Annotated in this window: 38 protein-coding genes and 1 pseudogene; 22 read left to right on the plus strand and 17 right to left on the minus strand. The window is 40.5% G+C overall.

The features are described 5' to 3' along the window. Positions 1–353: 353 nt before the first annotated feature. Positions 354–2,360 carry a helix-turn-helix domain-containing protein gene (locus BUE08_RS09010; RefSeq protein WP_286680773.1) on the plus strand — a complete coding sequence of 669 codons (2,007 nt, stop codon included), beginning with the start codon at positions 354–356 and terminating at the stop codon, positions 2,358–2,360. A gap of 230 nt (positions 2,361–2,590) precedes the next feature. Beyond that, entirely contained in the window at positions 2,591–3,910 is a 1,320-nt protein-coding gene (locus BUE08_RS09015; RefSeq protein ID WP_238142685.1) for an MATE family efflux transporter, read from the plus strand. Positions 3,911–4,160: 250 nt separating this feature from the next. Here the strand turns inward: BUE08_RS09015 and BUE08_RS09020 are convergent, their stop codons facing one another. Then, a complete protein-coding gene (locus BUE08_RS09020; RefSeq protein ID WP_213950436.1) occupies positions 4,161–4,724 on the minus strand; it encodes a chromate transporter in 564 nt (187 codons plus the stop codon). Beyond that, a complete protein-coding gene (locus BUE08_RS09025) occupies positions 4,721–5,263 on the minus strand; it encodes a chromate transporter (RefSeq protein ID WP_286680774.1) in 543 nt (180 codons plus the stop codon). The genes BUE08_RS09020 and BUE08_RS09025 overlap by 4 nt, the downstream gene beginning before the upstream one ends. A gap of 206 nt (positions 5,264–5,469) precedes the next feature. On the opposite strand from BUE08_RS09025, the gene BUE08_RS09030 reads away from it, so the two are divergent. From BUE08_RS09030 to BUE08_RS09045, 4 genes are read left to right on the plus strand one after another with little or no spacing between them, the layout of a single operon-like run. Next, positions 5,470–8,529 carry a hypothetical protein gene (locus BUE08_RS09030; protein WP_286680775.1) on the plus strand — a complete coding sequence of 1,020 codons (3,060 nt, stop codon included), beginning with the start codon at positions 5,470–5,472 and terminating at the stop codon, positions 8,527–8,529. A 10-nt stretch (positions 8,530–8,539) separates the two neighbouring features. Continuing rightward, a complete protein-coding gene (locus BUE08_RS09035) occupies positions 8,540–14,788 on the plus strand; it encodes an IPT/TIG domain-containing protein (RefSeq protein ID WP_286680776.1) in 6,249 nt (2,082 codons plus the stop codon). A gap of 6 nt (positions 14,789–14,794) precedes the next feature. Further along, the gene (locus tag BUE08_RS09040; protein ID WP_286680777.1) at positions 14,795–16,447 is read left to right on the plus strand and encodes a hypothetical protein; all 1,653 of its coding nucleotides are present in this window, start codon (positions 14,795–14,797) and stop codon (positions 16,445–16,447) included. A gap of 8 nt (positions 16,448–16,455) precedes the next feature. Further along, positions 16,456–17,961, plus strand: a complete 1,506-nt coding sequence (locus BUE08_RS09045; RefSeq protein ID WP_213950432.1) for an S-layer homology domain-containing protein — start codon at positions 16,456–16,458, stop codon at positions 17,959–17,961. A gap of 373 nt (positions 17,962–18,334) precedes the next feature. On the opposite strand, the gene BUE08_RS09050 is transcribed toward BUE08_RS09045, so the two are convergent. The 4 genes from BUE08_RS09050 to BUE08_RS09065 all read right to left on the minus strand — a co-directional run bounded on the left by BUE08_RS09050 (position 18,335) and on the right by BUE08_RS09065 (position 22,024). Beyond that, complete coding sequence (locus BUE08_RS09050) at positions 18,335–19,699, minus strand: PFL family protein (RefSeq protein WP_273039815.1); 1,365 nt, start codon at positions 19,697–19,699, stop codon at positions 18,335–18,337. Between the two features lie 12 nt (positions 19,700–19,711). Further along, positions 19,712–19,981, minus strand: coding sequence for an ACT domain-containing protein (locus tag BUE08_RS10965; protein WP_059033256.1), 270 nt, complete (start codon positions 19,979–19,981; stop codon positions 19,712–19,714). Between the two features lie 345 nt (positions 19,982–20,326). Continuing rightward, a complete protein-coding gene (locus tag BUE08_RS09060; protein WP_286680778.1) occupies positions 20,327–20,635 on the minus strand; it encodes an ArsR/SmtB family transcription factor in 309 nt (102 codons plus the stop codon). 36 nt (positions 20,636–20,671) lie between these two features. Then, on the minus strand, positions 20,672–22,024 hold the full coding sequence (locus BUE08_RS09065) for a radical SAM/SPASM domain-containing protein (RefSeq protein ID WP_273039814.1): 1,353 nt from the start codon (positions 22,022–22,024) through the stop codon (positions 20,672–20,674). A 364-nt stretch (positions 22,025–22,388) separates the two neighbouring features. On the opposite strand from BUE08_RS09065, the gene BUE08_RS09070 reads away from it, so the two are divergent. Continuing rightward, positions 22,389–23,891: an aminotransferase class I/II-fold pyridoxal phosphate-dependent enzyme gene (locus BUE08_RS09070; protein ID WP_273039813.1), complete on the plus strand. Its 1,503-nt coding sequence runs from the start codon at positions 22,389–22,391 to the stop codon at positions 23,889–23,891. A 60-nt stretch (positions 23,892–23,951) separates the two neighbouring features. On the opposite strand, the gene BUE08_RS09075 is transcribed toward BUE08_RS09070, so the two are convergent. Further along, on the minus strand, positions 23,952–24,899 hold the full coding sequence (locus tag BUE08_RS09075) for a slipin family protein (RefSeq protein WP_059033177.1): 948 nt from the start codon (positions 24,897–24,899) through the stop codon (positions 23,952–23,954). 159 nt (positions 24,900–25,058) lie between these two features. On the opposite strand from BUE08_RS09075, the gene murI reads away from it, so the two are divergent. Then, positions 25,059–25,871, plus strand: a complete 813-nt coding sequence (murI, locus tag BUE08_RS09080) for a glutamate racemase (protein WP_213950424.1) — start codon at positions 25,059–25,061, stop codon at positions 25,869–25,871. Positions 25,872–25,878: 7 nt separating this feature from the next. Here the strand turns inward: murI and aroQ are convergent, their stop codons facing one another. From aroQ to pheA, 10 genes are all read right to left on the minus strand, one after another. Beyond that, positions 25,879–26,319 (minus strand): type II 3-dehydroquinate dehydratase, encoded by a 441-nt coding sequence (gene aroQ, locus BUE08_RS09085; RefSeq protein WP_059033172.1) that lies wholly within the window; start codon positions 26,317–26,319, stop codon positions 25,879–25,881. Between the two features lie 13 nt (positions 26,320–26,332). Then, a complete protein-coding gene (locus BUE08_RS09090; protein WP_273702339.1) occupies positions 26,333–26,842 on the minus strand; it encodes a shikimate kinase in 510 nt (169 codons plus the stop codon). A 27-nt stretch (positions 26,843–26,869) separates the two neighbouring features. After that, complete coding sequence (aroE, locus tag BUE08_RS09095) at positions 26,870–27,688, minus strand: shikimate dehydrogenase (RefSeq protein WP_213950423.1); 819 nt, start codon at positions 27,686–27,688, stop codon at positions 26,870–26,872. Continuing rightward, positions 27,685–27,945, minus strand: a complete 261-nt coding sequence (locus tag BUE08_RS09100) for a chorismate mutase (RefSeq protein ID WP_059033254.1) — start codon at positions 27,943–27,945, stop codon at positions 27,685–27,687. The genes aroE and BUE08_RS09100 overlap by 4 nt, the downstream gene beginning before the upstream one ends. Next, positions 27,933–29,042 (minus strand): chorismate synthase, encoded by a 1,110-nt coding sequence (gene aroC / locus BUE08_RS09105; protein ID WP_213950422.1) that lies wholly within the window; start codon positions 29,040–29,042, stop codon positions 27,933–27,935. Before aroC ends, BUE08_RS09100 begins: the two co-directional genes overlap by 13 nt. Continuing rightward, the gene (gene aroA / locus BUE08_RS09110) at positions 29,020–30,324 is read right to left on the minus strand and encodes a 3-phosphoshikimate 1-carboxyvinyltransferase (RefSeq protein ID WP_213950421.1); all 1,305 of its coding nucleotides are present in this window, start codon (positions 30,322–30,324) and stop codon (positions 29,020–29,022) included. The genes aroC and aroA overlap by 23 nt, the downstream gene beginning before the upstream one ends. A 22-nt stretch (positions 30,325–30,346) precedes the next feature. Beyond that, positions 30,347–31,414 (minus strand): 3-dehydroquinate synthase, encoded by a 1,068-nt coding sequence (gene aroB, locus BUE08_RS09115; RefSeq protein WP_213950420.1) that lies wholly within the window; start codon positions 31,412–31,414, stop codon positions 30,347–30,349. Further along, positions 31,383–32,267, minus strand: a complete 885-nt coding sequence (locus tag BUE08_RS09120) for a prephenate dehydrogenase (RefSeq protein WP_286680779.1) — start codon at positions 32,265–32,267, stop codon at positions 31,383–31,385. Before BUE08_RS09120 ends, aroB begins: the two co-directional genes overlap by 32 nt. Positions 32,268–32,278: 11 nt before the next feature. Next, on the minus strand, positions 32,279–33,292 hold the full coding sequence (gene aroF, locus BUE08_RS09125; RefSeq protein ID WP_273039833.1) for a 3-deoxy-7-phosphoheptulonate synthase: 1,014 nt from the start codon (positions 33,290–33,292) through the stop codon (positions 32,279–32,281). A 331-nt stretch (positions 33,293–33,623) separates the two neighbouring features. Further along, complete coding sequence (pheA, locus tag BUE08_RS09130; RefSeq protein WP_286680780.1) at positions 33,624–34,475, minus strand: prephenate dehydratase; 852 nt, start codon at positions 34,473–34,475, stop codon at positions 33,624–33,626. Between the two features lie 568 nt (positions 34,476–35,043). On the opposite strand from pheA, the gene BUE08_RS09135 reads away from it, so the two are divergent. The 14 genes and pseudogenes from BUE08_RS09135 to BUE08_RS09200 form a co-directional block, all read left to right on the plus strand. Continuing rightward, entirely contained in the window at positions 35,044–35,964 is a 921-nt protein-coding gene (locus BUE08_RS09135) for an aspartate carbamoyltransferase catalytic subunit (protein WP_286680781.1), read from the plus strand. Continuing rightward, a complete protein-coding gene (locus BUE08_RS09140; RefSeq protein ID WP_286680782.1) occupies positions 35,964–37,259 on the plus strand; it encodes a dihydroorotase in 1,296 nt (431 codons plus the stop codon). Before BUE08_RS09135 ends, BUE08_RS09140 begins: the two co-directional genes overlap by 1 nt. Before the next feature lie 100 nt (positions 37,260–37,359). Further along, positions 37,360–40,542 (plus strand): carbamoyl-phosphate synthase large subunit, encoded by a 3,183-nt coding sequence (gene carB / locus BUE08_RS09145; protein ID WP_286680783.1) that lies wholly within the window; start codon positions 37,360–37,362, stop codon positions 40,540–40,542. A 34-nt stretch (positions 40,543–40,576) separates the two neighbouring features. Then, entirely contained in the window at positions 40,577–41,374 is a 798-nt protein-coding gene (locus BUE08_RS09150) for a dihydroorotate dehydrogenase electron transfer subunit (protein ID WP_273702337.1), read from the plus strand. 12 nt (positions 41,375–41,386) lie between these two features. Further along, on the plus strand, positions 41,387–42,319 hold the full coding sequence (locus BUE08_RS09155; protein ID WP_213950406.1) for a dihydroorotate dehydrogenase: 933 nt from the start codon (positions 41,387–41,389) through the stop codon (positions 42,317–42,319). A gap of 23 nt (positions 42,320–42,342) precedes the next feature. Then, complete coding sequence (pyrF, locus tag BUE08_RS09160) at positions 42,343–43,038, plus strand: orotidine-5'-phosphate decarboxylase (protein ID WP_059033143.1); 696 nt, start codon at positions 42,343–42,345, stop codon at positions 43,036–43,038. A gap of 62 nt (positions 43,039–43,100) precedes the next feature. Continuing rightward, positions 43,101–43,682, plus strand: coding sequence for an orotate phosphoribosyltransferase (gene pyrE / locus BUE08_RS09165; RefSeq protein ID WP_059033142.1), 582 nt, complete (start codon positions 43,101–43,103; stop codon positions 43,680–43,682). Between the two features lie 91 nt (positions 43,683–43,773). Beyond that, on the plus strand, positions 43,774–45,483 hold the full coding sequence (argS, locus tag BUE08_RS09170) for an arginine--tRNA ligase (RefSeq protein WP_213950405.1): 1,710 nt from the start codon (positions 43,774–43,776) through the stop codon (positions 45,481–45,483). Positions 45,484–45,609: 126 nt separating this feature from the next. Next, a complete protein-coding gene (locus BUE08_RS09175) occupies positions 45,610–46,248 on the plus strand; it encodes an MBL fold metallo-hydrolase (RefSeq protein WP_059033137.1) in 639 nt (212 codons plus the stop codon). A gap of 140 nt (positions 46,249–46,388) precedes the next feature. Next, positions 46,389–47,990, plus strand: coding sequence for a CTP synthase (gene pyrG / locus BUE08_RS09180; RefSeq protein ID WP_286680784.1), 1,602 nt, complete (start codon positions 46,389–46,391; stop codon positions 47,988–47,990). A 90-nt stretch (positions 47,991–48,080) separates the two neighbouring features. After that, positions 48,081–49,163 carry a lipid II:glycine glycyltransferase FemX gene (locus BUE08_RS09185; RefSeq protein ID WP_286680785.1) on the plus strand — a complete coding sequence of 361 codons (1,083 nt, stop codon included), beginning with the start codon at positions 48,081–48,083 and terminating at the stop codon, positions 49,161–49,163. 12 nt (positions 49,164–49,175) lie between these two features. Further along, positions 49,176–51,560: a Lon protease family protein gene (locus BUE08_RS09190; RefSeq protein ID WP_213950401.1), complete on the plus strand. Its 2,385-nt coding sequence runs from the start codon at positions 49,176–49,178 to the stop codon at positions 51,558–51,560. Positions 51,561–51,880: 320 nt separating this feature from the next. Then, the gene (locus tag BUE08_RS09195; RefSeq protein WP_286680786.1) at positions 51,881–55,438 is read left to right on the plus strand and encodes an InlB B-repeat-containing protein; all 3,558 of its coding nucleotides are present in this window, start codon (positions 51,881–51,883) and stop codon (positions 55,436–55,438) included. Positions 55,439–55,912: 474 nt separating this feature from the next. Further along, a pseudogene (locus BUE08_RS09200) lies at positions 55,913–56,212 on the plus strand (ABC transporter permease); the annotation flags it as partial.

Below are 56,212 nucleotides of genomic sequence, written 5' to 3' on the forward strand. Positions count from 1 at the left end.
AATAATAAATAATATGATTGCAGCCGCCATAAAACCCAAAGTGGTAGAATCAAATATCTTACTTAACAATTCTCCTTTCCCTCCCTTGTTTTTTAACGATAAATTGTAAAACAACTTTTAGTTGTGATACATAATCTTCAAATGCAGTATAAGCAATTGACTCAAATTTTGTCATAACTAACAGGTGTATAGTAAGTAATATATATTAGTTACTATAATACTAGCACGAATTATCAAAAAAATCTATCATCAATTATATAGTAGGGGCGCTCATCGACTGACAGCTCACATCTCGCCTTTTATGATATAATAAAGGTATCAGGGCAAACTAAGATTTGCAAGGAGCATATCATATGCGAAGAGAACATATAAAATATATGGAAAACATACCCATCAACATTGAGCTTTTAGATATCAGAGAATATCCCATACATTGGCATGAAGCTATAGAAATCCTGATGATATTAAAGGGCTCTATAGAGGCTACGGTGGAATCCGACACTTACAGACTTATTGAAAATGAAGTGGAAATAATAAACTTAGATGAGGCTCACAGTTTATCTTCAAATGAGCCAAATCTTGTGCTTATGCTGCATATAGATCCTAATTTCTTTCAAAAGTATTATGAAGATATCAGAAATATATACTTTTATACAGACTGTGCTTTTGAAGGAGAGCCTCAGGTAGGGGATAATTATGAGATTTTTAAGAAGTATCTTTCAACAATACTTTGTGAAGCGGTGCAAAAGGGCGAGGATTACGATGTTTACATTCGGGAAACTCTTGTTGAGCTTTTGTATCTTTTGATAAATGAATTTCATTATTTAATATATGAAAATAGAGATTTAAAAGACAACGCCGAACAGCTTCAGCGCTACCACAGGATAGCAAAATATATATTCAACAACTATAACAATAAAATTTCATTGCAAGATATAGCAAAAAAGGAGTTTTTAAGCGCTCAGTATCTTTCCAACGAAATTAAATATGCACTGGGAATAAGCTTTCAGGATTTTGTAAACCTGACAAGGGCTGAAGAATCTGTAAAGTTGCTGCTTGATACAGATATGAGTATCTCTGAAATATCTGAAGAAGTAGGTTTTTCCCATACCAGGTATTATAACAAGCACTTTAAGCGCCATTATAAAATGACTCCTCTTCAATACCGCAAAAAATACAAAATGGATGAAGAAAAATTTAATAAGGCAAAACAAATAACTTCCTACGATCTTGGCGAAGCCTTAAAGTATATTTCATCTTACCTGGAAAATTATGAAAGGTACAATTATGAAGAAAAAATTTCAAAAATTAATGTAGATGTTTACAAAAACGAGGGAGAATTTTTCCATACTTACAAAGATGCAATAATTCTTCCTAAAGCCTCTGCAATCCTAGAAAAAGAAATTCAAGAATTTCTCATTACAATCCAAAAAGAAATCGATTTTGACTACGGAATTTTAAGAGATTTGTTCTCAAGAGAGATTGGGATATATCCTGAAGGAAATATAAACTTTAGATACGCAAAAAAAATTATAGACTTGATTCTTTCTGTTAATTTACGTCCGGATATTATTTTTGGTTTCGAAGAATTTACACCGGCCCGTTATAAAGAAATTATTACAAATTTTTTAAATTATTTTCAAGAAGAATATGGGACCTACGAACTTAGCAAATGGAGATATAGTATTGAAAAGGATGCTCCAGAGGATTTCAAAAAGATATTTTATGGCATCTTAAGTGGCGAATGGGGCTTTACCGCAAAGGAAGAAGATATAAAAGACCGTGATATAAATTCAGTCTATGATATGGCATCTGTGGTACCACTTGTTATAGATAAAGCGGTAAATGGCGATGACCCTTATATATTAAAGGCAATAGACGATATCGCAAGGGAAGAAAATCCGGAAAATGCCGTATTTTTTGGCGATAAGGGGCTTTTAAACTGGGAAGGCATTAAAAAGCCCGCATATCACGCCTTTTACTTTTTAAGTAAGTTAGGAGATACGGTAATAGAAAAGGGAGAAGGATATATTGTCACATCTAAAGGGGAAGATTTCCAATTACTTTTATATACTACAGGAAAAGAGAACACTGAAAGGAACCTATCACTAAACATAGTAAACTTATGGCGCGATTACCGGGTAGTAATGTACGAAGCAAGTGAAAATGCAAACAGCGCCTACAATCTCTGGAAGGCTCTGGGAGAGCCGCTGTATCTTACCGATAATGAAGTTGAACTCCTAAAACTTGCGTCAATTCCTAAGATAACAACAGATTTTAGGAAAAAGAAGCCTGTACAGCACTTTAAATTAAAAATCCGCGGCTGTGGAGCGATTCTCCTGATGTTTTACGCAACTTGATTATTAAAACACCTTACATAAAGGTGTTTTTTCTTTTTCCCGAAAAAAGCGTTTTTTGCAAACACCTTAAAAGAGTACCTCAAATCATGCTGAAGAAGTGAATGAAAACTGCATACCTGATAATATACAATAAGTATTGTAATAAATGTGTTATATAAAAGACGAATTTAGGAGCGTGTTAGTATGGGATAAACACTAAAGCTTTTGCTGAAGGTAAAGTAGAAAAGGTATTGCTTCGATTTGCTCTGCCGGCGATAATCTCCTTGCTTGTCTCTGAGCTTTATGGTATGGTGGACACATTTTATGTCGGCAGATATGTAGGCCCGAATGCTATTGGAGCATTAACCGTGGCTTTTCCTATTCAAAGGCTTTTATCGGCTACAGGGCTTTTAATAGCTGTAGGCGCATGCACGAAAGTTGCGAAATATTTTGGAGAAAAGGATTACGAAAATCTTAAAATTACAATTACAACTGCTATAGTGCTTACTACAATTGTAATGACCGTGATGCCGCTTTCTATATATTTCTTTTTGGACAAGATTTTAATAAAAATTGGAGCAAGCAACGTTACTTTGCCTATGGCAAAAACTTATGCCGCAGTGGTGCTGGCCGGCGGGATTTTTCAAGGATTGACCTTTGTTACTTGTTATATCATAAATTCCCTGGGAAATCCGAAAGTTACATTATATGCTACATCGCTGGGCACAGTGGCAAACATAATAATTGATGCAATCTTTGTTATCGGCTGCAACATGGGCGTAAAAGGTGCGGCAATAGCAACGGTAATATCTCAAATTGCATCGTGCAGTTTTGCGCTTTACAATTTCTACAAAGTTTCAAAATCTATTAACCTAATGGACAGTTTTAAATTTGATATAGAAATACTAAAATCTATAATAGCAATAGGTTTTACAACATTTGTCATAGAGATATCAGATGCTGTCGTAGCAGTTATACTTAATAATGTGCTTTTTGCCCACGGCGGTGATAGGGCAATAATTATATCAGGCACGATTATGAAGGTATCCATGTTTATGTATATAAACATTATTGGGATAACCTCGGCCATGCAGCCTATAGTAGCTTTTAACTATGGTGCCGGAGATTTTGACCGCTTAAGGGAAACTATAAAGAAAACTATTAAGGTAGTTGCCCTTTCATCTATATTCCTGTGGGGGATAATGATGCTGTATGCAGAACCCATGATAGCAAGTTTTGTAAAGGATGAAGCATTGGTAAAAGAATGTGCCCGGGCATATAGAATTATGATAAGTATTTTCCCAACTGTGGGCCTGTATTATGTAGCAATTTACGCGTATCAGGCCATGGGGGATGCAGGCACAAGTTTTCTCCTTTCGATATATAGACAGCTCGTTATTTTTATACCGGTTATGCTCATATTTGTAAGACACTGGGGCGTGACTGGTGCCTGGTTTGCATATCCTGCATCGGATTTTATTGCTGCGATTACGGGAATTATATACATTCAGCGAGTCAAAGAGGATATAAATGAATATGCAGACGATATGGAAGCTGAAATGATAGTATAGAATAAGCTAAATACTCTAATCTAAAATAAACTGAAGTAACTAATGCAAAAAGAGGGGCGTTTTTACCCCCTCTTTTTTTACATTGTTCTTTGCCTAAACACAGATCCTTCGCTGACATTTAGGAAATAGAGATATTAGCGAATATTCAGGATGGCATATATGCAGCGGATGCTTAGGATGATAGATGCACCAACAGATGCCGCGAAAGACAGATTTTATTGTTCAATACGCCAATTTTATGTTTATTTTACTAGAATTTGAATATAATTCCTATTATAGCCGCTCCTACTAAAAAGTATATGGGGTGTTTCTTGTATTTATTCATTAAAAACACAATGATTGCAAAAAGTGCGATGGATTTTAAGTTAAAAAGCGCAAAAAGATTATGCGTCTTTAAGTAAGCTTCAATATTAAACAGCGCAATTTTTGCAACCTCAAACCCTGCCGCTGCTATAAGACCTGTTACAGCAGGTCTTACTCCGTAAAAGCCTGCCTTCACCAACGGTTGTTCACTAAACCGCATGTAATAATATGCGATTAAAACTATTATAATAATTGAAGGAGTCACTTCTCCAACTACAGCAATTATTGCTCCTGCCAATTTAGCAGTTTTATAACCTGCATATGTAGCCATATTAATGCCGATAGGGCCGGGAGTAGATTCTGAAATTGCTATCATATCCACTAATTCTCGCAGACTAAACCATCCCGTTTTTTCTGATATATCCTGGAGAAAGGGGATAGTCGCAAGACCGCCGCCTATTGCAAATAAACCTGCCTTAAAAAATTCCACGAATAATCTTATATATATCATTTTACATCAGTCCTCACACGCATCCTGGATATTCCCAGAAGCGCAGAAATCACAACTACAGGAATAGGAGAAATATTAAAAAAAGCCACTGCTAAGAAAGATCCGGAAAATATAATAATTCCCAACCAATCCTTTACAGATGTTCTCCACATTTTGATTATTGTGTTTAAGATAAGAGCTGCCACAGCGACTCTTATTCCTCCGAAGGCATGCTGAACCACTGCATAATCCTCAAAATTAGTAAGATAAGCAGCGATAATGCTAATTATTACAACAGAAGGAAAAACAACGCCGCATGTAGCAACTATTGCACCTATTATTCCCCTCTGCTTAAATCCTATAAAAGTTGCAGTGTTTACTGCAATTATCCCCGGTGTGCACTGGCCAATGGCATAATAATCCATAACTTCTTCATCTGTTGCCCAGTGATTCTTTTCCACAACCTCTTTTTGGATAAGGGGAAGCATCGCATAACCCCCGCCAAATGTAAATGCTCCAATTCGGCAAAAAACGATAAAAAGCTTCCAAAGCTCTTCCATCCTGTACCACCCCTTTGCTAGTCTACTAAAAAGTTTAACACTTATATCATGGAAAAGCAAAAATATTAGAAGGCGAGGACGGCCCCCTATTCCTTTTGCAAAAGTTTTCTTCGATAAGTTAGAATTTATGTAATTCTATGGTATAATAAGGAAAAATGGATAAGAATTAGCAAGCGTTAAGCGTATGGGATGGAGGAAGTGCCGGCATGAATACTAAACAGCAAAAAAATAAAATCGCAATTTTTTTGTTAGCTTTGATTATAATTTCTTCTCAAGCTTTTTTTAATGCAAATAGCGTGTATGGCGAAACATACAGCAACACTCTTTCTGATGATGGTCCGCAAAATGGCTCCCCGGAAGAGATAATTGAAAATACTTACCCTTTGAACAATCAAACACAGCTTGAGGTTAAGCCAACTATAAAGATAACTTTTAAATACCCCATAGAAATACTAGACAAATCAAAAATTATACTTAAAACCGGTGATGATTCCTATCCCGTAGATGAAGAGAAGATATATCTTTCGGAAGACGAAAAAACTTTGTGCTTTGATGTGGGAAGAATCGGGAAACCTCCATTAATGAGAAACACCCTTTATCGTTTTGCGGTTTTAGAAGGTGCTGTAAAACTTAAAGACTATGAGATTACAAACAGGGATATAATTGTAAATTTTATTACAAGAAGCGCAGGCCAAAGCCCCAAGGTCATTGGCTATTCTTCGAATATATCAGGCAGTGATGATATTACCTCGATATCAGGAACGGGCCTTTCTGCCGACGGTTCGGTATATATTCGTTTTGACAGAAATATTAAATGGGCGAAAAACACCGATAAAGAGCGACTTTTAGAAAATACTAAACTCTACCGCATACCCAAACCCCTAGAAACCGATTATGACGATTCCGGTAATTTGTATGACAAAGTATTTGAATTTAATCCTGAAATCACGGAATCCCAACTGAAAAGCGAGGAATACCAGCAAGAGACAGCAGTTAAAGATATTGAGATAGTAAATGGAAATACTGTAAAAGTAACACCTGCTCTGCCGTATCTAAATCTTACTCAATATCGCCTCATTATTAAAAAAGAATTTATAGAAGATATGAACGGTTATGCTCTAGAAAATGATGTGGATTTTTATTTTTGGACGATACCAAAAACAGAAAAAACTCCTTTAAGCTGGGACGGTATTCAAGATATGGTACCTGATACCATTAAAGACGACCCTTTAACAGGAGGAAAGGTGTGCACCGTAAACGGCACCTGGGCTTATGGTCCGGAAAACCCTTTTGTTTTTTATATTGAAGGCCGTGTGCTGCCCCGCGCCGGTGAAATATCTTCTCTTAAAAGGATTACACTTGTAGAAGGATACGCACCGGAAACTGCAGTAAAGATTTCTAAAGTTCGCTTCGAATATTATAATGAGGGCGACAAGCAAAAGACAAAATTGGTTATTTATCCGGAAAATAGCCTAGATTGGGGCAAATATTACATACTTACTATATCAAATGATGTATTACAAGACCGAAGCGGCACATTTTTACCTCGCTTTGATATGAAATTTACAGTAGGTGGAAAACGAAACGGGGATATTGGGATTTACAAAACGGAACCTGACACCTTCCGGCTTTCAGATATTTATAAAGGAACAGCATCTTTTATTATCAAGGGATATAACTTTAATGAAGATATAGAGTATATAAAACTTAAAATGATAAGCGGCAAAAATGCCGGAATGATTTCCGAGACAATAGATAAAAAATATATAGAATTTAGCAGCATCACCGAATTAAATGTAAAAGTAGAAGATCCAAATGTAATCGATAGTATTTATAAGGGCGGCAGTGGCGAGTATTCGATCGAGATATTTTTTAATGACGGACGCTCAGTGTCGAATCCTAATACGACAGTAAAAGTCTTGTCTGCCGGAAAACCTCAAGTAATTGCAACAGAACCGGCAGGCGGCACATGGTCAAATGAAAAGATGTTAAATCCCAAAACTATCGACGGCACAACCCGCTACTTTTTGAAAATAACCTTTGAAGATGAAAATGACAGGCTGCAATTTGATAAAGAGAAAGGCCTTAGCCTGCTTCAAACGTCCACGGTATTTTCCGAAGGGCAAAATGAAGTATCCATGATAGATCAAGAATTTCTCAATTATATACAAAATCTGGAGGATATTGCTAAGCGAGATGCCTACATCGCAAATTATATTTTTATAAAAGACAGGACAGCCAATAGGGCTTACTTATTTGTGCCTGTAAAGCCGCTGATGTCTCAGACGGTTTATTCAGTTATGATAAATGAAGGAATAGTCTATTTTGCCGGAGCAGAGGAAGATACTGAGCGAAACGAGAAAGTTAGCTGGACGTTTACCACGATGGCAACCCCTGTAATTACCTTAAATAAAACCGGAAGTGTTGTGGAAAATTATGATGAAGATGTGCCTATAATTCTTTATGGAGATTTTCTCTATGAAGGTAGCGTAAAAGTCTATTTTAACAACATTCCCTCAAGAAGGGTTAAAATATCTACCGACGATGATGGCAAAACCATTCTAAAAGTATACCTGCCTGCAGGCAGCGACCGCCTAGATCCGGGCATTTACTCCATTTTAGTACAAAATGATAAAGATCATAAAACCGAGGTATTTGGTGCGCTAAGTGTGGTAAAAGAAGGAGACTATGTCCCTAATGAAGATTATAAAATAATAGATGATACAAAGTTTGGCAAAGCAATGGGAGACCTTTTGCGCAGTGAAGATACCTTGGTTCTAAATAGAAATTATACCGACAGGCGCCTTGTGGAAATTGATTTAGATGATATTATGGGGGCTGATAGCCTTATTAGAAAAATATGTTTTGACGGCAGAAGAAATGACAGGATATCCACCTTGAAGACTTTTTCAAAATGGGCGGACATAATCTTTTATAACGTAGGAATTGATGATTATTCAAGGGATAAGGAGGCGTGTGCCGTCCTTGGCCGAACAGATCCTTTAGCTGCAAGAAATTTAAAGCAAAAACTTGCAGGCCAAAAAATAAAATCAGAATTTATTCAAGTATCATGTGAAAATCTCGATTTTACCAGATTTAAAGTTGTAATTCCGTTTAAAGAAAGTGATGGGGAAAACCTTAAAGTGATAAGATATGATCCGGCTATGCTGGAGTTTTTTGAAGAAGATTTTTCAATAGACATCTTCAGCAAAACAGTAACTGTTGAGGAAACAGACCCGGGTATATTCGTAGTAGTGGAGGATTAGGAGGGAGAAGATGATAAAGAAAGGTAGAGCAGCAATTTCGGCGCTTCTTGCGATTTTAATACTATTTTCTATGGTTATGCCGCATAACGCAGAATTGGCATATGGATATGATAAAGATACCTATGCAGTAAGTGAAATAGTTATAGGGAAAGAGCACGACAGCAACAGACTTACCACAGGGATGTCTTTATCAATCAAAGGAAGTGAGCTGGAAGGAGCTCCTGTTTTCATAGAATATGGCTCTAAATTTGAACAGCTTAAAGGCCCTAAGATTAATACATATGGGTTACTTTATTTCGAATTCACCAAGCCTGAGGACTGGGAAAAGCTAAAGAATATTAAATCTATAGTAGTGGGAAATGCCTCAATTCCCATTGGCGACAAAGGCGCTATGCCTACTATTACTGATGTTACTCCAAAAGTAAATAAAGATATGGGAACATTGTATATAAAAGGAACAAATTTTGATTTAATCACAGATACCGCCGAAATAACAGTTAAGTATGGAACAGGCGTTCTTTTTAATACCATTCCTAATGATTGCTTTAAAACAAATCCTGCGCAGATAAATGAATTTCAAGAAGGAGAATTAGGCCTTCAAGACATAGAGATTACCAGGAAATTCGATACTGATCCTATAAAATTTAATGATTTGAATTCTGGAAAAAAAGTCAAAATTACCATAAACCACACATATAACGGCCAATTTCGGCTGGTGGAGGATTTAAATATATCTACTGACATTGAAATGTTTCCTAACAGAGGTGCAAAAGGCGGAAAAGTATATTTTAAAGCAAGTCAGCTGCGCCAATATGATGTATATTTCTTGAAAGCTACAGACGGCACAGATCCTTATACAACCGCAAACAAGGGGAAAAACCCCAGCCCCCTCCAGCAAACCGATGACGGCAAATATGTATTTACCGTTGAAGTGCCTGATATTACGCCGGGAGAGTATTGGGTGGTCCTTACAAACCAGGTTCCCGATTATAAAGATCCAATGCAGGCAGTCTCCGGAGAGTATATATATCAAAAGGAAAAATTTACCGTAATCCAAGGATCTAAAAGTGCAAAAATCGATATTATACAGCCCAACAAAGGACCTGATACCGGCTCTACAGCTACCATTACCGGAAGATACCTGGGAAGCCTTAATATAGATGATTTACAAATTGATGAAAACTGCCTTCCGAACATAGACATTTTATCAGATGGCGTTATGAAATTAACATATAAAAGCAGTGATAATGCAGCTGTCGGAACTTATCGAAACTTACCTGTAACAACAGTTGAAAAAACAATAAAAGTGATAATAGGTCCTCAAGCAGATGTCATTAAAGAAGGCTCCACTTTTTCTCCAGATATAGACAAGCTTGCGGTAAAGATAAATGCTGATACCAATGAGAGCAATCCAGTAAAAGATGTAGTAGTGGAAACCACTACGAGAATTGTCATAGGCAGTAATGAAAAGGAATACCTTTTTACTGAAAGAGCAGAGCTTCCAAAAGGCTATACTTTTATACCCAGCAGGATAAAGCCTGAAGCAAACAGCATAGTGCCCGGCGAAATTCACGTAACAAAGAAAAACGATGGCACATATGTAATTCCTCAAGATTTGATGATAGGTATATATGGCAAGAATTTCGCAATCTACAAATATACAGTAGATGGTGCCATAAAAGCTGTATACCCAATTATAAGCTTTGGGGATGTAAAAATTAATAAAAACGAAAATAGCAATATTCAGCTTTATGTAATGGACGATGCCGGAAATATAATGGATGGTTCAACAGGCCAGGAAGCAGGCACCAGGATTCTTTTGACAATACCGAAAGACACCAAAATTCCTGAAGAATATGTAAACACAAATGTTCCTGTAGTAGTTACAAATCCGGTTAGAAATTCCGATGTTCCCGGTCTTTCTTCAGAAAGTTCGCTAATGGTGAAGTTTATATTGTCAAAGGATGACAAAACTCCTGTTATTGAAAGCGTAGTTCCTGATGTAGTAACCGTAAGCGGCGGCGAAACAGTAACTATAAAGGGAAGTAATTTCCTACAAGATGTTAAGGTTTTTATTGATGGAAAGGAAGTTTCGAGTATAAGACGAGAAGGAGACGGCAAAACCATAACATTTAAAGCACCGCCGGGCAGAGAAGGCACTACACAGCTTCAGGTTATAAACCCCGGCGGCGGCATTGCGGTAAAAGAGTTTAATTATGTCAAAACATATACAGACCCGAAGATTACTGATTTTGCTCCTAAGGTAGGCAACACAGGCACGTTGGTCTTAGTTACCGGAGATAATTTTCTTGCGCCTGATCCCACATCTACCGGCATAACTACTTCTGAAATATATAAATTGATAGGCACAAGGATACTTCTTCAAAATCAAGATATAAATGAATACAATACTGATCCGGAAACTAAGCGTATCACACTGCAATATTATGCATCACCGGAAAACGATAAAATTTTAAGCATCGGTGAAACAGTTGATGGCAGAAAGTATTTGAAAATTGCTGATTACTGGCACAGTATAGTTTTCAAAGATTCCCAAGACAAGTTTTACACACTAAAGCAGGATTTTCAAGGAAACGCCATACTTTCCGACGGAGTTAAAAATACATACACCATAGGTATAAAGTATGACGATACTTCTAATGACTATGCACTTATGGCCTCTAAAGAAGGAGGCAGCGATTATAAAATTGAAATTGATACAGTAAATGAAATTATCAACGGCAAAGATGTAAAAGTCACTACACTTTTAATAAAAGAAAACCCGAGCATCAAACTCTATATGCAGACTTTATATAAAGTCGATGACAGCGGTGTTATAGTTGGCAATAACGTAAAAGTAATTGACAAGAATAAAATTATATTTAAAGTGCCGAAACTTTCCGCAGGTGACGGTTATTATGACCTAACAGTACTAAATCCGGATACCAAAAGAGATAGCCGAACAGGCACCCAAGGTTTTTATTACTATACTCAGCCCCAATCAAGACCTAAAATCGTTAAAATTGTCCCTGACAAAGGTTCGACTGACGGAGGATATACTGTAGATATTATAGGTGAAGACTTTAAAGATGACGGCACATATAAGTCTAAGGTTTTTATAAACGGTGTAGAAGTTAAAAAAGAAGATACAATTGTAAGTGTTGATGGAAAAACCATAACAGTAAAAGTGCCTCCCTTCAGCGGCGATTTATCAAAGGAAAAAGGGACGGATCGCATAACAGTTCCCGTAGTAGTGTTAAATCCTGACGGTGCAAGCGCTGGCAAGGAAGATGGCTTTACATACATGGTACCCACCAGTTATCCTCGCATAACTCGGGTAGTGCCGTCTCAAGGCAGTGCTGCCGGCAAGCAAATTGTTGAAATAACAGGCAGCGATTTTAGATATTTTGAACCTTACAACGATGATAACAGAAATCAAATCAAAGATGAAAATGAGATATATCAAGATTTAAACGGCAACGGTATATGGGATGATTTCAGACCTTCCGCGGTAAAGGAAAGACTTGGCAATTCTTTTGACGAAAACAAGGACATTATTCAAAACCTGAAAGACTATTATGGAGAAAATTTTGACAAAATAGTGTTGTCGGTTTTGCCGAAAATATATTTTGGAAATCAGACAGCCGAAATAGTAGAATTTGCTGACGGATATTTAAAAGTTAAGACTCCGGCAGCATCTGCCGGCACAGTAGATGTTTATATAGTAAACAATGATTCCGGAATATCAAACAAAGTAAAATATACCTATACATCCACGAAGCCTGTCATAACTCGGATAGTACCCTCTGAAGGTAAAAAACAGGGCGGCGACCGGGTGGAGGTTTTCGGCTCCGGCTTTGCACAAAGCGATATGAGGATAGTCGATGCAGATGGAGCAGTAAATTTAAAGCAGATGGCAGCAATTCGATTTGGGAATATCACCAATCGCAATATTCCAAGAGAAGAAGAAAATTCAGGCAGGATAGACAATCAGCGGACCACTGTAAATCTTGCAGGAGGTCTTAGGGTAGAATATGCCAATGGCAAAATATACCTTACGCTTTCAGAAGGCGGCCGTGAGTTTGTAACATTAAATCCGATACCCTTTGACGGAAATGCCATGTTTGTTTCAACACGACTATTAAAAGCAGAAGGAACAAACCCTTATCCTTACAGTGAGCTTATTCGCCTTGAAATTTCCGACAGGAGATTGTTTGTGGAGCGGGGATATGCACCAGAAGTAGAATTCTTAAATAGTGGCCAGCTTGTTGTAACGACGCCTGCATATTATACTATCGGGCAGGTAGAGGTTACCTTGATAAATCCTGATGGTGGAACTGCTCAGAGCACTTTTATGTATAAATATCCTGCCAGCAGTCCGTATATTGTAAATCTAACTAAAGAAGGAAAATCTCCCGAAGATGCGAATATAAACGGCAGAGATATAAAAGTCTTATATTTAACATATAAGGGAGGAAATACGGTAAGCGTTATCGGCGGCGACTTTAGAGAAAACGCCAAGATTCAAATCTCTGACGTGGCAACGATAGAGCCAAAAGATATAACTTACACCCTTCCTACAAAACTTACATTTACAATGCCTCAAGTTCCGGAAAGCGCTGTAGGCAAGCTCCACAGATTAGTTGTTATTAACGAAGATGGCGGGCAGGCGGCATCAGACAAAGTAAGCCCAAAACCCATTTATATTATGTTTGTTAAAGGAGAAACTTCTCCTGCAATAACCAAAATAACGCCAGATAAAGGGCCTTCCTCAGGTGGCACTAGTGTAAAAATTGAAGGCAAAGACTTTCGCGAAGGTTTAAAAGTTTATTTTGGAGAAACTCCGGTTCCGGAGGATAATATACAGGTTATCGACTATAAAACCATACTGGCAGTGACTCCACCCCATGCTTCAGGCACCGTGGATGTAAAAGTAGAAAATCCGGATGGCGAACTTTCAGCTCCATCAGGAAAGTTTACATATCTTAGCACTCCCAAAATATCTGCAGTGGTCGATCCTACAGATCCTTCCGAAACCACTAAGATTACACGAATTTCGATAAACGGTGGCCAAAGGATAAAGATAAAGGGCACGGGCTTTATGACGGGAGCACGAGTAATATTTGCGCCAAGCCTTAAAAAAATTGATAGCGAAAGCGACGCATCAGGCACCATAGTCTATGTAGATGGTATACCCTATCTATTGGAAAACGGCATTGATGGCACTGGTGTAAATGTCATAGATTCTCAAACAATAACTGTCATAACCGCACCGGCAAAACTTGACAGTAAAGGTGTCTTAGTAATAAATCCGGACGGCGGCGCCACTGACATTTACGAGCAGCTTACTTATGGACTGCCGGAACTTAGCGCTCCTATGAATGTAACAGCAGAACTTGTATATGACCGCTATATTAAAATAAGTTGGTCAGCAGTAGAAAGCGCCAAAGGCTACGAAATTTATGCTGTAGTCGATGACAATAATATAGACTTTGTTGGAAATACTGAACTTACCAGCTTCGTTTATAGCGATTTAGAGCCTTATACCATGTATAAATTTGTAGTAAAAGCCCTGGGTGATTTCGGATCTTCGCCTCCCTCCGCCGAAAGCAACACCGTAAGAACAGGCGGCAGGGTAGGGCCTTCAGATGAAGATGGAGGCCTTGTGGAAGAAACTACCACAGAAAAAATCGGCAATACTGTGCGCATAGTTATAGGAACCAAAGATTATAGAAAAGACATTACCGTAAATCTTGTGGACAGCAATTTCCTAGGCGCAAATACTGTGACGATTACGATGCCTGTAGAGATAATATCAAAATCCAACTCCGGTGATATAACTATTCTGGGGAAAGATTTTACATTAAAATTCAATCCTAAAGCCTTCTATACATCTAAAGTTCGGCAGTATGAAGACAAAGACAATACGGGAGTAAGATTTGAAATAACTTATGGCACAGAAAGCACAGGATTTGGAAATCGCACCCTTCTTTCCGGCCAATTGTTAATGAAAGCAGGGCTTTATGTAGGAAGCGACACATTTGATTTAGATTATTTAAACGACTCAATGCAATTTGGCGTTGATTTTGACAGGGCTAAAGCTAATCTAAGAAAAATAACTAACATTGCCTTGTACCGCTACGATGATGCTAAAGGAGATTGGACGAGCATTTATGAAAGATACAGCGGTCCCGATGTGTCGGTTAAGACAACAATTAACCGGCTGGGCAAATACGCAGTTTTTGGAACAAGGGGGTAATGGCAGGTGAAAAAACTCAAAACTGTTTTACTGATCTTTGCAATACTTTGCGGGATGCTGCTGCCTTTTCTGCAAGATAAAAAAACAGCCCTTGCAGCACAGAGCCTTGAAGGCTATATAATAGACATGAATACCCAAGAATCTTGGATTAAGGTAGAAGAATACAACGGAAATCAAAAGCAGTTTAAAGTCACAGCGGACACAGCTTTAAACATAGATCAGATACCCGTCTATCTTAATGATTTAAAAATTGGAATGGAAGTATATGGAGAATATAACAGAGATACACTTATCTATCTTGAAAGTTGGTCTACTGAAAATCCCGGATATATTCCTCCGGGCGGAAAGGTCCGCACAGGTATTATCAAAAAAATTGACAGAGACCAAATAATATTAAGGCTTACAAGTGGGAAAGAGGAGACATATTATACAACACCTGCCACTATTGCCATAAAAAATAGTGTAAATGTGCCTTTAAGCACTTTGTACGAGGGCGATTGGGTCCGCCTTTACTTTGACGAAAAGGATTCTGATATTATTAGCCGCATGAAAATTCAAGGAGACTCAGTTAAGATTAAAGCTTTATACAAAGGACAATTAGATGCTGCAAGTATGGTAGATGACGCCCTGGTTTTAAAAAATGCCCAGATTTTCCAGAATGGAAGCTGGCAAGAATATAAAAATATATTGCGTATAGACTACTTGACAAATTTCCCGGTGTATTATGCGGGAAAGGCTATACCTTTCAACAATCTTAAATATCTTCAAGGCAAAACTATTTATATAGCGGCAAAGGACTTTTTTGGAAAAGATACGGCAGAAAAAATGGTTATAAAAAGTCAATATGAGACCACATTTAGTGACAAAATACAAGAAATCAACTGGTATGCCTCGGCATTTGAACTTAAGAACAAGCGAAATATTGATTTTAATGAAGGCACCATCTTTATAAAAAATCAACGCATAGTAGACGGATACTCGGTGACCCCCGGCACAGACGCTCTTGTGGTAGCCGATGGCAAAGGCGAAAAGGCATTGGCGAGCATCGTATATATTTACGATCAAGATATAAATAATTCGAATATCGGTCAGTATTATTTCTACTCAGGCAAACTGGAAAGTGTTTTAGAAAATAAAGTTACGCTTTCAGATTTCTTTATACTCAATCACAATGATTGGGAATCCTTTGACGATGAGAAAGAACTTTACTATGACAATGACACATACATCTTTGACATGGAAAAAATGAAGAAAATAACCCCGGAAGAATTTTTTGCCATGGACTATGGGGTAGGCGAAAGCAGTTCTTCGGACAGAAAATCTTGGTATGCTTACGCCTATACTGATGGCGACAGAATAGCGGCTGTAGTATTAAAAAAGGATATGGATTCATTACTCAGACAGCGCGTAACCATCGGCACAATAAACAAAATCGAAGATGATGGGGCTATTGGAGCCAGTGTTACACTGACAGATGCAAAAGACTGGAGCAGTAGAAATGAAAAATGGATGCCTAAGTCGCTGCCGGTAAAAGTAAGGATTGAAAAAGCATTACTGATTAAAGATGATAGGGTTATAAGCTTTGAAGATCTGCAGGCAGGAGACAGCATATATATGCTGCGAGATGACTTTGAAGGCAAATTCTTATTAGTAAAGTAGGGAAGTGTATGATTATTAGAAAACTAACCGCATATTTTGTTCTTATAGTATTCTTGACCATTCCATTTCAGGCATATGGAACGCCTTCCGGTTTTGAAGGCGGTGTAAACAATGAATATCTTTACGAAGAGATGGTTTTTGTCAGCGGCAAGCCCATGAAATTTTCCGGCGAACTTGCAATATCAGAAGGCGGGCGAGGCGATACCGAAACTATAACCTATAAGTATAACCTTACCGGTGATGATAGCACAGTAAAAACAAAACTTACCCGAAGCGTTACATTCTCAACAAACTACAATAACCGAAACGATAAAGGGCAAGTTATTGGCCAGACTACTTTAAGCAAGTACTCGGAGAAAATAGAGATAGGTGAAGATAAATACGAACTTGAGGACTTCCAATTTTCAAAGTCTGATGTCATAGACAAGAGGCCGGCCTCAGACTTTTACTCAGGAAATTTTGAGGGCAGAAAGTATTACACCATAAACCGAGACGAGGGCCAAGTAATAGTTACTATTTCCGGGGGCGATGTTGGATACAATAATTTTTGGGGAAGCACGGAAACTCAAATAATTAATTATTATATAACTTCCAGCAGAAAGGTAACTGACGAAGAAGGCAACCAGGAAACGGTGTCCTGGGAAGGAAGTGCAAAGGTCCAGGTGTCAGACAGCTTAACGAAAAAATTGGTATATTCCGAAAACGAAGCCACCCTTTCCAGCTTTGACGGGGGATATATCCGCACAACTAATAGAGAGATGGTTTCAAGATATGATTACGACATGCCAAAAATCCAAAATGGCATCATCGACAGCAAGAAACGTTCTAGCGGCAAGGTAAATCTCTCTGCAGAAATGGTGCCGAAAGTGGAGCGTTTGGTTGTTCCTAAATTCCGGGATGTAAAAGGGCACTGGGCTGAAGAATATATAACTAAACTTTATTCACTGGATGTATTTGATGAGAGCCAGACATTTTTTACGCCTGAGATACCGATGACTAGAGCTGAATTTATTAAAGGAGTTATTAGAGCTTGCGATATAAGGCCTACTGTTGAGCAAACAAGCACAGCAAGGACAAGCAGGCGAAAACAGCCTCCTGAAACATCGCCTTTTAAAGATGTAAAGGTAGAGGATAAAAATTATCAGTATATAAAAGAAGGCTTAGAAAAGGGGATAATGACAGGAGTTTCAAGTGTCTATTTTAAACCTAATGACCCTCTCACGAGAGCAGAAGCGGTTACTGTTCTCATTCGCGCCTTAGGATTCGGAAATAGAGCGCCAAACCCCGGATATTATACTTATTTTTCCGATGACGACAAGATTCCATCATGGGCAAAAGATAGCGTATATGTAGCTCGCGAAATTGGCATTCTTGAAGGCGACAGTTATAACAAGTTCAATCCGGACAAAATTATGACACGTGCGGAAGCATCAGCGATGCTGATAAGATTTTTAGAGTTTCTAGAAAAAGATTTACAGCAGGATTATCGAGAAAATATAATCTTGTATAATTAAATCAAAATCCTTCGCTTTGCTTAAAATGACAGTAAGATGTAATACTAAATCGTGCTTTTGTCATTTGTGCGCTAGCGAAGGATTTTTTTTGTTTGTGAACAACCGTTTTAAGACCATTTTCCTATTGCATTTTTTTATCAACATTCATGTGGATAAGTTATCCCCATTGTGGAAAAGTGCATTCAGCTTAGACAAAATCTTAAGGACAAGGTTTAAAGTTATCAACAGCTGTTGATAACTCTGTGGATAACTTAATTATTTAGACCTACATAATCGGTCTATGTATTTTTTTATTATCACTGAAAAGGCTCTACAAAGAAGAAACTAAATTATTTTTTTAAATAGGTCTTATGTTTTTTGCCCTAATTTTTTGCTAATTTGTTAAGCTTTGTATCGGAGGTGGAATTTGCCCGCCTCGCCTGGCAAAGACTGACGAATCAAATGGGTTCACCGGCATTACAGGGGCTCTTCCCAAAAGGCCGCCGAACTCTACAAAATCTCCTGCTTTTTTACCCGGAGCAGGTATTATTCTAACAGCAGTAGTCTTTTTGTTTATAACCCCTATTGCCATTTCGTCTGCAATAATGGCAGTAATAGTCTGGGCTGAGGTATCGCCGGGAACGGCAATCATATCAAGACCTACCGAGCATACACAGGTCATTGCCTCAAGTTTTTCTAATGTAAGTGCTCCGTCAACTGCGGCGCGTATCATGCCTGCATCTTCGCTGACAGGTATAAAAGCCCCTGAAAGACCGCCTACATATGAAGTTGCCATTGCTCCGCCTTTTTTAACGGCATCGTTTAAAAGCGCTAAAGCAGCTGTTGTTCCGGGGGCTCCGCAGCGTTCAAGGCCAATCGCCTCTAATATATTGGCCACGCTATCTCCTACAGACGGAGTTGGAGCAAGAGACAAGTCTATAATCCCAAAAGGAACTCCCAACCGCCTTGAAGCCTCACGCCCGATAAGCTCCCCGACCCTAGTGATTTTGAAAGCCATGCGTTTGATGGCCTCTGACACTTCTCCTAAATCTGCATCTTTAGGAAGATTCGACACAACGGTATTTACTACGCCCGGTCCGCTGATTCCTACATTGATGGCGCTTTCCGGCTCTCCTGGGCCGTGAAATGCTCCTGCCATGAAGGGATTGTCATCAGGAGCATTGGCAAAAACTACCAATTTAGCGGCTCCGATTCCATCTTCTTTTTCGGTTAAACGTGCCGTCTTTTTAATAATGCTTCCCATTGCTTGCACTGCATCCATATTTATGCCGGCCTTTGTGGTGGCTGCATTTACAGAGGCACAAACCCGCAAAGTGGAGGACAGAGCTTCGGGAATGCTATTTAAAAGGTTCATGTCCCCCGGCGTAAAACCTTTCTGAACCAATGCGGAAAATCCCCCTATAAAGTCAATGCCAAGTTCTGCCGCAGCCCTGTCCATAGCCGAAGCTATCGGAGCGTAGTCGCTTTCGCTGCAGCTTTCAGCTACGAGAGCTATGGGAGTTACAGAAATTCTCTTATTTACAATAGGAATGCCAAACTCCTTTTCAAGCTGTAGAGCAATTGGCACCAGTTCGCTGCCTCTTTCCATTAGCTTGTCATAAATTTTGCGGGCAGTATAAGAAATTGAAGGACCTGAGCAGTCCCTGAGACTAATCCCCAAAGTTATCGTTCTAATATCCAATTGTTCGGCTTGAACCATGCGTATAGTCTCGATTATTTCATCTCGGGTAAAATTCATTGTGCGGCCTCCTTAAATCCTGTGCATAAAATGAAAGACTTCTTCTCTCTGAGCGTCGACTCGGACTCCGATTTTTTCTCCCTTTTCAGAAAGCTTAACTTTTAAAGCCTCAAAATCTATATTCGCTTTACTTATATCTACTACCATTATCATGGTAAAAAGACCTTCGATGGCAGTTTGCGTAATGTCAAGTATATTCACATTAGCTTTCGCAAGGACATCGGATATGCCTGCGATGATTCCTACCTTGTCTTCGCCTATTACAGATATTACTGCGCGAATACTGGGAATTTCAGCAGAATAAGCGGGTTCCGGCACCTGCTGGCCTCCTACGAATAACTTCATCCCTTCTTTTGCTGCATAGATTTTAGCTTCTTTTGTTATTAGTGTTCCCGGGGGGAATTCAACAACTTCTTCTCCCTTATGCTGTTTTAGTACATCAAGCGTAACAAGTATCTCCAAGTTTTACTTACCTCCTGTTATTTTTGTTGTAATCAGTATAAAGCAAAAACCAAAATGTAGCAACAATTATGTAAATATCTTTTGTCTATCTTGTTACAGATTTATTGAAAAAAAATAAGCTGCCGCCTTATCGTCCGTGCGGCAACTTATTAGAATTTATTAAGATTAAGCACCTTCAAAGGATTTTCTTCGCATTAAAATGAGCATTTCTTCTAGCGAATTCAAGAATTCCAGTATACTTTCATCTCGCAAGCTGTAGTAAACGTAATTGCCTTTGTTTCGACTTTTGACAATACCTGCGCTTCTTAAAATTTTAAGATGTGTTGAGATGTTGGCTTGGGAACTGCCAACAGATTCAACCAGTTCAGATACTGTCCTTTCCCGTTCTTTTAAAGCTTCAATAATCTTTAAGCGTGTATTATCGGCTAAACTTCGTAAAAACTCAACTTTGTATTCAGAAAGGCTCAATACCAACAGAAGAACCTCCTTTCTGCCGGCTAATTGGGTATCTTATTTTACATTAGCTGAGGTTTTAAGGTATTTCTCATCAGCTATTTTCCCCCACTCATCGGCGTAGGGTTTGAGCTTCTCTGCAAATTCTTCCGGTGTCTCATCTGCACTTAGCTGAGTAGAATATGCTTTGCTCTCTTGTACAATTTCTACCATTAATTCAGGATTGTCAATAAGCGGGCATGGTCTGTGATGATTCATATTAAATGGCTGGCGCTTTTGGTATGCAAGCATAAGCGGCGACCTAAGAGCATCTTTTAGCGATACATCTTTTATGTTGCATGTTGCATAGTGGATGAAGGCACATGGTTCTACATCTCCATGGGCATTGATGTGCAAATAGCGTCTACCTCCTGCGATACAACCATTGGAAGCTTCGCCGTCGTTCCAGAAGTCCATGATGAAAATTGGCTTTGTGCGTCTGTATTCCAGAATTTTATCGTACATATAAGCTCTTTGCTCCGGAGTTGCCATCATTTCTACATCTGCGTCCCGCCCAACAGGTATATAAGTGAAATACCAAGCATAAGTAACACCCTTGTCTACCAGCATATCTACAAATTCTTCGCTTGCAAGTTCTTCAGTATTGTATCTGTTGTATGTGGTGGAAACGCCGTAGATGAGGCCGGCCTTACGCATCCTGTCCATAGCATCCATTACTTTTTTGAAAACACCTTTGCCTCTGCGGGCATCAGTCGTTTCTTCAAAACCTTCAATACTGAAGGTAAGGGTGATATTACCTACACGTTTCATATCTTCGATGAACTTGTCATCTACCAAAGTTCCGTTTGTAAAAAGCAGGAATCCCTGGGAAGAATGTTTCTCGGCAAGCTTTACAATATCGTCCTTGCGCAAAGTAGGTTCGCCACCGGACATGATTATAAAGTAAATCCCCAATTCTTCACATTCAGTAAATATCCTATCTAATGTATCAAAATCAAGCTCATCTTTTTGCGAGTATTCACCTGCCCAACAACCGGTGCAATGCAGATTGCATTTTGCAGTGGGATCGATTAAAATTGCCCAAGGCACCGAGCAGCCCAATTCCTGCGCCATTTTTTGCTGCTTGGGGACACCGAGGAAGTTTGCATTTAAGAAAAAGTTTATGCCAAGTTTTTCTTTTACCTTCGGATCGGTTTCGGCAAGAAGCCTTTGCCCAAGCTTATACCAGTTAGAGTCTTTGTTTTGCAGGAATGTTTTAACTGATTCAAGATCTTTCTTTTGATGTTCAGGCATTGGCAACTTTTCTGCCCAACTTATAAGTCTATCAAAATCTTCCATGTCCTTTGAGAGAAGATATTTAAGACCTTGAGCAAGTACTTTTTCGCCTAAATATGTGCGAGCTAAATCCATCGAAATTACCTCCCTTATATAATCATATAAGCATATATTTATATATTATTATAATACAGGCAATATACTTTGTCAAACAGGCTGCAGAGTAATTAACTTTTGATAAGAACCTGTTATATACTTTTATACCTTATTATATATCCTAATGCACTTTTATAAACGATGGTTTTTTTAAATCTACACTGTTTATATGTTTTCCTCTTACTTGCTACATAATTTATCAAAAAAAATTCGTAAATAGTATTGAATTTCTAGTCAAACTGTGCTTTAATTGTATTTGCGTATAAAACTTGCAGCTATAATCTTTGCGGATTATACAAAATATTTGAGTGAAAATCATTGATTGAAAGGGGAGTGACTCTCAATGAGATTTGATGAGCAGCAAGAAACACCGCTTTTTGCCGCCCTGAAAAAATACGTGAACGATAAAACTGTTTCGTTTCATGTACCGGGCCACAGAGGCGGCAGAGGAATACCTGAATTTTGTGATTTTGCAGGAAGAAATATTATGTCAATTGATGTTACTTCCGGAATCTTGGATCTAGATACCATATGCAACCCCACAGGCGTCATTCATGAGGCCGAGGAACTTGCGGCACATGCCTTTGGCGCAGATCATGCTCATTTTTTGGTAAATGGCACAACCTCGGGAATCCAGGCCATGATATTATCGGTTGCCGGACCGGGCGATGAGATAATAATTCCGAGAAATGCTCATAGGTCAGTAGTTGGTGCGCTTATTTTAAGTGGGGTGCATCCGGTTTATATAAAGCCAGTAATAAATGAGTATATGGGAATAGCCATGGGCATAACCGTAGAAAGCGTAAGACGCGCCCTTGTGGAGCATCCAAACGCAAAAGCTGTTTTTGTAATAAATCCCACATATTACGGAGTAGCTTCAGATCTTAAAAAGATTGTGGAGGTAGCTCATTCCTATGGAAAACCCGTTATAGTAGATGAAGCCCATGGAGCACATTTGAAGTTTCATCCCGATTTGCCGCTGTCGGCAATGGAAGCGGGAGCAGATATTAGTGCGACAAGCATGCATAAACTTGGGGGCTCCCTGACACAAAGTTCGATTTTACTGGTAAAAAGCGATTATGTAGATGACAGAACAGTCAAAGCAGCCTTAAATCTTACCCAAACCACCAGTCCATCGTATCCTCTTATGGCATCACTGGATGTGGCGCGCAAGCAGATGGCTTTAAAAGGCAGACAAATGCTGGATGAAACCATAAAGCGGTGCGAAAGGACGCGGAGGCAGTTAAACAGTATAGAAGGCATTTATGTGATGGGACATGATATAGAAGGCACCGAAGGGTGTTTTGCATATGACCCGACAAAACTTGCCATAAATTTAAGAGAATTAGGTCTGTCGGGCTTTGAGACGGAAAAAATCTTAAAATACAAATATCATATCCAAATGGAACTGTCGGACTTATACAATGTTCTTGCGGTTGGAGCTATTGGCGATACAGACAAAAACATGAACATTCTGATTAACGCAATAAAGGATATTGCAGCGAAAAACAGGCGGAAAAACGTAGTAAAAGTACCTGCCGATATTCCTGATAATCAAGAAATGGTAGTCTCTCCCCGCTTTGCATTTTACAGCGAAAAAAGAGTTGTCCTATTAGAAGATGCAGAAGGTGAGATAAGTACCGAGATGCTCATGGCATATCCGCCGGGCATACCGATTTTGTGCCCCGGAGAGCGAATAACCCGGGAAGTCATTGACTACGTCAAAGCATTAAATTCCGAAGGCTGCCACCTCCAGGGGACAGAAGACCCCGAGGCAAAAGCAATAAAAGTTCTGGCAGATGCCCAAGCAGTAAAATATTATGAGAGAATAAAACAAGTGGTATAAAAAAGAACTGCTGTAGAGGGAAAGAATTTTGTTCTACAGCAGTTCTTTTTTATTTCCTACTTAATTTTCTTTAGGCGCAAAGGCTTTTAGCAGTTCTATAGGCAGTGGGAATAAAATTGTGGAGTTTTTCTCCACTGCTATCTCGCTAAGCGTTTGAAGGTAGCGCAGCTGCAAAGCGGCAGGTTCTTTTGATATAACTGAGGCAGCTTCCAAGAGCTTTTGAGCAGCTTGGTATTCGCCGTCTGCAGCTATTATTTTAGCACGGCGCTCCCGTTCTGCCTCTGCCTGCTTAGCCATAGCACGCTTCATAGTATCAGGCAGCTCGATACTCTTTATTTCCACAGCGGTTATCTTTATGCCCCATGGATCAGTATCTTCATCTAAAAGCCTGCGCAGTATTTCGTTGAGTTCTGAGCGCTTAGACAATATCTCGTCCAGTTCATGCTGGCCTAGCACGGAGCGCAGTATAGTTTGGCCAAGTAGCGTTGTGCTCTGAGTGTAATTTGCAACCTTAGTGACAGCAAGCACAGGGTCAAATACATTAAAATATACAACTGCATCTACTAATACAGGAACATTGTCTTTCGTGATAACCTCTTGTTTCGCCACATCTATGGTAAATGTGCGCAAGTCTATTTTTACTACTCGATCTATTCCAAAAGGGAAAATAATGTTAAAGCCCGGCTCTATAATTCCGATAAGTCTGCCTAAGCGAAAAAGGACACCGCGCTGATATTCATTTATTATTACAACCATGCTTGGCAGAACTATAAATGGTACGATCATTAAAACTACCAAAGTAAAAAGCGGACCTACCGGCATAATAATAAAAGGGTACCGGCTTGCTCTTATTGTAAAAATAGCAATTGTGCCCCATATGGCTAAAGTGCCGAGAACTACGCCAAATACAGAGTACTTTCTTCGGGCTAATGCAAGAAAAACCCATACAAGCCACCATACAGCCTCAGCAGCTATTATGGCAGTTAAAATCGTAACTAGCGGGTTCATATAATCACTCCTCTGCAAATTCAATCGCATTAATTATATCACTACAACAAAGTTAAAACATAAAATGCCTTAATTTTTTTTGTTGTAATACAAAGCAAATCATGGTAATATTTAATATTATAATTTATTTTGCAGGTATCTGCCGGATGGAGTGAGATAATGGATGACAGAAACAAACCTATCGGAGTTTTTGATTCAGGTATAGGCGGCCTTACTGTGGCCGGCGAAATTATGAAACTGCTTCCTAATGAAGACATAATTTACTTCGGGGATACTGCCCGGGTGCCTTATGGTTCCAAATCTCCCGAGGTAGTTACTCAATTTGCCTTTGAAGGCCTTAGGTTTTTAATAAGACAGGACGTAAAACTGATTGTAGTGGCCTGCAATACCATTAGCGCAACTTGCCTTGACGAACTTTGCAAGTCGTCTCCCGTACCGGTTATAGGTGTGATAGAACCCGGAGCAAGAGCTGCGGCGAAAGCCACAAAAAATAATACCGTTGGCGTCATCGGAACTGAGCGAACGGTAAAAAGCGGCGCGTATGAAAATGCGATTCACAGACTAAATGATAGGGTAAATATATATGCTAAGGCCTGCCCGCTTTTTGTGCCCTTAGTGGAGGAGGGGTGGCTTGAAAATGAAGCTGCTTTTTATACAGCAAGAATATATCTTGAGCCTCTTAAAGAGTTTAAAATCGATACTTTGGTATTGGCCTGTACCCACTATCCTCTTTTAAAGAAAACCCTTCAGCGGGTTATGGGACCAAACGTAAAGCTGGTAGATTCCGGCGAAGAGACTGCGATAGAAGTTCAGCAGATTTTAAGAGAAAAAGATTTAGAAAAGAAAAGTGAAGTTTTAGGTTTTCATCAATATTTCGTAAGCGACAATCCGACAAAATTCGTGAGGGTAGGAGAAAATTTTCTAAAAAGACCTATAGATCCTATAAATGTAATTGACCCTCAAATAAATTAATTCTATTTTAACCTTTTCCGCTTAAAAAATCCTTTAGCCCCAGCATTGCCATTATATAACCATAGATGCCGAATCCGCAAATCTGCCCGATGCATGCGCCGGCAGTAACGGATTTTCTCCTAAACTCCTCCCGTGCGTGGATATTGCTTATATGAACTTCGATAGCAGGTATACTGACGGATTTTATGGCATCATATATGGCGATGCTGTAATGGGTATAGGCTCCGGGATTTATGATGATACCGTCAAATTTTCCATAAGCTTTTTGAATGTAGTCTATAATTTCGCCTTCGCTGTTGCTTTGAACGATAGCAAGGGATATATCCATTTCTTTGGCGGCCTTATAAAGCAAGTCGCATGCCTCTTCATAACTTTTAATTCCATAAACATCTCTTTCTCTAATTCCCAGCATATTTATATTTGGACCATTTATGATAGTTATGTTCATAATCTCATCTTCCTTATTCTATGGTTTTTACAATATTGAGTATCCTATCAACCGCATCTGAAATTTCTCTGTCATTTAAAATCTCAAAATCTGAATATTCCTTGTAAAGGTCGTATCTTATATCATAAAGCTTGTATATGTTTGAAATGTCATTAGCTAAAAGGGGCCTTACAGAAGCATCTATGTCGCTGATAATATTTTCAAGAGGCCGGTTTATAAAGAACACTATGCCGTTTTGCCTTAAAAGCCGCATATTTTCACTGTTGAGCACAGTGCCTCCGCCGGTTGCAATTACGGTTCCTCTCCGCTCCGAAATTTCTCTTACTACACGGCTTTCAATAGATCGAAAATATCTTTCTCCACAAGTCCTGAATATTTCCTTTATACTTTTATCAAATTTATTTTCTATATATTCGTCAAGATCACAAAAGGACATATTTAAATTTTCTGCAAGCAGCCTGCCAATACTGGTCTTGCCGGAGCCGGGCATGCCTGTAAGAACGATATTGCGGTAATTTTTCATAATCCATCTTCCTCACACAAGAAAATTTTATATAAGAAGATCTTTGAGATCTTCTTCAATAACTTGGTCTATCACAGTATCATAAATAGCTATCTTGTGCCACATTTCCTGAGACTTTGCCGCTTGAGCCACAAGCATATAAATACCGTTTATCGCAGGAATATTAAGTTCTTCCGCCATTTGAAGAAGAAGGGTTTTTAGAGGATTGTATATAACATCAACAACAGCCCCGAATTTTGAAATTACATCCTTTGAAACAGGAGATGCATCTACGTTCGGATACATGCCTACAGGAGTACAGTTAACTAAAATATCAGCTCCTTTTATATTCCTTAGCTCTTCATATGATATTATCTCTAAGTCTTGAAATACAGAGTCTGCCTTTTTGCCTCCGCGGCTTGCCAGGACGATGCGCCTTGCACCTGCATCTAAAAGATAGCATACAACTGCCCTAGATGCGCCGCCGGTTCCTAAAACTACGGCAGTTTTACCGGCCGGGTCTATGTTATATTTTTTGAGCATCATGCCAAAACCGTAATAATCAGTATTTGCGCCTGATATTCTATCTTCCTGAATTATTAAGGTATTAACCGCCCCTATCTTTTTTGCTTCCTCTGAAATATCATCCAAGTATTTAATAATTTGTGTTTTATAGGGGATAGTAACATTTGCTCCCTTTATGCCGAGGGCCTTAAGTCCTGCAACTGCATCAGCCAGCAGTTCTCTTTTTACTTCAAAAAGGCCGTATTTTCCCGATATGCCGGTTTTTTCAAAAAAGGCTTCATGTATCTTCGGCGAAAAGCTGTGAGAAAGTTTTTCTCCTATAAGACCGTATATATTGCTCATTCCTTCACCTCTTCTTGGACTGCTTTGCTAAGCTTTATAATCACAGCAAAGAACTCCTCTAATTTTTGACCGAGAGTCGGGTCTTTAAGATAAAGCATGTTTTTTGCAATTACTTCTTTTTCCCGCGCTTTGTCTGTTATAGGCAGATTGTTTTTTACTTTATAGCGCGCAATTTGACGAGATACTTCCATTCGCTCTTCAAACAACGCTACAAGTTCTTTATCTATTCTGTCAATCTGCTCTCTTAGTTTTTCCATTGTATCCATTTTTCACCGTACCTTTCCAGCAGGAAATCTAAAATTACAACGGAGGCAGCAGCTTCTACCACCGGCACTGCCCTTGGAACAATGCAAGGGTCGTGACGGCCTTTTATACAAATAGAAGACTCCTCAAATTTTGAAATATCTACGGTTTTTTGAGGAAGGCCTATGGAGGGAGTAGGTTTTACCGCAACCCTAAATATTATCGGCATTCCATTGGTAATACCCCCCACTATGCCGCCGCTGTTGTTGGTTGATGTTCGTATTTTGCCGTTTTCTATTACAAATTCATCATTAGCCTTAAAGCCCCGCATTTTCGTGATGTCAAAACCTGCCCCAAATTCAACGCCTTTTACAGCAGGTATGGAAAACAATATATGGGAAAGACGGCTTTCTACGCTGTCAAAAAACGGAGAGCCCAGTCCTGCCTCAAGGTTTACAACTGCGGCTTCGATAACACCGCCAACGGAATCTTTTTCTTCTTTTGCATTCAGTATGCATTTTTCCATTTTTTCGCCGGCATCCTTGTCTAAAACAGGCAATGCAAGATATCTGAGGGATTCAAGGGTTTCTGCATTAAGATTTACATAATCGAAACTTTTATCTTCTATATTATGGATACTTTTGATATGGCTGCCTACTGCAATATTCTGTGTGCCGAGAATTTGTTTTGCAATCGCACCTGCAAAAACCAGGGGAGCCGTTATTCTGCCGGAAAAATGCCCTCCTCCTCTATAATCATAAAATCCGTCATATTTCATAAAAGCGGTATAATCTGCATGACTTGGGCGCATCAGGTTTTTTATTGTCGAATAGTCTTCAGATCGGACATTTCGATTAAAGATTATGCCGCAAAGGGGAGCCCCTGTAGTCATTTCATTAAAATAGCCGCTGAGAATTTCTACATCGTCAGCCTCGCTTCTGGCAGTGGAAAGAGAACTCTTGCCGGGACTGCGCCTTGCCATTTCTGATTTAATAAATTCCATATCAAGCTTTATACCCGGCGGCAGTCCGTCTAAAACGACGCCGATTGCCTTACCGTGAGATTCGCCAAAAATTGTGATTTTAAACTTATGACCGAAAGAAGAACTCATCAATCTGTCCTCCCAACTTTACAAAATCCTTCCAAAATCCCGGATAAGATTTATTTACCGCATCGCTTCCCTTTATGATAACGGGCATTTTGCACCTTACGGAAGATATGGCAAGGGCCATTGCTATTCGATGGTCATTCCAGCTGTATACTACCCCGCCTTCTAACATATCCCGCCCTTCTATTATAAGACCGTCCGGCAGCTCCCGGATTTTTGCTCCCAATTGGCCAAGTTCAGAGGACATTGCCTTTAATCTGTCTGATTCCTTGAGTCTCAGCCTTTCAGCATTTGTTATTTGGGTTGTTCCGGAACTTAGAGCTCCAAGCACCGCAACTATGGGAACAAGGTCAGGGCACTGAGAGGCGTCGATTACAGAACCGACGGTCCGACAAGCCTTGGCTCTGATGAAACTGCTGCCGATTATAGGTTTTGCCCCTATTTTTTTAATTATATCGATTATGTATTTGTCCGGCTGCTTTGAATTAATATTAAGATTAAGACAAGTAACATCTCCCCCTAAAACGCCTGCCGCAAGCCAAAATGCGGCTTGGGAAAAATCTCCTTCCACTATGTAATCAGCGGGTTTGTAGCTCTGGCTGCCATTGATTAAAAATCTTTCATAATTTTGGTTCTTTATCTTTATACCGAATTTTGACAAAACTTCTAGCGTAAGGTCTATATAGGACCTTGATTCCAGCGGAGATTTTATAATAATCTCAGAATCGCCTTCAAGGCATGGAAGAACAAAAAGCAGACCCGATATGAACTGAGAGCTTACATTGCCCGGTATCTCAAATATATCAGCCTTAAGTTTTCCTAAGACGGTAAGGGATAAGCCATCCTCCCCAACTTGGTAGTGGATGCCCTGTTTTTCAAAAATATCATAATAAACATCAAGGGGCCGCGAAAAAAGCCTGCCGCTGCCGGTGAATGTAACATGACTGCCGAAAAGCAGGGCAACGGGTATTAAAAAACGCAGGGTAGAGCCGGACTCCTTGCAGTCAATTACGAGGTTCTCCGGTATATTCTCAGGCTTTATTCCTTCTACAGAAATATCATTTGCTTTATCATCCATATAATTTCCAAGATACCTGATATTTGCGCCAAAAGCCCGCATTCCCAGGACGGTAGCCGAAATATCATCTGAAAAAGCTACATTTTGGAGGACACTATTCCCCTGAGCAAGGCTTGCGCATATAACGGCTCTATGACTTATACTTTTTGACGGCGGAACCAAAACTTCGCCCTGTGGACAGGGAAGTGACACCTCAAGGTTTTTCAATGACAACACCTACTTTGACAATTTATAGTGCAAAAAATTTCGGGATTTCTTCTTGGGCGATTTTCTTGACAAAACATTCGCCGATGGATTTTAGCAGCACAATATTAAGATATGAACCACTGCCTTTTTTATCCGTACTCATATTTGCTATAAGCTCAGGCTTATTTACCGGGGGAAGCTTATAAGGAAGATTGTATTTTAAAAGGACTTTTTTCAATAAAGTACTGGTATTATTTGCTGTTATGCCAAGCTCCTCGCTTCTTTTAGTTACTTGGTACATCCCCATAGCAACCGCTTCACCGTGAGTATAAGTAGTATAGCCGAAATATTTTTCGATGGCGTGTCCTAAGGTGTGGCCAAAGTTTAGTATCATTCGAGAGCCCATATCTCGCTCATCTTCTTCCACAACCTGTTTTTTAACGCTGAGGCATGCAAGAATTATGTCTTCCATATGTTCTAATAGTTCTTCCTTTGTCTCAAAGCTTAAAAGTCTTTCAAATAGTGCACTGTCCCTTATACATCCATATTTTACTACTTCCGCCATTCCATCGCTGAAAAATCTTGCATTTAATGTCAAAAGCACCTTTGGGTCTATAAATACAGCTAAGGGGTGATAAAAACTTCCAATTAGATTTTTGCCCTCCGGAAGGTCAATACCTACTTTGCCTCCTATACTGCTGTCAACTTGAGCAAGAAGGCTTGTAGGAACCTGAACATAGGGTATGCCTCTCAAGTAAGTGGCCGCCGCAAACCCTGCCAAATCTCCCACGACTCCGCCTCCTAAAGCAAGAACCATGTCCCAGCGGCTTATTTTGTTCATTATAAGCTTTTTATATACCTTCATAAGAGTATCGCAAGATTTACTTTTTTCACCGGGCTCAACCTGTATAAGGCAAGGGCTAAAACCGGCTGTACTCAGTGAATTCATAACTATTTCGCTGTATAATGCGCCTACATTCGTATCGGTAATAACAGCGACTTTTTTTGCCTCGGTTATACCTTTTAACATTTCGCCGATTTTAGTGATTAATCCTTCTTCTACATATATAGGGTAACTTTTATCTTTCAGATTTATTTCTAGTGTCGGCACCCAGATCAAAACTCTCCTTTCGCTCACATGCCTTTGTCAAGAGAAACTTTAGGCGGCTGTAATCATTTTTATTTATCGCCTCTTCAAAATTGCCCACATTATCCTTGAAAATTTTTAAGTGTTTTAGAACATATTCTGAATTGTCAAGAAGCAGCTGAGCCCAGAGGTCCGGGTTTATCCGAGCTACTCGCGTCATATCCCGAAAGCTGCCGCCGGTATAAAGGGTTTCTTCGGCCATAATGGGATCCAGAACTATTGATGCTGCGATGATATGAGGCAAATGGCTTACAAATGCTATCATGTCGTCGTGCAGACAAGGGTTGATACAAACCACATTGCCGAAACCCAGAGTTTTTGCGATTTCTTTTATTAATTCGATGTTTTCAGGTTTATTTTTTTCGGTAGGCGTTATTATATAATCTGCGCCTTCAAAGATATTGTCTCCGGCAAACTCCAATCCCCTATTTTCCCTGCCTGCCATGGGGTGACAGCTGATGTAATCTATGTCATCTCTTAAAACAGGAGCTATAGCAGATAAAAGAGGAACCTTAATACCTGCCGCATCTATAATGATAGCACCATGTTTGAAATTATCCATATGCTCTTTTACAAATTCTACAGTTTCTCTGGGATAAATGCAAATAAATACGATGTCCGATTTTTGGAGGGGTTCTCTTGCGGACAAAAATCCCCTGTCTATGATGTTAGTACTTTCAGCATGATCTAAAACATTGGTGTTTACGTCTATTCCCCATAAATTTTTGGGGTTAAGCTTTTTTTTAATGGACATTGCAAGAGAACCGCCTATAAGTCCGAGACCCACTATGGTAATATTAAAGTCAGAAAAGTCCAATTCGACCACCCCTATATTTCCCGGCCCTGAAGCTTTGCTATTTCTCTAATGCTTTCCATCAAATGCTGGAATTTTTCAGGTTTTATGGATTGGTTGCCGTCTGATAAGGCATTTTGAGGATCGTTATGCACTTCTATCATCAAACCGTCTGCTCCTACTGCCACAGCAGCTTTGGCAAGAGGTTCCACCATCCACCATATGCCTGCGGCATGGCTGGGGTCGACTATTACCGGAAGGTGGCTCTGTTTTTTGATAACAGGTATTGCGCTTAAATCCAATGTGTTTCTGGTATAAGTCTCAAATGTTCTAATACCTCTTTCACATAATATGACATTTTCATTGCCGCCTGCCATGATATATTCGGCAGCCATCAAAAGCTCTTCAATAGTTGCTGAAAGTCCGCGTTTGAGTAAAATCGGTTTAGTAGTTTTGCCCACAGCTTTCAGTAGTTCAAAGTTTTGCATATTCCGTGCGCCTATCTGGATAACATCTACATCTCTTTCAAAAAGATCCAGTTTGTCCGGTGACATCAATTCTACTACAATGGGAAGGCCGGTTTTTTCCCGAGCTTCTTTTAAAAGTTCTATGCCTTCTTCTTTAAGGCCTTGGAAGCTGTAAGGGGATGTTCGAGGTTTGAAAGCTCCTCCCCGCAAAAAACCCGCACCTGCCTCCTTCACTTTTTCTGCAACTTCTAGAATTTGCTCTCTGCTTTCCACAGAACAAGGCCCGGCGATTATTGCAAGTTTTTTACCCCCGATGGTTCTGCCTCCCACGGTAATTATTGAATCCTCCGGATGAAATAGTCTGCCTGCTTTTTTGTAAGGTTCCTGAACATGGATCACTTTTTCCACACCTTCGATTCTCTCAAAAACCTCTGAGTCAACCTTACTGGTATCTCCCACCATGCCTATGATATGGTAGTTAAGGCCTATTGATTCATAAACCTCCAGCCCCATATCAACTATTTTGTTTTTAACAGCTTCAACATCATTGGGATTTGCATTTTTCTTCATAACAACTATCATACCTTTCCCTCCTGAAAATAATTTTTTGGTAAAATAAAAAAAGAACCTCATCAAGTGAGATTCTTTTTTATCTGCGTAAAAAAATACAATTTGACAGTTTAAGTAACTATATGCCGGCCTCTAAAGACGGCCTATACCTATATTTAAACCTGCCGGAAACCCCACTTATGGAAAAGACTATTTTTTTGCAGAACCAATAACCAGTGCTAAAGTAAAAATAGTACTGGCTAAAAAAGTAATAAAGTCCTGCAAATGTCTTTCCGTTAAGGTTTTCCATTTATCTGTAATCCTCCGAAATAAAATGTAAAAGTATTTTTATTATTATATGAAATCAATTGGATAAAGTCAAGCACATTTTTGGATAAGATCCTAAAATTTTGCAAAAACCCGAAATACGCTTAAGTTCTTCAATCGCCGATTTAAGAGGCTCTATGCGTCTGTGGCCTTCCACTTCAATGAAAAAAATATATTCTCCTAAAACTCGTCTGGAAGGCCTGGACTCAATTTTTGTCAAATTTAAATTTTTATCTGCAAATATCTTTAAACACGCAAAAAGACTGCCCGGCCGGTTAGCCGTTGAAAAAACAATAGTAGTTTTATCATTGCCTGTAGGTTCCGCATCTTTGTCGGATAAAACATAAAACCGGGTCATATTGTTTTTGCCGTCTTGTATATTATTTGCTATTACTTTAAGGTTGTAGAGCTTTGCAAGAGATATTCCGCCTACTGCGGCAACGCCCGGCAAAGCTGATTCAGATGCTATTCTTGCTCCTTCTGCGGTGCTGGATACCTCTTTGAGCTCTGCATTAGGCAGATTTTTCATCAAAAACTTGCGGCACTGATATAAAGCCTGAGGATGGGAATATACGTATTTGATTTTATCAAAAGGGATTTCTTCTTTTGCAAAAAGATGCTGAGTGATAGGCAGCACTACTTCAGCATGAATCTTAGCATCAGCTTCGTGAATAAGGCAGTCAATGGTGGTGTTGACTGAACCCTCAAGAGAATTTTCTATCGGAACTATTCCCATATCGATTTGACTGCCCACCGCATTTATAACATCGATAATCGTGGGAAAGGCTATCTTTGTGCAAGCTTCCGGGGCAGTCCCTGACTTTTCTATCCAAACATCCAAAGCTTCCTCTGAAAATGTACCTTTCGGCCCTAAGAATCCTATATTCATAATCAACCTCCACAGCTTACTGTAATTTCTTTTCATAGATTATAACATAAGCTGCCTTAACTGATAATACAGAATTTCTTTTATTTTTTTACCCGTTTTTGGCAATAATTTTTGTTTGACAAGGTTATCCGGCTGTGGTATAGTAGAGCAAGTAAAAAACAAATCGAATGCAAGCACCTTTAAATCTGGTCCAGAGAGGCCGGCAAGGTTAGGCGCATTTTTAAACTGGGGACAAAAGTGCCTTTTCCTGCTGGGGAAAAGGCTTTTTAACGCTCTTTAGCAAGAATTCTCCCACTTACAAAAGATGGGAGATGAATTGCTAACAACTATGGTGATAGCCAAACCATAGCTAAAAATTATTATTGGGGCAGGGACTGCCCTTAGAGCTTGGGTAAACTTGGCAGGCTACTGCTATTGACCAAGAAGCTCCCACTTCGACGAATGAATGAGTAAGTGGTGAGTAGTTTACAAGTCAAAATCCACTGTCCCGGCTAAAATGCAGCGATAAAAACCAAACCCTGCCCCTTGCGGACAGGGTTTTTTTAAAAATCATAGAGGGAGGCGCTTTATGTTCAGCAAAAAACATCTCCTAGGTTTGGAATATGTAGAGAAATCAGATATTGAAGTTATTTTAGATACGGCTGATTCCTTCAAAGAAATCATCGACAGAGATGTCAAGAAAGTCCCCACCCTTCGTGGGAAGTCAATAGTTAATTTGTTTTATGAACCGAGCACCAGAACCCGCACTTCCTTTGAACTTGCCGGTAAGTATTTAAGTGCCGACACTATCAATTTTTCCTCCTCAGGAAGCAGTGTCCAAAAAGGTGAAACTTTAAAAGATACTGTGAAAACCTTAGAAATGATGGGCATTGATGCAGTAGTTATCAGACATAGCTCATCGGGAGCTGCAGAATATATTTCAAATTATGTCAAGGCATCCGTTATAAACGCCGGCGACGGCACCCATGAACATCCCACCCAAGCCCTTCTTGACATGATGACAGTTAGAGAGAAAAAGGGCACGCTTTCAGGCCTTAAAGTCGCCATTTTTGGAGATATACTATACAGCAGGGTAGCCCGTTCCGATATTTTCGGCTTTACGAAAATGGGTTCAGATGTTTATGTAACAGGTCCTTCTACGCTAATACCGAAAGATATAGAAAAAACGGGAGCAAAAGTTGTGCCCACATTAGAGGAAGCAGTAAAGGATGCGGATGTAGTAGTGGCATTAAGATTACAGTTGGAGCGTCAGAAAAAGGGTCTTTTCCCTACAGTGCGAGAATATTGCAAGTTTTTCGGACTGAATAGGGATAAATTAGCCCTTGCAAAATCTGACGCTCTTTTATTACATCCGGGACCGGTAAATCGGGGAATCGAGCTTACTTCAGACGTAATCGACGGCAGCCAATCCATGATAAATGAACAGGTAAAAAATGGTGTTGCAGTGCGCATGTCAGTTCTATACCACCTGATAGGGGGAAGCCGATAATGAAAAAGCTTTTAAAAAACGCAAGGGTAATAGACCCGCTTCAAAATTTGGACTCTAAAAAGGATATACTAATCGCTGACGGCCGCATTGCTGACATAGGCGGCAATATAGATATAAGCGAGGCAGAGATAATAGAGCTTTCAGGCATGATAGTAACCCCCGGCCTTATAGATATGCATGTGCATTTTAGGGAGCCGGGCTATGAATATAAGGAAGACATTGAATCCGGCAGTATGAGCGCTGCAGCAGGAGGATTTACTTCAGTTGCCTGCATGCCCAACACAAACCCGCCAATAGACAATGCGGCCCTTGTTGAATATGTAAAATCAAGGGCGGCTTCTATAGGCAAAATAAAGCTTTTACCTATAGGCTGTGTATCAAAGGGACAAGAAGGCAGAGAAATTGCAGAAATAGGGGATATGGCTTCTTGCGGCGCTGTGGCATTTTCTGATGACGGAAAACCTGTATCCGACAGCTCCCTCATGAGAAAAGCCATGGTTTATGCTTCTGCCTTCGACAAAATAATCATAGACCACTGTGAAGATTCGGCGCTTTTTGAAGGAGGCCAGATAAATGAAGGCTATATTTCCACACTTTTAGGCCTTAGCGGAATTCCTGCATGTGCCGAAGAAGTAATGGTGGCAAGAAATATCCTTATTGCAAAAGAAATGGGGGTTGCCGTTCATATAGCCCATGTAAGCACCAAAGGTTCGGTAGAGCTTGTAAGAAGGGCAAAAAGCATAGGCGTCAAGGTGACATGCGAGGCTACGCCGCATCATCTCATACTTACTGAAGATGCAGCTATGGGATACAACACAAATGCGAAAGTCAACCCGCCGCTTAGAACAAAAGAAGATACAGAAGCGCTGATAGAAGGATTAAAAGACGGCACGATTGATGCGATAGTTACAGATCATGCCCCACACCACATAGACGAAAAAGACGTGGAATTTGACAAGGCGGCTTTTGGGATTGTAGGTCTTGAAACATCCTTAGGCCTTATCCTGACTCATGTTGTAGAAAAAGCCGGTGTGAGCCTTTCTACTGCAATTTATAAGATGACAGCAGGTCCTGCCGCAGTATTAGGCATCGAGGGAGGCACACTAAAAATAGGAAGAGCTGCGGATATTACAGTAATAGACCCGAATCTTGAGTGGACCGTGGATAAAAACAAATTTTTCTCAAAGGGGAGGAATACACCTTTTGACGGATGGAAGCTGAAGGGTAAAGCGGTCATGACACTAATGGACGGCAAAATAACTTATACTGATGAGACTATGCATAATTATTCATAAAAATAGATTGACCATCTGATTATTTAGGTGTTAAAATACAATAAAATGAATAAATATACTATATGTAAGTTTAACCGGCTTTACGAAAGGAGATTTTTTCATGCCTAAAGATAAGAGTATAAAAAAAGTAATGGTGATAGGTTCCGGCCCTATCATAATAGGACAGGCTGCAGAGTTTGACTACGCAGGCACACAAGCATGCCTTTCCTTAAAAGAAGAAGGCTTGGAAGTTGTATTAATAAACAGTAACCCTGCCACAATAATGACTGATTCCCATATAGCCGACAAGGTCTATGTAGAACCAATTACACCGGAATTTGCCGCAAAAGTTTTGAGAATGGAAAAGCCTGATGGCCTGTTGGCGACCCTCGGCGGTCAAGTAGGCCTTAACATGGCAGTAGAACTTGCGGAAAAAGGTATTTTAGACAGAGAGGGCGTAAGACTGCTGGGAACGCCCCTTGGTTCAATTAAAAAGGCTGAAGATCGAGAGCTGTTCAAAAACCTCATGGAAGAAATAGGCGAACCGGTGCCTGACAGCCGCATAGTGCACAGCGTTGAAGAAGCTATGGCCTTTGCCAAAGAAGCCGGCCTCCCCCTTATAGTCCGGCCTGCATATACCCTTGGCGGCACAGGAGGAGGCATAGCCCGCACTGAAGAAGAACTTTTGGAAATAACCCATCACGGTCTCAGACTTAGCCGAATTCATCAAGTACTTTTGGAAAAAAGTCTTTTAGGTATGAAAGAAATAGAATTTGAAGTTATAAGGGATAGAAAAGATCAATGTATTTGTATCTGCGATATGGAAAATATAGATCCGGTGGGAGTCCATACCGGCGACAGCATAGTAGTGGCACCTACTCAAACTCTGACCCGGGATGAATATAAAATGCTAAAAAATGCCTCTTTTAAAATAATCAGGGCATTGGGAATTGAAGGAGGATGCAATATCCAGTTTGCACTGGACTCTGCTTTTGGCAATTATTATGTCATAGAAGTAAACCCAAGGGTCAGCCGCTCAAGCGCCTTGGCGTCAAAAGCCGCAGGCTATCCCATAGCCAAGATAACTGCTAAGCTTGCAACAGGGCTTTGCTTAGATGAGATAAAAAATCCCGTAAACGGCTGCGGCAGCGCTTATTATGAGCCTGTAGTAGATTATGTTGTCGTAAAAGTTCCCCGCTGGCCCTTTGATAAATTCAGCTACGCCGATCGCTCTTTAGGCACTCAGATGAAGGCTACGGGAGAAGTAATGGCTATTGATACAAACCTGGAAGGAGCCTTAATGAAAGCGATACGGTCATTAGAGCAGGGATTTATGGGCCTGCCGTTGAAGAATTCCAAAGAGGCCGACATCGAAGCTTTAAAAGACAAAATTCAAAATCCTACAGACGAGCGGCTGTTTGCAGTAGCTGAGGGATTAAGAAAAGGCATGAGCATTGAAGAGATAGAGAATCTTAGCAAAATAGACAAGTTTTTTCTTGAAAAGATAAAAAATATAATTTCCATGGAAGAAAAACTTGCAAAAGAAGAACTTTCGCCCAAGCTTATAAAAGAAGCAAAGGCCATGCAGTTTCCAGATAAGCTAATATCTGAGATTACCGGCAAAACTGAAGAAGAAATTAAATCATTGAGAGATAAAAACAGCATCCTTCCTTCATATAGGGCGGTAAAGACCTGTCCCTTCGAAGATACAAAAGCGCTGCCCTACTTCTATTCATCCTTTGAAAGCCCTGACAGGGACTATATCCAAGAAAAGCCGCCTGTAATCATTTTAGGTTCCGGCCCTATACGCATAGGACAGGGCATAGAATTTGACTACTGTTCAGTCCATGCTGTATGGGCAGCTAAAGAGGCAGGCTGCAGAACTGTCATAATCAACAACAACCCGGAAACAGTCAGCACTGACTTTAATACTGCCGACAGACTTTATTTCGAACCTCTGCATATTGAGGATGTGCTTTCAATAATCGACAGGGAAAAACCCCTTGGGGTGATAGTCCAGTTTGGAGGCCAGACCGCTATAAATCTTGCGGCACCCCTGGAAAATCATGGCGTAAAAATTTTTGGCACCAGCGTAAAATCCATAGACCTTGCAGAGGATAGGGAGAAGTTTGACGCCCTTTTAAACGAACTGGGCATACCCAGGCCAAAGGCGGTAACCGCAAGAAGCGTAGAAGAAGCCTTGGCTAAAGCAGGAGAAATAGGTTTTCCGCTACTTGTAAGGCCTTCATATGTGCTTGGAGGCAGGGCTATGGAAATAGTTGATAACATGGATGAGCTAAAAAGCTACATGGAAAACGCCGTTGAGGCTTCCAGCGAAAAACCGGTACTCCTTGACCGATATATCGCAGGCACTGAGACAGAAGTAGATGCAGTCTGCGACGGAAAGGAAGTCCTGATTCCGGGTATAATGGAGCATATCGAGCGGGCAGGTATTCATTCCGGAGACAGCATAGCTGTTTATCCCCACAAGACCCTAAGCCCTAAAGCCGTAGAAAAGATTGTAGATTATACTACTAGGATAGCACTGAGACTTTCTGTAAAAGGCCTTATAAACATCCAATTTGTAGTAGAAGATGACGATGTTTATATAATAGAGGTAAATCCTCGTTCAAGCCGCACTGTTCCATACATGAGCAAGATAACTAATGTTCCGATGGTGAATATAGCAACTAAAATAGCCCTGGGAGCAACCCTTGCCGATTTCGGCTATAAAGGCGGGCTTATGCCGCCGAGGCCTGACTTTGTCGCAGTAAAAGCTCCTGTGTTTTCCTTCTCCAAACTGCGGATGGTGGAGCCTTCCCTGGGCCCTGAAATGAAGTCTACCGGTGAGGTTTTGGGCATGGAGAAGACTTTTGAAAAAGCACTTTACAAGGCATTTATTGCCTCCGGCATTACGGTTCCCACCGATGGAGCAATACTTGCAACCATTGCAGACCGAGATAAAGAAGAAGCGGTAGAACTCATCAAGAAATTCTGGCAGCTGGGCTTTAAAATATATGCCACCAGCGGAACGGCAAAGGCCTTAGAAGCGGCTGGAGTTCCGGTAGAAGTGGTGAATAAGGTAGAAGAAGGTTCTCCGAATATCATCGACCTTATCCGGGAAAACAAAATTGATATGATAATAAATACCCTGACTCGAGGCAAGGCTCCTCAAAGAGACGGGTTTAAAATAAGGAGAGCGGCGGCGGAAGACGGAATTCCGTGTCTTACATCCTTAGACACTGCATGGGCGCTATATGAAGTAATAGAGTCTACATCGGTTCACTGCGTGCCCCTTGCCTAAAAACCGAAATATCATAAAGGAAAGGAACATTAACTTGAGTAAACCTGTTGTGTTAATGGCGCCAATTGTGCAAAACACAGAAATAGCGCCGGGAATTTATAATATGAAGCTTGAAGCGCCTGATATAGCAAAAACAGCAGAGCCCGGCCAGTTTCTCCACATTCGCTGCTCTCAAGCCCTTGCCCCTCTCCTTCGACGACCCATAAGTATAGCAGATGCTGATGAAAAAAACGGCCGGATAGATATAATATATAGGGTAGTAGGAGAAGGAACGAAGCTTCTTTCCGAAAAACTTCCCGGCGAAAAAGCGGACATTATAGGCCCTTTGGGAAACGGATTTTACATGCCCCCTAAAGACTCATATCCTATCATAATCGCAGGAGGCATCGGCACAGCGCCTGTTTTATATCTTGCAAAAAAAATCGCTTTGAAAAACAATAACAGCGCTTCCGTTATCCTAGGCTTTACAACTGAAAGCGAAATTTTTGGAACAGATTATCTAAAGTGCCTGGATATAAACTTGTCAATTGCAACTGATGACGGAAGTTTCGGATACAAGGGGTTTCCTACTGATATACTGGAAAATCTGCTTAAAAGTCGGAAAAATGCCGCACCCTCCATCGTATATGCCTGCGGCCCCAAACCTCTGCTGGTAAAGATAAAGGAAATTGCGCAGCGGGAAAATATTTTGGCGTATCTTTCCCTGGAACAGCGCATGGCCTGCGGCGTAGGAGCATGCCTGGGGTGCTCGGTAAAATCTTCTTTCGGTGGATATAAAAAGGTCTGTAAGGATGGTCCGGTTTTTAAGGCTTGCGAGGTAGAACTTTGCTAAAGGAGAATCTAAATGAAGGATAGTATTGATACAAGTGTCAATATAGCAGGAATTACAATGCAAAATCCTGTGATGACAGCATCGGGGACATTTGGATTTGGCAGGGAGTATGGGGATTTTTATGATATAAATAAACTTGGGGCCCTTGTGACAAAGGGCCTTACCCTTCTTCCTAAGGAGGGAAACCCGCCTCCCCGCATATGGGAGACTCCTGCCGGTATGCTAAACTCCGTGGGGCTTGAAAATCCCGGCGTAGAAAAGTTTATAGAAGAAGAATGGCCTTATCTTTCTAAGCTCAGCATTCCGATAATAGCCAATATCGACGGCGATACGGTTGAAGAATATCAAGAAACGGCAGAAAAACTTTCGACTTTAAAAAAACTTGCGGCATTAGAGGTGAACATCTCTTGCCCCAATGTGGAAAAAGGCGGCCTTGCATTTGGCCAGGATCCAAAAAGCGCCTTTGAAGTAATAGAAGCCGTGAGAAAAGCCACAAATCTTCCCATAATAGCCAAACTTTCTCCAAATGTGACCCATATTCAGGAAATAGCAAAAGCCGCAGTATCCGCAGGAGCAGACGCACTTTCCCTTATAAATACCATTGTTGGCGCGGCAATAGACATTGATAAACAGCAGCCTGTATTCTCAAGAACATTTGCAGGCCTATCGGGACCTGCAGTAAAACCTATAGCGCTTCGAATGGTTTGGGAAGTGTGCGATGCAGTAGATGTGCCTGTTATAGGGATGGGCGGCATAACTACATGGCAAGATGCGGTAGAATTTATTTTGGCAGGTGCAACGGCAGTGGCCGTAGGCACCGCAAATTTTGTAAATCCTACTGCTCCTCTTGAAATCATAGAAGGCATAAAATCCTATGTTAAAATGAAAGGTCAATCTATGGAAAGTTTAATCGGAGCTGCAAGGAACGGTAAAAACAATATTTAGTATTTTAAAGGAGGCAGTTATTTATGACCTACGACTATAATAAGGTTATCATAGCTTTAGATACACCGGATGACAGAAAGGCCCTTGATATTGTCAGGCTTTTAAAGGATAAAATATCTGTTTTTAAAGTAGGATTAGAGCTTTTCTGTGCCTCTGGTCCCGAAATAGTAAAAAAAATCAATGATGAAGGATGCAAGGTTTTCTTAGATTTAAAATTCCATGATATTCCAAACACAGTAGCCGGCGCCGTTAAATCCTGCATTAGCGCCGGCCCGTTTATGCTTGACGTGCATGCTTCCGGAGGGCTGGAGATGATGACAAAGGCAAAAGAAGCGGCAGAAGGCGCACAGAGCGGCAAAAAACCAATTTTACTTGCCATCACAGTGCTTACAAGTCTTGATGAAAAAGATCTTGCAGCCATGAATATAGATAAGATGCCGAAGGAGCAAGTAAAAACCCTGGCATATCTTGCAAAAAAAGCAGGGCTTGACGGTGTTGTAGCATCCCCTAAAGAAATATCCGCTATAAGAGAGACGGTAGGAAAGGACTTTCTCATAGTGACTCCGGGTGTAAGACCGACTTGGGCAGCGGCAGGCGATCAAAAGCGGATAATGACACCGGCTCAGGCTTTAGACAAAGGGGCGGACTATATAGTAGTGGGGCGGCCGGTTACCGCTGCGGCAGATCCCCTCGATGCTCTTAGCAAGCTATTTCAATAAAGGCGAAGATATGATATATTAAAAGCAGCAAAAAATCGGCATATTTGAAGGGAGAAATTTTCATGACAGATGATGAGATATTAAAACTTTTTTATGAGACCGATGTCCTTAAGACCGGCCATTTTCTACTGACCTCCGGCCGCCACAGCAACAAATATCTGCAGTGCGCCCAACTTCTTCAATATCCGAAGGCTACAGAGCAGGTCGTAAAAAAGCTTGCCGAAAATGTAAAAGATCTGGGTATTCAGACAGTAATAGGACCTGCCATGGGAGGAATTATAGTTTCCTATGAGATGGCAAGACAGCTGGATGCCAGAGCGATTTTTACGGAAAGAGGAGAGGACGGAAAGATGGCTCTTCGCCGCGGATTTACCATAAAGCCCGGTGAAAAAGTGCTTGTGGTAGAAGATGTTGTAACTACCGGAGGATCTGTAAAAGAAGTTATATCAGTAGTAAAGGAACTTAAAGGAGATATAGCGGCTGTTGCGGCACTGGTGGACCGCAGCGGGGGTAAGGTGGATTTCGGGGTGCCTGCTTATTATGCATTAAACCTTGAGGTAGAGTCCTACCTGCCTGAAGAATGCCCCTTGTGCAAAGAAAATATCCCCATAGAAAAGCCCGGCAGCAGAAAAAAGCAGCAATAAAGCCTGCTTGTTGCAATTCGAATCTTTGAGTGGTAGAATTTATTTGCGCAAACCAGCTTTGCCATTGAAACACATTTTGCAGGAGGATTTTATGAAAGATCTAAAGACAGAAGTTCAGCAAAAACTAAAGAATGCAATTTTATCTGCTTTAAAGGCAGCCATAGAAGAAGGCGCACTACCTGTTAAAGATATACCTGACTTTTACATGGAAGTTCCGCAAGACAAAGAACATGGGGATTTTGCCTCAAATATTGCCATGATTCTTGCAAGGGAAGCTAGGATGGCGCCTGCAAAAATCGGCAAAATCATAGCAGACAGAATAGATATGGAAAAGGAGCCCCTAATCGAAAAAGTAGAGATAGCAGGCCCCGGCTTTATAAACTTCTATCTTGTGCCTACTTGGGCAAATGCCGTTATATATGATGTTTTAAAATACGGCAGAGACTTTGGGAAAAGCAACATAGGAAAAGGCACAAAAGTCCAAGTGGAGTTTGTAAGCGCAAATCCCACCGGTCCCATGCACATGGGAAACGCCAGAGGAGCAGCTTTGGGAGATGCCCTGGCATCAATACTTGAAATGACGGGGTATGATGTTACAAGGGAATTTTACATAAATGATGCCGGCAATCAGATTGAAAACTTCGGCCTTTCTCTTGAAGCCCGCTACCTACAGCTGTTGGGCAAGGATGCCGAAATACCTGAGGGAGGCTATCATGGAGAAGATATAACGGAGCATATGAAGGAACTTATCGAAAAAGAAGGCGACAGGTTCTTAAATATGGACTCTAAAACCAGAAAAGCTTATTTTATAGAATATGCCCTAAGAAAGAATATCCAGCGCATGAAAGAGGATTTAGAAGCCTTTGGCGTGCATTTTGACGTGTGGTTTTCCGAACAGAGCCTTTATGAAAGCGGAAAAGTAGATGAAGTTATAAGCGAGCTTACAAAAAAGGGCTACACCTATGAAAAAGACGGGGCATTGTGGTTTAAGGCTTCAGCCTTAGGCGAGGCGAAGGATGAAGTGCTTATTCGAGCAAACGGCCTGCCTACCTATTTTGCCTCAGACATTGCCTATCACAAGAATAAATTCGACAGGGGTTTTGATTGGGTGATAGATATCTGGGGAGCCGATCACCATGGCCATGTAGCCAGGATGAAAGGGGCGCTTAAAGCCTTAGGCTATGATCCGGACAAACTTACTGTGATTATTATTCAGCTTGTAAGGCTTTACCGAAACGGCGAAATAGCCCGTATGTCGAAGCGCACAGGCCGGGCAGTAACCCTTAGCGATATCATAGAAGAAGTAGGAAAAGATGCAGCCAGATTTTTCTTTAACCTTAGAAGTGCCGATACTCATCTGGATTTTGACCTGGATTTGGCAATAAAACAATCAGAGGACAACCCTGTATATTATGTGCAGTATGCCCATGCGCGAATATCCAGTATACTACGGCAGGCAGCAGAGCAGGGAGCCCGTATTCCTGATATAAATCATTTTTCCGAGGAAGAAATAAGCAAATATCTTGAGCTTCTTAAGGAAGAGGCAGAAACAGATCTTATTAAAAAGATGGCTGATTTTCCCGGTGAGATAAGGCTTGCGGCAGACAACCTTGCACCATACCGAATTACGGTTTACTCTCAAGAGATTGCCTCTGTATTTCATTCCTTTTATAATAAATGTAGAGTACTGACAGATGATGAGGACCTTACCACAGCAAGACTTTTGCTGGTAATGGCGGCTCAGCAGGTTATAAAAAATGCTCTCAGCATACTAGGCATCAGTGCCCCCGACCGTATGTAACTAATTTCTTAGAAAGATAAATGCCTTACATAAAGAAGGAATTTTAACTTTTAGCAAGAATATATAATAGTTAGGACGATTTTATTCCAATAAATTAAATTGGGAAAGAAAGGGAGGTTGCATATTGTGAAGATTCGATGGTTGGGTCATTCTTGCTTTTTATTGGAAGCAAATGACGGTACCAAAATAGTCACCGACCCCTTTGACGGCAGTGTAGGCTATAAGATACCGATGGTAGAAGCAGATATAGTAACTGTAAGTCATGAACACTATGACCATAATTATGTGGAAGGAATTCAAGGCGAGCCGGAAGTTATAAGATCAGCAGGCGAATGTGCAATAGACGGTATAAACATAAAGGGAGTTCCGGCCTTTCACGATGAGGCAAAGGGAGCAAAAAGAGGACCCAATATAATCTTTGTGTTCGAAATCGACGGTTTAAGAATCTGCCACCTTGGAGACCTGGGCCATTTGCTTTCTAAGAGCCAGCTGGAGGAAATCGGCGACATAGATGTTTTATTGATTCCCGTAGGCGGCACATTTACGGTAAATGCCGAGGGAGCTCTAGCTGTAATAGATCAAATTTCTCCAAAGATTGTAATTCCCATGCACTATAAGACACCGGCGGTAAGCATGCCAATTGATCCGGTGGACAAATTTGTAGAAAAGATTGGAAATGCGGAGCGGATTGATTCCAATACTATTGAGATAACGCCGGAAACCCTTGGAGACGAAAGACGCGTGATAATATTAAATTACGAATAAAATATAGCCCTATAAATCCCCTTAAGAGTTTTACCTTTTGGGGATTTTTTTGTAGGTTTATCTATTGACAACCACTATAGCGAATGACTAAAATAGAATGTAATTGTCTTTTTAAGATAAATTTCAAGGGGGATTCAAAAATGCCAACTAAATACATATTTGTAACAGGAGGAGTTATTTCTTCCCTGGGAAAAGGTATAACGGCAGCTTCTATCGGCCGTCTGTTGAAAAGTAGGGGTCTATCTGTCACCATGCAGAAATGTGACCCCTATATTAATGTGGATACCGGAACACTGAGTCCCTATCAGCACGGAGAGGTTTTTGTAACAGATGATGGAGGAGAAGCTGACCTTGATTTAGGTCACTATGAAAGATTTATTGATGTAAATCTTACCAAAAACAGTGATATTACCACAGGACTTATTTACTGGTCTGTTATTAAAAAAGAGCGGGAAGGAAAGTACAGCGGCAAAACTATTCAGGTTATACCTCATATAACAAATGAAATCAAAGAGCGGATAATGCGGGTAGGAAAAGAATCAAAGGCCGATGTGGTAATCACTGAAATAGGAGGCACCGTAGGGGATATAGAAGGCCTGCCTTTTTTGGAGGCTATAAGACAGATGAAGACCGATGTAGGGCGAGAAAACGTCCTTTATGTGCATGTAACCCTAGTGCCGTATATCGCAAAAGCCGGCGAGCTGAAGACAAAACCTACTCAGCACAGCGTAAAGGAGCTTCGGAGTATCGGTATTCAGCCCGATATCATTGTATGCCGCAGCGAACGGGTGATACCGCAGGACGTAAAGGAAAAAATAGCGCTTTTCTGCAATGTGGAGCCTGAATGCGTAATTCAGAACAATGATGTGGAAACAATATATGAAGTGCCTCTTGTCTTAAGAGACGAAGGCCTTGATGAAATAGTCGCAAAAAAACTGGGAGTTGACGGCAAAAAAGCAGACCTTTCAGAATGGGAAGAGATTGTAAGAAAGATAAAAAACCCACTGCACCATGTAAATATTGCCCTTGTAGGCAAGTATGTGGAACTGAGAGATGCGTATATCAGTGTAGCTGAAGCCTTAACCCACGGAGGTGTAGCAAATAACGCAAGGGTAAGTATAAAATGGATATCTTCTGAAAAACTGGAATGCGAAGATACGGACTTTTCCTCGATTTTCAGCGGGATAGATGGCATCATAGTGCCAGGTGGCTTTGGCGAGCGGGGCATAGATGGCATGATAATGACCGCAAAATATGCAAGAGAAAACAAGATACCGTTTTTCGGTATTGGAATAGGAATGCAATCTGCTGTAGTAGAGTTTGCACGAAATGTATGTGGCCTAAAAGATGCCCATTCTACAGAAGTAAATCCGGAAACTCCTTACCCCATATTTGATTTTCCGCCTGAAGAGCCGGGAAAAGAAAGAGGTGCCATGCGCCTTGGCAGCCATCCCTGCAAGCTTAAAAAGGGAAGCTTGGCGATGCAGGCTTACGGCACAGAGCTGATACATGAGCGCCACCGCCACCGCTATGAATTTAATAACTCTTACAGAGAAGTAGTTGAAAAGGCAGGTATGGAGCTTTCTGGAATATCGCCTGACGATAAGTTTGTAGAGATAATAGAGCTTAAAGATCATCCGTGGTTTGTAGGCTCCCAGTTCCATCCTGAGTTTAAATCCAGGCCCAACAGGCCTCATCCCCTGTTTAACCGGTTCATAAAAGCATCTCTTGAGAAAAAATAATATTTAAATCCTTTAATAGTCAGCCTAATCGTGTATAATAGAAGAAAGGCTGACTTTTTTATAACATTGCTTGGAGGTTTTACGATATAAATGGAAATAAAAATCATAGATGAAACCGAAAAAGATATTTTTAACAATTTTATGGCTTATGGGCCAAAAGGGCATGTGCTTCAGTCCTATGAGTGGGGGGAGGTAAAGCGCAGCACCGGCTGGCAGCCCATAAGGCTCCTGGTAATGGATGAAGGCAAGCCGAAAGCCGGGATTTCCATATTAAAAAGAAAATTGCCTATCCCGGGTTTTAACAAATGCATCTTCTACGCTCCCAGAGGACCTGTGGCAGACTACACCGACAAAGCCGTATTGCGATTTTTGTTTACTTATGTGAAGTCTCTTGCCAAGCAGCACGGCGCCATACTTATGAAAATAGATCCGGATATAAAGGCACCTAACAATGAAGTTGTCCGCAATCTAAAGTCCCTGGGATTTAAACCGGTGGATTCCGGCAAGGACTTTGAAGGCGTCCAGCCGAAGTTTGTGTTCCGCCTGGACATCAGCGAGCCGCTGGAGGATGTGGCAGCTAATTTTCACAGTAAGACCCGCTACAATATCCGCCTTGCAGAGCGAAGGGGAGTTAAAGTCAAGGTTGGCACAAAAGAGGATTTAAAGCCGTTTTATGAAATACTGCAGGAAACCTGCATAAGAGACAAGTTTTTAGTAAGGAGTTTTGAATACTTTGAAACCCTTTGGGATATTCTTGTAGAAAGCGGTATGGCAAGACTTTTTATGGCAGAATACGAAGGGAAGTATATAGCCGGAACTTTAGCTTTCATATTCGGCGACAAGGCCTGGTATATATACGGAGCATCTTCTAACGAGGACCGCAATGTAATGCCGAACTATGCCCTTCAGTGGGCTATGATTCAGTGGGCGAAAGAGAATAACTGCACCATGTATGATTTTCGTGGGGTTTCCGGCGACACCTCTCCTGACAATCCACTTTACGGACTTTACAGATTTAAAAAAGGATTTGGCGGTGAGTTTGTCGAATTTATAGGTGAGTTTGATATGCCGTTTTCGCCGTTTTTTTATTATCTTTGGGTAAGCGTGATCCCGGCATACCGCAAGGCAAGACAAAATGTGGTTAACTTTTTCAGGCAAATAAAAAAATCATGAGAAGGTGCGTATATGCTGACAAAACTTAAACATGATCAGCTAAGAGAAAAATGCGATAAGTCTATTTTTACTTTTCAAACCACAAAAGAGCTGGTCCCTCCAACAGATATAATAGGTCAGGAGCGGGCTGTGCGTTCTATGGAGTTTGGCCTCAAGATAGACCTTAAAGGCTACAACATTTTTATGACAGGTCTTACCGGCACCGGCAAGACAAGCTATGCAAGGGCAGCGGTCACAAAAGCTGCCGAATCAAAACCTGTCCCAAATGATATAGTCTATGTATACAACTTTGCAAAACCGGAAAAGCCCATTGCCATAAGCCTGCCGGCGGGAAAAGGCTCTGAATTTGCAAAAGATATGGAAAAACTAATCGAAGATATCCGTTCTGAGATAGCCAGAGCCTTCGCCGATGAAAGCTTCGAAAAACAGCGGCAGGAGATTATTGAACGGTATCAGCAAAAATCCATGGAGATTCTTTCCAAACTGGATGAAATTGCCAAAGCGGAAGGATTTCTGCTTCAAAAAACCGTCCAGGGCATCATAGCTATACCGCTGTCTTTTAGAGAAATACCTCCAAAACCCATGAGCCAGGAAGAATATGAGGCGCTTACTCCTGAACAGAAGAAAATACTGGAAGAAAAAGGCCGGAAGATTCAAAATGAGATCGATGAAGCCATGCGAAAAATGCGCTCTCTTGACAAAGCCGTCAGAGAAGAAATGGTAAAATTAGAGGAGGATACCGCTCTTGCAGTAATAAGCCCTCTTTTTGAGGATGTGATGAAAGATTACAGCGATTATGAAAAAGTTCTGGAATATCTTAAGGCGGCAAAAGATGATATCGTAGAAAACCTGGGTATTATAAAGGAAGAGAAAAAGGAAAGGCCGGAAGGCATGGAATTTCTGCCTTTTTATCCGGGCCCTGCTCCGTCGGAGTTTTTCCAAAGGTATCAGGTGAATGTCTTTGTCGACAACAAATCTACTACCCACGCCCCTGTCATCTTCGAGACAAATCCTACATATTACAACCTTTTTGGAAAAGTAGAGGGTAAGGCCCGCTTTGGCACTGTAGTCACAGATTTTATGCTTATAAAAAGCGGTGCGATCCACCGAGCAAACGGCGGCTATCTTATCATTGAAGCTGCAGATCTTTTTAAGGAGCCTTATGCTTGGGATGCCCTAAAGAGAACGCTTACAAACGGCGAGTCAAGGCCAGAAAATATAGGTCAGGAATACCTGCTTTTCCCAACTGTTACATTAAGGCCTGAGGCAATTCCCATAGATGTTAAGGTTATCCTTATCGGAAACCCCTATATCTACAGCCTGCTAAATGTGTATGATGAAGATTTCAAGAAACTTTTTAAGGTCAAAGTCGATTTTGATGTAGAGATGGACCGGAACGCCCAAAACATTAAAAAATATGCTCAGCTGATATCAGACATCGTAAAAACAAGGGGACTTTTGGACTTTAATCCGGACGGTGTTGCCGAGATTATAGACTACAGCTCCCGCCTTGCAGAAGACAAGACAAAACTTTCCACAAGATTTAATGAAATCCTAGATGTGCTTTATGAAGCAAGCACCTGGGCTCAGCTTGCCGAAAAGAGCATCGCAGACAAGGAAGATGTAGAAAAGGCTGTGGCAGAAAAGGTCTACCGCTCCAACCGCATAGAAGAGCGCCTGCTTTCTGCGATTCAAAGAGGAGAAATACTGGTAGACACGGAAGGCACTGCTATCGGCCAAGTTAACGGGCTTTCGGTGCTAGATACTATAGACTACATCTTCGGCCAGCCTTCTCGCATTACCGCAAGAGCGTATCTTGGTAATTCCGGTGTGGTGAACATCGAGCGGGAAGTAAAGATGAGCGGCAAGATTCACGACAAGGCTGTTATGATCCTTACAGGTTATCTGGGCGAAAAGTATGCAAAGGATATACCTCTTAGCATATCTGCAAGCCTTACCTTTGAACAAAACTACGGTGGGGTTGAGGGCGACAGCGCAACTTGCGCGGAACTTATCGCGCTGCTTTCTGCCATATCTTCGGTGCCTGTGCGTCAGGATATAGCAGTTACAGGTTCCCTTGACCAGCACGGAAGGATTCAGCCGGTAGGCGGTACTACTTATAAAATTGAAGGTTTTTATCATGCATGCAAGCTCAAGGGGCTTACCGGAACCCAAGGCGTTGTAATTCCTTGCCAAAACATTACAAACCTTATGCTAAAACCTGAGGTAGTATCGGCTGCCGAAGAAGGAAAGTTCCATATTTATGCTGCCGAAACCTTTGATGATGTTATAGAGATTATGACAGGGATGCCGGCAGAAGAATTTCACGGCAAGGTCAAAGAATCCTTGAAGAACATGGCTGAAAACGCCAAGAAATTCGTTGCAGGCGAGAAATAACACTGCTTTTAGATATTACATTTGTGTTACATTTTGTCAAAAATGTTGACCACTTACCTGACCGATGCTATAATATTGCTAGATGCGGGACATTGACACCTTGATAAAAGTTAAAGTTTCTCTTTAACTTTCAATTTCGGCGAGCAATTATAAATCAACACGTAATGTTACATTTATAGTTGCTCTGTTTCAGTGTTTCATGGCCCTTCAATGTTTTCAATAACTATTTGGAAAGGGAGGGAGATAACACCGAGAGGAATGTAAAATGCCTTTATCTGGAATTTAGTAATATCTCTTAAAATTAAAAGGAGGATTTGAGTATGAAGAAAGCAAAAAAATTACTTGTCACCCTATTAGTATTCGCGTTTGTGCTCAGCACATTCACAGTAGGGTTTGCAGCTACTTCTTCTTCAGCAAAAGTAACTGATGAGAATCTACCCAAAGAAGTAGTAAGAGCAATGGCCCTCGGATACTTAAAGGGCGACGACCAAGGCAATCTAAACTTAGACAAACCCATCACAAGAGCAGAGGCCCTGGCCATAGTTGTCAGAATCTCCGGCCTGGAAACTTCTGCAAGCCTAATGAAGGGACAGACTAAGTTTGCCGATGCAAATGCCGATCCCTCACTGCAGTGGGCAACAGGCTACATAAATCTGGGAGTAGGCCAGGGAATCATCAACGGCTATCCTGATGGAACCTTCAGAGGAAACGCCAATGTAACATATGCTGAAATGGCAAAAATGTTATTATATGCAATGAACTACGGCGTAACAGTTGAAGGCGCACCATGGCCCGCAGGCGTAATGGGCAAAGCCGACGATCTAGGACTGTTTGACGATGTCAGCGCATCACCGGATGCTCCTGCAATCCGCGGCGATGTAGTAATGATGGTCGACAACTCCTTAACCGTTGCACACCTGAAACAAACAGGTTATGGCGATCTAAAGCAGTATGAAGAAGATGAAAACACCACCTTCTTATCCAAGATGAAAGTTGACGAATATGACGATGTAAGAGTTACAGCAATCGCAAGAACCGACAGTGCTCTTGACGAAGATGAAGTAGAGCTTACAGAATACGACAGCAAGGGCAATGAGACAAATTCCGATGTTTACACACTCTTAACAGATGAAACACCTGAAGCACTATTTGGACTTAAAGTCGATGCATGGATCAATGATGATGACGAGATAGTATTTGTTGATATCTCCACAAATGCTAAGGACATTCTTCTTGACACAGTAACAGGAACACCGGCTAAAGACGAAATCGAACTTAAAGTTGCAGACGACACATTTGATGTAGCAAGCGGCGCAGAAGCTTATGTAAACTTCAGCAAAGTAACAGATTTTTCAAAGATACCGGCAGACGCTTATGGCAAATTTGTTCGCGAAAGTGGCAAGTTGGTATTCGCAAATGTGTTCTCATTTAAGGAAACTGGCGTAGTAACAGAAGTTGACAAGACTCTTGTTAAGTTCGTTGATGCCGCAAGCGGCGATGATGACGAAATAGATCTTAGCGATTATGATGATGTATATATTTACAATCCTGACTTTTCAAAAGCCGATGTAAAGGATATTAAAGAATATTCTTCCATTTTCTACTGGGAAGATGACGACGAGATTAACATAGTAGTCAACAACAATTCAGTAGAAGGCAAAGTTGATGCTGTAAAAGCAGACTCCATCAAAATAGATGGTACCTGGTATGACAAGGGCAATGATGCCGTAGTTACCCTTGACAAAGGCGACAACTATGATGTATGGGAAGGCCTTGACAATGTAGAAGACTTTGTTGATGAAGATGTAACAGCAGTCCTCGACCTCAACGGCGAAGTTATGCTGGTTACCGGTGCAGCCAAAGCTACCAGCGGCAATCTTTATGGGGTAGTAACATATGCTAAAGACGGAAGATATGTCACTCTCACAGTCTTCAACAAAGAAGGCAAAGAAGTAGACTATACAGCTGAAAGCTCAACAGAATTCCATGAATTGACAGGTTTCGATTATTACAAAACTGGAAGCGACCTCACATATGCAGCATTAAAATACAAATTAACTTCTGCAAATGAAATTGCTAAAGAAAAGTCTGTAGTTGCACAATTAAAAGGAGATGCTAGTGTAGTAAAGGCTTATCCCGCTGATAAGTTGACTACCAGCGTGTTAAATAGTGACGTATATGTCGGAAAACTCGTAAAAGATCCCGACAAGAAACTTATTACAGTTGGTGGTTCTCAGAACTTCTATGTTACAAGCGATACAGTTATTATGCAGGCGCTAAACAGCGACGGAGAGCTTGATCCCGCGGTTATAACAACTGATAAGTTTATCTCACTAGATATTAAGAGCAGTAACGAAGCTGTTGTATTTAAAGGAACCGGCAACGATGCTGACTTTATCGTGATGCTTAACAAAGAATTTTCAGGCGTTGAAGAAGATATCTATTATGGCGTAGTAACTGATGATCCTTATAAATCTGGTGGTTCATACTATGCAACAATCAACGTCTTCGGCGAAGGCGAAAAAGACTATAAGATCGATGATGTAGACAAATTCGAGAAAGGCTCAGTAGTAGCGTTTAAATTCAACAATAAGGATGAGGCAGTAGTTAAAACAGATTCTACCACTGCCGATATTGTCAGCTATAAGGACGGCTATCTAACAACTAGCAAAGGAACTTTTAAAGTTGATAGTGGAGCAGTACTATATAGCTTAGACGACAAAGGAAAGTTAGATAAGAAGATCACTAGAGCAAAACTTGGTGATTATAAAGATGGCTCAATTAACTATGTTCTCGATGAAGATGACGGCATACTGATTGCTGCAACAGTAAGTGAAAAACCTGCAGGTAATCCACCACCGACAACAGGAACAGTAAGTTATATTGCTGACGGTCTATTCAATGTAACGTTACCATCAGATGCTAAAACTACAGATACATTTGTAGTAATGACAAAAGTTGGAGCAACTGTTAAATCAGCAACTGTTGTAAATGGTAAAGCTGACTTTGGAGATAGTGCATTTACTGCTGGAGATATTGGAACGGCAGAACTATACAACCTGAAAGACTTAAATACAGCATTAGCAAGCACAAACTTCATCGCAAAAGCAACTCCTAAATATGCAGTTACATTTAGCGTAACTGGAAGCAACGGCTCAATAGCAGCAAAAGTTGATGGAGTAGCAGTTACATCTGTAGCTCAAGTAAAAGAAGGTAAAGACGTAGTATTTACAGCGACACCAGATGCAGGATATAGAGTAAAAGAGTGGACTGTAAATGGAACAGCAGTAGCTGGAGAAAAAGGAAATACGTTCACACTTACAAACGTCAAGGAAGCAAAAACTGTAACAGTTGCATTTGAAGCGATTCCTGAATATACAATAACATTTGCAAATCCAACTAGCGGTAAACTTAAAGCTTCCGTTGATGGAACCGAAATCAGCACAGGTGCCCTTGTAGCGGAAGGAAAGGATGTTGTATTCCTAGCTATTCCAGATGCAGGATATAGAGTAAAAGAATGGACTGTAAATGGAACAGCAGTAGCTGGCCAAACAGGAACTAAGTTTACACTTAGCAATGTTAAGGCTAATGCAACAGTTGCAGTTGTACTTGAAGCACTTCCAACTAAAACAGTAACATTTACAAACCCAGCTAATGGAACATTAACAGCAAAAGTTGATGGAACAACGATCACTACAGGTGCAACTGTATTAGTAGGAAAAGATATAGTGTTTACAGTAACACCAGATGCAGGATATAGAGTAAAAGAATGGACTGTAAATGGAACAGCAGTAGCTGGCGCTACAGGAACTACATTTACACTCACAAATCTTACTGAAAATGTAACGGTTGCGGTAGTACTTGAATTAGATATTTAGGGAACACAAGGGGACAGTCACTCTGTGTTATAAGAAACAGTAGCAATCAAGAAGAACTGACCTTAACCGGTTGGTTCTTCTTTTTTTTCAAAGGTGCCTGGCACCGCCCGAGTTTTGTCGAAAACTGACGAACACGGCAACCAGCGGGTTTTGGACCTCACAGGTAGAAATACTTGTGGGGTTCTTTCTTATTATCATTATATCGTTACTTTTATCAATTCCAAGGAAATGCAGAATTCTTAAACCCCCTGAAGATGGCCTTTTCCATTCCTTAAATCAGGGATGATATATATTATTGTTTACTGTATAATGTAATTAAAAGCAATTTAAGTGTAAAAGGATAGGTGTACGGAGGCAAATATGATATTTAATAAAGTATTTATTTTTTAAATTGCTTGGAGAAGTATTTTGTATGACATAGTATCATGAGCCTTAAATATTTATGAGAAATACAAAGATGAGGTGGGAAGTTTGATGATAATTAAATTGGCTTTTTCCTATATAAAAAAGCAAAAAGGAAAAACTATACCACTTTTGGCAGGTGTGGGATTAGCGGTTATGCTAATCTTTTCAATGCTTGTAATCAGAGATTCGGGATATGATAGTCAGATAAGAGAAGCAAAAAATTTACATGGAGATTATAATCTGTTTTTTGATGACATTGATATGAACTTGGTAGAAGAACTGAAAAAGCAGAAAGAGGTAAAAAAATTAATCAGTGTGAAATATTTATGCGAAGTAGTTAACACTGATAATGGAGTTGCAGTTGACTTA

Source organism: Tepidanaerobacter sp. EBM-49 (genome assembly GCF_001896645.1).
GTDB lineage: Bacteria > Bacillota > Thermosediminibacteria > Thermosediminibacterales > Tepidanaerobacteraceae > Tepidanaerobacter > Tepidanaerobacter syntrophicus.

Excerpts from the sequence above, each read along its gene's own strand:
- argS (WP_213950405.1), top strand. The coding sequence starts at position 43,774 with ATGAAAGATCTAAAGACAGAAGTTCAGCAAAAACTAAAGAATGCAATT.
- BUE08_RS09035 (WP_286680776.1), top strand. The coding sequence starts at position 8,540 with ATGATAAAGAAAGGTAGAGCAGCAATTTCGGCGCTTCTTGCGATTTTA.
- BUE08_RS09025 (WP_286680774.1), bottom strand. The coding sequence starts at position 5,263 with ATGGAAGAGCTTTGGAAGCTTTTTATCGTTTTTTGCCGAATTGGAGCA.
- BUE08_RS09030 (WP_286680775.1), top strand. The coding sequence starts at position 5,470 with ATGAATACTAAACAGCAAAAAAATAAAATCGCAATTTTTTTGTTAGCT.
- aroE (WP_213950423.1), bottom strand. The coding sequence starts at position 27,688 with ATGAGCAATATATACGGTCTTATAGGAGAAAAACTTTCTCACAGCTTT.
- BUE08_RS09155 (WP_213950406.1), top strand. The coding sequence starts at position 41,387 with ATGAAGGATAGTATTGATACAAGTGTCAATATAGCAGGAATTACAATG.
- BUE08_RS09190 (WP_213950401.1), top strand. The coding sequence starts at position 49,176 with ATGCTGACAAAACTTAAACATGATCAGCTAAGAGAAAAATGCGATAAG.
- pheA (WP_286680780.1), bottom strand. The coding sequence starts at position 34,475 with ATGAATATAGGATTCTTAGGGCCGAAAGGTACATTTTCAGAGGAAGCT.
- BUE08_RS09020 (WP_213950436.1), bottom strand. The coding sequence starts at position 4,724 with ATGATATATATAAGATTATTCGTGGAATTTTTTAAGGCAGGTTTATTT.
- BUE08_RS09050 (WP_273039815.1), bottom strand. The coding sequence starts at position 19,699 with ATGAATTTTACCCGAGATGAAATAATCGAGACTATACGCATGGTTCAA.
- pyrE (WP_059033142.1), top strand. The coding sequence starts at position 43,101 with ATGACAGATGATGAGATATTAAAACTTTTTTATGAGACCGATGTCCTT.
- aroQ (WP_059033172.1), bottom strand. The coding sequence starts at position 26,319 with ATGAACATAACTATCATAAATGGTCCAAATATAAATATGCTGGGAATT.
- BUE08_RS09140 (WP_286680782.1), top strand. The coding sequence starts at position 35,964 with ATGAAAAAGCTTTTAAAAAACGCAAGGGTAATAGACCCGCTTCAAAAT.
- aroC (WP_213950422.1), bottom strand. The coding sequence starts at position 29,042 with ATGAGTTCTTCTTTCGGTCATAAGTTTAAAATCACAATTTTTGGCGAA.
- carB (WP_286680783.1), top strand. The coding sequence starts at position 37,360 with ATGCCTAAAGATAAGAGTATAAAAAAAGTAATGGTGATAGGTTCCGGC.
- BUE08_RS09075 (WP_059033177.1), bottom strand. The coding sequence starts at position 24,899 with ATGAACCCGCTAGTTACGATTTTAACTGCCATAATAGCTGCTGAGGCT.
- aroF (WP_273039833.1), bottom strand. The coding sequence starts at position 33,292 with ATGATAGTTGTTATGAAGAAAAATGCAAATCCCAATGATGTTGAAGCT.
- BUE08_RS09195 (WP_286680786.1), top strand. The coding sequence starts at position 51,881 with ATGAAGAAAGCAAAAAAATTACTTGTCACCCTATTAGTATTCGCGTTT.
- BUE08_RS09045 (WP_213950432.1), top strand. The coding sequence starts at position 16,456 with ATGATTATTAGAAAACTAACCGCATATTTTGTTCTTATAGTATTCTTG.
- BUE08_RS09070 (WP_273039813.1), top strand. The coding sequence starts at position 22,389 with ATGAGATTTGATGAGCAGCAAGAAACACCGCTTTTTGCCGCCCTGAAA.
- BUE08_RS09135 (WP_286680781.1), top strand. The coding sequence starts at position 35,044 with ATGTTCAGCAAAAAACATCTCCTAGGTTTGGAATATGTAGAGAAATCA.
- pyrG (WP_286680784.1), top strand. The coding sequence starts at position 46,389 with ATGCCAACTAAATACATATTTGTAACAGGAGGAGTTATTTCTTCCCTG.
- BUE08_RS09010 (WP_286680773.1), top strand. The coding sequence starts at position 354 with ATGCGAAGAGAACATATAAAATATATGGAAAACATACCCATCAACATT.
- BUE08_RS09100 (WP_059033254.1), bottom strand. The coding sequence starts at position 27,945 with ATGGAAAAACTAAGAGAGCAGATTGACAGAATAGATAAAGAACTTGTA.
- BUE08_RS09065 (WP_273039814.1), bottom strand. The coding sequence starts at position 22,024 with ATGGATTTAGCTCGCACATATTTAGGCGAAAAAGTACTTGCTCAAGGT.
- BUE08_RS09090 (WP_273702339.1), bottom strand. The coding sequence starts at position 26,842 with ATGAAAAATTACCGCAATATCGTTCTTACAGGCATGCCCGGCTCCGGC.
- murI (WP_213950424.1), top strand. The coding sequence starts at position 25,059 with ATGGATGACAGAAACAAACCTATCGGAGTTTTTGATTCAGGTATAGGC.
- pyrF (WP_059033143.1), top strand. The coding sequence starts at position 42,343 with ATGACCTACGACTATAATAAGGTTATCATAGCTTTAGATACACCGGAT.
- BUE08_RS09185 (WP_286680785.1), top strand. The coding sequence starts at position 48,081 with ATGGAAATAAAAATCATAGATGAAACCGAAAAAGATATTTTTAACAAT.